The sequence below is a fragment of the Tessaracoccus pujii genome, from assembly GCF_054483895.1.
The window spans coordinates 1,747,390-1,802,796 of record NZ_CM137012.1 but is presented as its reverse complement, the minus strand read 5'-3'; the positions used below and the strand labels follow the sequence as shown (position 1 = coordinate 1,802,796).

Genomic DNA, 55,407 nt, shown 5'->3' with positions numbered 1-55,407 from the left:
GCACGGGCGCGTCCCACAGGCGAATCAGGTCCTCATCAGCTTTGAGCAGCGTGAGCGAGCAGCCGGCCATGTCCAGGCTGGTGATGTAGTTGCCCACCAGGTTCCGCGACACCTCCACGCCTGCCTCCTTGAGCAGCGCCACCACTTCGCCGTACATGAGGTAGAGCTCGATCAGCGGCGTGCCGCCCATGCCGTTGAGCATGGCGATCACGGGGGCTCCGGTGAAGTCCAGGTCATGCAGGATGGGATCCACCAGCTGCTTGGCCACGGACTTCGCGTCGGCGATGGGCTCGCGGTGGCGGCCGGGCTCACCGTGGATGCCGATCCCGATCTCGATCTGATCCTCGGGCAGGTCGAACGTGGGCTTCCCGGCCGACGGCACCGTGCACGAGGTGAGCGCCATGCCCATCGAGCGGCCGTTGTCCGCGACCTTCTGTGCGAGCGCCTTCACGGCAGCCAGGTCCTGGCCCTCCTCCGCGGCGGCCCCGACGATCTTCTCCAGCAGCACGGTGGTGCCCACGCCGCGGCGTCCTGCGGTGTACAGCGAGTCCTGCACCGCGACGTCGTCGGCCACGATGACCGTCTCCACGGGGATGCCGGAATCGCTGGCCATCTCAGCAGCCATCTCGAAGTTCATGATGTCGCCGGTGTAGTTCTTCACGATGTGCAGGACGCCACCGCCGGTGTCCACGACGGTGGTGGCCTCGATCATCTGGTCCGGTGTGGGGGAGGTGAACACCTGGCCCGCGCACGCCGCGTCGAGCATGCCGACGCCGACGAAGCCGCCGTGCATCGGCTCGTGGCCCGAGCCGCCGCCGGAGATGATGGCGACCTTGCCGGCCTCCTTCGGGGTGGCGCGGTAGATCACGCGGTTCTCGTGATCCACGCGCACGTTCTGGTCTGATGCCTCCACGCCCTTGAGTGCGTCGGCGATCACATCGTCGGGGGAATTGATGAGCTTCTTCACGGTCCCAACCTCCTGCGTCGTTGCGGGGAACACATCGATGCTGGTCCCCACAGTCGATGCTAGGCAAGAGCCCTGACCTTTCGTGCACTTTCCGATAACCCGATGCCACTGATGTGCGACGTGGGAGCCGGTTCGGGGCCGTGCGGTGGCGGCTTCGTGGATCATGGGAGCATGAGCATCGTCACATGTGTGTCCTGCGCCGCGCGCAACCGGGTGCCCGCGTCGGCCGCCGGCCTCCCCCGGTGCGCCAGGTGCAAGGCCGATCTGCCCTGGCTGGTGGACGGCTCCGACGCCGACTTCGACCAGGTGGCCGCCACGCGCGTGCCCGTCCTGGTGGACCTCTGGGCCCCCTGGTGCGGGCCATGCCGGATGGTGGCGCCCATCCTGGAGAAGCTCTCGCAGGAGCGCGCCGGGCGGCTCAAGGTGGTCAAGGTCAACGTCGACGACAACCGCGCCATCCAGTCCCGCTTCGGCGCCATGAGCATCCCCACCATGGTGTTGCTCCGCGACGGGACGGAAGTGTCGCGGCAGGTGGGCGCGCTGCCGAAGAGGGAGATTGAACGCTGGCTGGATCAACACGCGTCCTGACTGCGGACCCCAACGCCGCGCCGGTGCAGGGAGGGGGCGTCCGATAGACTCCACCGGTAAGGCCCCAGCGAACCGCAGGGGCTTCATCCATGTGCGTGGAGGAGGGCGACATGCCGAGCGTTGTCGTGGTCGGGGCTCAATGGGGAGACGAAGGCAAGGGGAAGGCGACCGATCAGCTGGGTGATCGCGTCGACGTCTGCGTGCGTTACTCCGGCGGCAACAATGCGGGCCACACCCTGGTGGTGGGCGGCGAGAAGTTCGTGCTCCACCTGTTGCCCTCCGGCATCCTCAACCCGAACACCACCACCGTGATCGGCAACGGCGTCGTCGTCGACCTCGACGTGCTGGCCGAGGAACTCGCGGTGTTGGCGGAGCGCGGGGTCCACGTGGCGCACCCCCTCCTGTCGGCCAATGCCCACATCATCACCGAGTACCACAAGGTGCTGGACAAGGTGACCGAGCGGTTCCTCGGGAAGCGGCGCATCGGCACCACGGGTCGCGGCGTTGGGCCCTGCTACTCGGACAAGGTCAACCGCCTCGGCATCCGGATCCAGGACATCCTGGACGAGTCGATCCTGCGCCAGAAGGTGGACGCCGCGCTGGACCAGAAGAACCAGCTCCTGGTCAAGGTCTACAACCGGCGCCCGATCATCGCCGAGGAGATCGTCCAGTCGCTGCTCAAGCACGCGGACACCATCCGCCCCCACATCGTGGACTCCGGCCGCTATGTCAACGACGCGCTGGACGCCGGCAAGGTGGTGCTGTTCGAGGGCGCCCAGGCGCACCACCTCGACGTGGACCAGGGCACCTACCCGTACGTGACGTCGTCGAACCCGACCGCGGCGGGCGCCACCACCGGCGGCGGCGTCGGTCCCACCCGGATCGACCGCACCATCGGCATCGCGAAGGCCTACACCACCCGTGTCGGCGAGGGCCCGTTCCCCACCGAGCTGTTCGACCACGACGGCGAGGAGCTCCGCCGGATCGGCGCCGAGTTCGGCGCCACGACGGGGCGGCCTCGCCGCTGCGGCTGGTTCGACGCCGTCCTCGTGGAACAGGCGGTCAAGATCAACGGGTTCACCGACATCTTCCTCACGAAACTGGACATCCTCAGCGGCTGGGAGAAGATCCCGGTCTGCGTGGCCTACGAGGTCGACGGCGTGCGCCACGAGGTGATGCCCATGACGCAGTCGGACTTCCACCACGCCAAGCCCATCTACGAGGAGCTCGACGGTTGGGCCGAGGACATCAGCGGCTGCCGCCGGTTCCAGGACCTGCCGGCCACGTGCCAGGCCTACGTCAAGCGGCTCGAGGAGCTCATCGGGTGCCGGATCAGCGGCATCGGCGTCGGTCCCGGGCGCGAGCAGTCTGTGGCGATCAACGACCTGATCTGATCGCCCGCGGCGGACCACTAGGCTGACGCGGGTGAAGATCCTCCTCCTCGGCTCGGGCGGGCGCGAGCACGCGCTGGCCCGCTCGCTGGCCGCCGATCCCTCCGTCACCGAGCTGCACGCCGCCCCTGGGAACCCAGGGATCGGGCGGATCGCCACGCTCCACTCGCTGGACCCGTCGTCACCGGTCGCCGTGGTCGAGGCGGCCCAACGGCTCGGGGTGGACCTCGTCGTGATCGGCCCGGAGGCTCCGCTGGTGGCCGGGGTCGCGGACGCCCTGCGGGAGGTGGGGATCGACGCATTCGGGCCCGGTCGGGAGGCCGCCGTCCTCGAGGGGTCCAAGGCATTCGCCAAGGAGGTCATGCGGGCCGCCCTTGTGCCCACCGCGGACTCCCACGTCTGCGAGACCCCGGAGGAGGCCGCCGCCGCGCTGGACGAGTTCGGCGCCCCGTACGTGGTCAAGAATGACGGCCTGGCCGCGGGCAAGGGTGTGGTGGTCACTGATGACCGGGACGCCGCGCTGGCCCACGCCGCCGCCTGCGGGCGTGTGGTGATCGAGGACTTCCTCGACGGACCGGAGGTGTCGCTGTTCGCGATCTGCGACGGCGAGCGTGCGCTCCCGCTGTTGCCGGCGCAGGACTACAAGCGGGTCGGGGACGCCGACGCGGGCCCCAACACGGGCGGTATGGGCGCCTACAGCCCCCTGGTCTGGGCAGCTCCAGGGTTGACGGACCAGATCATGGCGGAGGTCATCGACCCCACGCTGGCCGAGATGCGCAGGCGCGGCACGCCGTTCATCGGGCTCCTGTATGCGGGGCTGGCGCTGACGTCGCGGGGTCTGCGCGTCGTGGAGTTCAACGTCCGCTTCGGCGACCCGGAGACCCAGGCCGTCCTGGCTCTCCTGGAGACGCCCTTGGCAGGCGTCCTCCGGGCGGCAGCGCGGGGGGAGTTGGACACGGTGGAGCACCTGTCATGGCGTGAGGGGGCCGCCGTCGTCGTGGTGTCGGCCGCCGCGGGCTATCCCGGGACGCCGGCCGCCGGCGGCACGATCGTGCTGCCGGACGACGAGGCCGACGCCTACGTCCTGCACGCGGGGACGCGCCTCGACGGCGACCGCCTCGTCTCGGCCGGGGGGCGGGTGCTGGGCATCGTGGGCCGGGGGGATGATGTGGATCAGGCGCGCGAGCGCGCCTACGCGCTGCTGGGCCGGGTGGATTACGCAGACGGCTTCCACCGCACCGACATCGGCGTTCCTCACTGAAATCCGGTCCAGTCAACGCTCTTCCTGGGGCCGGCGCGCGGAAAGTGTCCCCCAGTGGGGGTGTCTGCGCTCCGGGCGGAGCGGGGAGTGCGTCACTGGCGTCACAATGTCGCGGTCTGCCCACCGGTCCGCATGAGGATTTCAGGACCAGCGGGTGGGATGGCAGTCTTTCCGGATGATTGCACGACGCCTTGCGCTGCTGGGACTCGCCGCCGGCGCCGTCGCCGCCGCGGCCGGGTGCACCGGCTCCCCAGGCGACGGATCAGCCACGCGCTCCGGGGGCACGCAGAGCCCGTCTGCTGGCGCGTCGCCGATGGCCAACGGCCACCGCGTCGTGGCGAACGCGGACCTTGCGTCAGCCGTGCTGCCCTCCGATGACGCCGGCAGTCTGGCGGTCAGCCGGTTGGTGCTGGCGGAGGCCACCGCTGTGGTCGTCGTGCAGCCCGCGGGTACCGCTCCGAGCGCCTCACCTTCGGCGGGCGCCTCGACCCCCGCGCCATCGCCCAGCCCCACGTCCGGCGGAGATATGGCGGCCGCCGTCGCGACAGCGGCAGCGCTCGGTCTCCCACTACTCCTCGCGGGGCCGGAGCTCGCGGCGGAACTGGACCGGCTCCAGGCCCACACCGTCATCGCCTACCCGGCGGAGGGCCTGGACCTCGGCGACCGTGTCGTGATCGACGCGCCGGTCGACCCCGCTGACGTGGAGGTGGACGGGTTGCCCCTCGAGGCGTCGCCCGCCACTGCGGGGGCGCTGCGACGTGCGGGTCAGGCCGTCTCGGCTGCCACCACGGCCGTCCTGGCCTCCGCAGGGATCACCGTCACCGAGGTGGCCTTCGACGACCCCCGCGCCACGGCCGAGTCGGTCGCGCTGGTCAAGAGGATCCCGGGAGCGGTCCTGGGCATCGGAGCGTTCGGCGAGAGCGACCGGTTCGCGGCGCGTGTCGAGGCGGCCCGCAGCCTCGACGAACTCCCCGGCGGCGGTGTCGCACCGTTCCCTGGCCGCATGATGGTGGCGCTCTACGGGCACCCCTCCGGCGGGACGCTCGGCCTCCTCGGCGAGCAGGGTCCGGCCGCATCCGTCGCCCGGGTCCAGGATCTCGCCGCGCAGTACCAGGAGTTCAGCGACGTGCCCGTCGTCGGCGCGTTCGAGATCATCACGACGGTGGCCAGCGCGTCGGCCGGCGCCGACGGTGACTACTCCTTCGAGACCCCGCCCGAACAGCTTCTCGCGTACATCGAGGCGGCGGAGGCGGCCGGGATCTACTGCGTGCTCGACCTCCAGCCGGGACGCACCGACTTCCTCACCCAGGCCAGGCGCTACGAGGAACTGCTGAAGCGCCCCACCGTCGGACTCGCGATCGACCCCGAGTGGCGGCTGAGGCCGGGCCAGCGGCACATGACCATCATCGGCCAGGTGACCGTGGAAGAGGTCAACTCCACCGGGCACTGGCTGGCCGACCTCGTCGCCGCCAACGACCTGCCTCCCAAGGTGGTGATCCTGCACCAGTTCCAGCAGCGGATGATCCTGGGCCGCGAGCGGCTCGACACCAGCCGCGACGAGATCCAGTACCTCGTCCACGCCGATGGGAACGGTAGCCCCGCCCTCAAGCAGGAGACGTGGCGCAACCTCAAGGCGGGCCTACCGGCCAACACCTGGTTGGGGTGGAAGAACTTCGTCGACGAGGACTCCTCGACGATGACCCCGCAGCAGACGATGCAGGACGTGGAGCCCAGGCCCAATTTCGTGTCGTACCAGTGAGGTTCGAGGAGGGCCTCCTCAGACGTTCGCCGCGACCCTGAGGGACGACCTACGGCCCTCCTCCGCATCCACGGCGGAGGAGGGGACACGGTCCGCCACCGAGGTGAACCGGACTGCCCGATCCCGACTCTCATCGGGCGGCGGCAGCAGCGGCGGCACCGCCTCGCGCGGGTGCCTCAGCCAGCCCTCCGGGACGCCGAGCCCCTCGGCCAACTCGCGCGCCCTGGGGCGCAGCTCGCCGCACAGGTCGTCGACGGTGGCCGAGATCGCCTTGCTGCGACGTGGGTCGAACGCCTCGTGTTCCATGTACCAGGCACGGTTGCCCTCGATGGTGGCCAGGGCGTAGAGGTCGCACACCTTGACCAGCAGCGCCTTGACGTAGTCGTCGTCGCACTCCTCGATGCCCTCGATGAACGCCTCCAGGACCACCCGGTCCACGTGCGCCTTCGCCGCCTCCAGCATGTGGGTCTGGAGCGCGTTGATGGCCCGCTGCTGCTGGTCCTCCGCCACCCTGCTCGCCGCGCGCATCCGCCGCGCCAGGCCCTCGACGACGTGCTTCTCCCGGAACTCGAACATCTGCACGTGCCAACCCCGCGCCCTCATCCGCTGCGAGTCCGGCTTGCGGTCCGCGACGGCGATCAGCCGGTCGATCACCGAGCGCGCCGTCGTGCGCTCCAACACGGTCTGTCCCAGGATCGCGGCCGTCTTCTGCGCGGTGCCGCGCAGATCCATGTCGCCCCAGGTGGACTTGTACTCCAGCAGCAGCGCCTTGGCGACCAGCTGCAGCAGGACGGTGTTGTCACCCTCGAAAGTGGCGAAGATGTCGGCGTCCTGGCGTGCCATCGTGATGCCGTTGTCCGACATGTAGCCGGCGCCGCCGCACGCCTCGCGGGCCTCCTGCATGGAGTCCAGCGCCCACCGCGTGAGCACGGCCTTCATGCCCGCCGCGCGGGTCTCCAGCTCGCGCGAGCTCCGCACGTCGGAGCCGTCTGCGTCCATCACCCGCTGGAGCTGCAGGGCCAGCTCGTTCTGCGCGAAGCCGTAGGCGTACGCCCTGGCCAGGTGCGGGAGCAGCCGGCGCTGATGCGTGAGGTAGTCCAGCAGGGGGATCTCCTCGCCCAGCCCCGGACGACGGAACTGGCGCCGCCTGTCGCCGTACTCGACGGCGATGGTGAGCGCCTTGCGTGCGGCCGACGCCGCCCCGCCGCCCACGCAGATCCGGCCGCGGACCAGCGTGCCGAGCATGGTGAAGAACCGGGCGTTCTTGCTCTCGATCGGAGAGTGGTAGCGGCCCTCGTCGTCGACGCCGCCGTAACGATCCAGCAGCATCAGCCGCGGGACGCGCACGTGATCGAAGGCGATGGTGCCGTTGTCGATGCCCAGCAGGCCGCCCTTGTGGCCGTGGTCACCGGTGGTCACACCCGGCAGGTCGTGGCCGGACTCGTCGCGGATGGGCACCAGCACCACGTGCACGCCCTGGTGCTCCCCGTCGACGATCAGCTGGCCGAACACCGCGGCCATCCGGCCGTCGCGTGCGGCGTTGCCGATGTAGGCCTTCGTGGCCGACGGAGTGGGCGAATCGACCTCGAACTCGGCGGTCTCCGGAAGCCAGGTGATGGTGGTCTCGATGGACTGCACATCTGAGCCGTGGCCCAGCTCCGTCATGGCGAAGCAGCCGAGCAGCTCACAGCTGATGGCGCCCGGCAGGAAGGTCTCGTGGTGATAGGCGGTGCCGAGGTTGACGATGGCGCCGCCGAACAGGCCGTGCTGGACGCCGGTCTTGATGGTGAGCGAGAGGTCGCCCATGGCCACCATCTCGAAGTTCGCCACCGACTCGGCGGTGCTACCCACCCCGCCCACGGCCGCCGGGAAGCCTGCGGTGACGAGGTCGCGGTGCGCGAGCCTCTGCACCCGGTCCAGGGTCCAGTCCCGCGCCTCCTCGACGGTGAGGGCGGTGTCGCGGACCACCTCGTCGGCGGTCACCTCGTCCCGCCAGCGCTGCTTCAGGGCGTGGAACGGGCCGTCGAGGGCGCGACGGAGGGCCTCGCCTGTGGGGGAGAGTGTCATGATGCGTGCTCCTTGGTCTGAGCGGCGAACGCCGGTGCGAACAGTTGATCGATGTAGGCGACGACCTCGGCGCGCGGCCGTCGGAGGTTGGTGACGATCCAGCGGTCGGCGACCGCCCAGATGAACCCGACGGCGCCGTGGGCCCAGATGTTGGCCGGCTCCTCGCTGAGGCCCTCCCGGCGCAGCCAGGACCTCATGGCCTCGGCCACCTCGTTGCCGATGCGGGTGGTGATGCCGAGGACCGGGTCGTCCACGGGGGTCTCGCCCGAGGGGCGGGTGGAGACGAAGAGGTACAGGTTGCGGTCCCGCTCCACGACGGCGAGGTAGGCGTCGGCGAGGTTGAGGACGAGGTCCCGGGGCTCGAATGTCGCGGCGTCCTCCAGCGGCAGCTTGCGCAGAATGAACTCGTGCACCGACTCCACGACGGCACGGTAGAGGCCTGCCTTGTCGCCGAAGTGCCGGTAGAGCACGGTCTTCGACGTGCCCCCCAGCGCGGCGATCTCGTCCATGCCGACAGAGGGGCCGTGCTCGCGGATGGCGCGCACGGCGTCCTCCACCAGGGCGCGCCGGCGGAGGCTGTTGTGCTCCTCCCAGCGGGAGGCGCGGCCGTCCGGCGCGTGGTGGGCGGCAGGGGCCGACGGATCCTCGTCGATCTTCATGAAACTCAGGGTACCCGAAACTTCGCGTACCTGCTACTCTTGGTATCGAATACCCCAGCGAGAGGATCGACGTCGATGACACGCAACGCAGTGGTGGTGGGCGGCAACCGCACCCCCTTCGTCAAGGCCGGCGGCAAGTACGCCGAGGCCTCTGCCCAGGATCTGCTGACCGCGGCGCTCGACGGGCTCGTCGCCCGGTTCGGGCTGGCGGGCGAGGAGGTCGGCGAAGTGGTCGCGGGCGCCGTCCTCAAGCACACGAGGGACTTCAACCTCACCCGCGAGGCGGTCCTCGGCTCGGCGCTCTCGCCGCACACGCCCGCCTGCGACCTTCAGCAGGCGTGCGGCACGGGCCTCGAGGCCGTGGTGTACGCCAGCAACAAGATCAAGCTGGGGCAGATGGACGTGGCGATCGCGGGCGGCGTCGATTCGGCGTCGGACGCGCCGCTCGTGGCCTCGGAGGGCCTGCGGAAGGCGCTGCTCGCGCTGTCGCGGGCGAGGTCCGTGCCGGACAAGCTGGCCGCGCTGTCCAGGATCCGCCCGGCTGACCTCGCGCCGGTCCCGCCGGCCGTCGTGGAGCCGCGAACGGGTCTGAGCATGGGTGAGTCGCAGGCGTTGACCACGGCCAGGTGGGGCGTGACGCGCGAGGAGCAGGACGAGTTGGCCCTGGCGTCGCACCGCAACCTGGCGGCGGCGTGGGAGGCGGGCTTCTTCGACGACCTTGTCACGCCGTACCTGAAGGTGTCGCGGGACGGCATCCTGCGTCCGGACACCACCCAGGAGGCTCTCGCCAAGCTCCGCACGGTCTTCGGCGGGGAGAACGCCACCATGACGGCGGGCAACTCCACGGCACTGACCGACGGCGCCGCAGTGGTGCTGCTGGCCGAGGAGGGCTTCGCGCGGGGTCGCGGCTGGCCGGTGTGGGCGAAGGTGATCGACGCGCAGGTGGCCGCGGCGGACTACACCACCGGCAAGGAGGACCTGCTGCTGGCCCCCGCCCGCGCCATCCCCGTGCTGCTGGAGCGCAACGGCCTCAGCCTCGGGGACTTCGACTTCCTGGAATTCCACGAGGCGTTCGCCTCGACCGTGCTGGCGACGCTCAAGGCGCTGGAGCAGCAGGGCATGGGGTCGGTGGACCGCTCCAAGCTCAACGTCAAGGGCTCGTCCTTGGCCGCCGGGCACCCCTTCGCCGCCACGGGCGGCCGCATCGTCGCCTCCCTGGCCAAGATGCTGCACGAGCGCGGCCCCGGCTCCCGGGGCCTGGTATCGATCTGCGCGGCCGGCGGCCAGGGCGTCGTCGCGATTCTGGAGGCGTGAGATGAACGTGTTGGAGAAACTGTACGGCACCCCTGCGGGGAAGTTCGTCGCGAGGAAGGCGGGGCTGGCGGAGCCGCCGACGCTGCGGCGCGGGCGGGTCATGCCGTCCGGGCCCGTCGTGTTGGGGGCTCTCGACGGCGGCGGCCTGGCGGCGTCCACCCTCGCCCAGTTGGGGGTGGCGCCGAGCGATGCGTTGCTCGACGTGCCCGAGGCGAGGACCAAGGATGAGAAGGGTCGCGATCAGGCGCCGCGCTACCCGGTGAAGCCGGGGGCGGTGGTCGTCGACGCCACCGGCGTGCGGGAGATCACCCAGCTGGAGGGCCTCCGTCGGGTCCTCCGTCCCGCGATGCGTGGGCTGGAGAACTCCGGGCGCGTGATCATCCTGGCCACGGATGCGCGCGATGTGACGGGGCTCGAGGCCAAGGCGGTGGCCCAAGGCATCGACGGGATCAACCGGACCGTGGGCAAGGAGCTGCGCGGAGGCGCGACCTCGAACCTGGTGTTCGTCCGGACGGGCACGACGGCCGCTGACCTGGCGTCGACCTTCTCGTTCCTGCTGGAAGGCCGCTCGGCGTTCGTGAGCGGCCAGACCTGGCGGGTGGGCCCGTCGAAGGACCCGCACGAGCTGACCGCCCGGCCGTTCGAGGGGCGCGTGGTCGTGGTCACCGGGGCGGCACGGGGCATCGGGGCCGCGATCGCGCGGACGTTCTCCAGGGACGGCGCGACGGTGGTGGCCGTCGACGTCCCAGCCACGGGAGACGCGCTGGCCAAGGTGGCCAACGAGATCGGCGGCTCGGCGTTGCAGCTGGACATCACAGTGCCCGATGCCGGGGCGAGGATGGCCGAGCACGTGGCGGGGGTGCGCGGCGAGTCGGCGCGGATCTGGGCCGTCGTCCACAACGCGGGCATCACCCGCGACAAGCTGCTGGCCAACCTCGACGAGAAGCGCTGGGCGTCGGTGCTCGACGTGAACCTCGCGGCCGAGATGCGGATCAACGAGTTTCTGCTCAGCCACGACGTGCCCGGCGGATTGGGAGCATCGGCGCGGATCGTCGGGATCGCGTCCACCTCGGGCGTGGCCGGCAACAAGGGCCAGACCAACTATGCGGCCTCGAAGGCCGGCGTGATGGGCCTGGTGTGGGCCATGCGGGACGAGCTCGCGGACCGGCCGGTCACCGTCAACGCCGTGGCGCCGGGCTTCATCGAGACGGAGATGACGGCGGCCATCCCGTTCGTGCAGCGGGAGGTCTTCCGCCGCTCCAACTCGCTCACCCAGGGCGGCAACCCCGTCGACGTGGCGGAGACGCTGGCGTACCTGTGCGGGCCGGCCTCCGGCGGGGTCGACGGTCAGGTCATCCGCGTGTGCGGCCAGAATCTGGTGGGCGCCTGATGAGCCGCGACGTGAAGGTGCTGCCCGCCCTCCCCAAGGACGGCGGGCTGTTGCTCAAGGCCGTGGCGGGCCTGGCGAAGCGGCCCGGCGCCGTGGCATCGATGCCGGACCGGACCTTCATGGTGATGGACCACGCCGTCGACGTGTCGCGGCTGGCGGCCTACGCGCGGGTCACGGGATACGCGGTGCGCGACGCGATGCCGGCCACCTGGCTGCACGTACTGACGTTCCCCCTGCAGATGGCGATGATGGCGGCCGACGACTTCCCGTTCCCCCTGGCGGGCCTGGTGCACGTGAGCAACGAGATGACACTGCTGCGTCCGGTGGCGGTAGGGGAGCGGCTGCGCGTGTCGGTGCGCGCGGAGGGCCTGCGGTCGCACGCCAAGGGTGCGGTGTTCGACATGCGGGGCGAGGTCCATGTCGGCGACGATCTGGTCTGGAGCGGCTCGTCGGCCTACCTGGCGGGCGGGGCGAAGGTCGCCGGTGAGGTGGTGCCCGGCCTGCGCCTGGAGGCGCCTCAGGTGGCGCCGTCGCAGCAGTGGCGGTTGGGTCCGGATCTGGGGCGGCGGTACGCGGCGGTCTCGGGTGACTCCAACCCGATCCACCTCAGCCCCCTGACCGCCCGGCTGTTCGGCTTCCCGCGGCCCATCATCCACGGGATGTGGACGCATGCCAGGAGTGTCGCGGCGTTGGGCGGGCAGATCCCGGAGGCCTATACGGTGCGGGTCCAGTTCGCCAAGCCCATTCTGCTGCCGGGGAAGGTGTCGTTCGCGGCGGTCCGGGACGAGGCGGGCTGGCGATTCGCCGTCGTGAACGGGGAGGGGAAGCCGCACCTGGTGGGCGACCTGTCGTGAGCCCGTGCCGGATCGCGCGCCGTACAGGGCGGTGAATTGCACGTCGACGGTGCCGTCAATGAAGAGTGAGAATCCGGGGAAGTAGCCCTCCATGCGAGCCACCTCCCCGGATTCTCACTATGTACGCAAGGGCGAAGTCGGGGTGAGGTGCTCACCCGTCCGCAGTATGCGAAGCAACTTGGCGCTCGTCTTGCTCCAGGTCTTGTGGATCTGGCTGTAGCTCAACCTCAACGTCGAATAGCCCAGTTCGCGCGCGGCCAGATCCCGGCGTCGGTCCTCCCGATGATCGGTGTGGTGGGCGGCGCTGTCGCACTCGATGATCAGCGATCTGCCGACGAGCAGATCCACTGCCCCCACTCCTGCGATCTGGTGCTGAGAACGGACAGCAAAGCGGTGCTGCTGCAAGAACAGCCTGACCCGCGTCTCCGAGCCGGACCCCGCCTCCCCGTCGAAGAACTGCAAGGTGCGCTGCTTGTGGACCGAGGCCCCGCGGATCAGGGATTGTGCGTCGTCGGAGGACAGCATCGCCTTGTGGACGGCGGACTCGAGAACCATCAGGGCCTCCTCAGGAGTGTGATGCCGGATAACCTGGGCGAGGCATTCGCTCAGCGGAAAGAGACCTATCCCCGGCAATCTCCGAGGCGATCGATGCCAGGTCGAGCCCAGGGAGGCGGATCCCATGCCGATGATGAAGTGCGCCTCTGCGTGCTGGGGCGTCCAGAGGCCATGCACCTGGCAACCGCTCAAGCAGCCGACCCGGGCGCCAGCTGCGAGCGCCTCCAACTCCCACTGGTGAGCCTGGGGCGTGGCGAACCATCCCCTGGAGACTTTCCTGAGGCCGCCGTCGGCAATCGCCAACTCGATCCGGGCCGAGTCGTAGCCCAGAGTCGTGAGGTGCGCCTTGGACATGAGCCCGGGAAGGCTTGAGGGTGAGGAATCGGGGAGACGGACCTCTATCCGCTCCATCTCCCCGGAATCGCACTCGTTGTGTGGCGACTGGTTGGACACATCGCCATGGTGGGACGCTCGGGACCGGCTTTTCCGGTATCCACAGGGGAGTCCTAGGCTGTGGTGCCATGAGCGTCCCCAACGTCCTGGCCACCCGCTACGCCTCGCAGCAGATGCGCGACATCTGGGCCCCCGAGGCCAAGATCGCCTCCGAACGCAAGCTGTGGCTCGCCGTGCTGCGCGCGCAACGCGACCTCGGCGTCGACTTCGGCGGCGCTGACGCCGACGCGGTGATCGCGGCCTACGAGCGGGTCATCGACCAGGTGGACCTCGACTCCATCAACGCCCGCGAACGCATCACCCGCCATGACGTCAAGGCCCGCATCGAGGAGTTCAACGACCTCGCGGGGTTCGAGCACATCCACAAGGGCATGACCTCGCGCGACCTCACCGAGAACATCGAGCAGCTCCAGGTCCTGGACTCGCTGCGGACGGTCCGGATCCGGGTGGTCGCGGCCCTCGCGCAGCTCGCCCGCCTCGCCACCCGGTACGCCGACCAGCCGCTGACCGGCCGCTCGCACAACGTGGCTGCTCAGCTGACGACGCTGGGCAAGCGGTTCGCGACGGCGGCCGACGAGCTGCTCACGGGCCTGGCCCGCCTCGACGACCTCATCGCCCGCTACCCCGCGCGTGGGATCAAGGGCCCCGTCGGCACCGCTCAGGACATGCTCGACCTCCTCGGCGGCGACGCTGACAAGCTCGCCGAGCTGGAGCAGCGGATCGCCGACGAACTGGGCTTCGGGGCCGTCCTCACCTCGACGGGGCAGGTGTACCCGCGCTCGCTCGACTACGACGCGGTGACCGCGCTGGCGCAGATCGCCGCGGCGCCGTCGAACGTGGCCACCACCATCCGGCTCATGGCCGGCCTGGAGCTGGTCACGGAGGGGTTCAAGGAGGGGCAGGTGGGCTCCTCGGCCATGCCGCACAAGATGAACACGCGCTCCTGCGAGCGCGTCAACGGCCTCGCCGTCGTGCTGCGCGGCTACGTGTCCATGGTGGGCGAGCTCGCCGGCGACCAGTGGAACGAGGGCGACGTCTCCTGCTCCGTGGTGCGACGCGTGGCGCTGCCGGACGCGTTCTTCGCCCTCGACGGCCTGTTCGAGACGTTCCTCACCGTGCTCGCCGACTTCGGCGCGTTCCCGGCGGTCATCGAGGCGGAGCTGGACCGGTACCTGCCCTTCCTCACCACCACCAAGGTGCTCATGGCAGCGGTGCGCAAGGGCGTGGGCCGCGAGGTCGCGCACGAGGCGATCAAGGAGCACGCCGTCGCGGTGGCGCTGGACCTCCGAGGCGGGGCGCGGGGCAACGACCTGCTCGCGCGCCTGGCGGCCGACGAGCGGCTGGGCCTGACCCGCGACGAACTCGACGCGCTCGTGGTCAGCCCGCTGGAATTGGCGGGGACGGCGCAGGCGCAGGTCGCGAGGGTCGCGGCGAGGGTGGCCGACGTGGTGGGCGCGGATCCCGCGGCAGCGGCGTACCGGCCGGGTGCTGTGCTCTGAGAGTTGTCCACAATCGACTTCGGTACATGGAGAAGTGACCCCCTGGCTTGATTGAATGGGCGTCGTCCCGATCGATCGGAGCGTCATGCGCCATCTCCTCGTAGCCCTCGCCGTGGTCGGCCTGACTGCCGGCTGTACCCCGGACCCTGAGCCCACGCAGGCGCCGAGTCCGACGGTGTCGCTGTCTCCGAGTGTCGCGGCTCCCAGTCCGTCCCCGACCCCCAGCCCGTCGCCGACGGTGGTCGAGTCCTTCGAGCCCGCGCCCCCGACGGAGACACCCGAGCAGGCGGAGGTCCGCGCAGCGTGGATGGAGTACTGGAGGATTCATCACAAGTTCACGGGCGACCCCTCGCTGAGTGACCTGACTGAAACGCAGCTGATCACTACCGGTGAGCAGCAGAACTTGATTCTTGACATAATCGGGCAACTTCGCGACGAGAAGATCAGGACATTGGGTGGCCTTCAGTTCAGATCAGTGCAGGTCGAGGCGCCAGCATCCGGCGATGAGGACGGAGTGAGGTCCGCGCTGGTGAGCTACTGCGTAGACCGTCGTCAGCTTCGTCTAGAGAACTACGAGACCGGCGAGACGATGTTGGCACCCGGAGCGCCGACGTTCGTTGAGCAGGCCGTGTTGGAGGCAGGTCTGGACGACCGTTGGCGAGTCGCGATGATCACCAACAAGGCTGCGGCATGCTGAGAGGACTGTTGATGCTCGTCATCGTTGCGATCCTAGCGACTGGGGCCAGTTGGAGTGCTCGAGCGGAATCGATTTGCACTGTGGCCAACCTGATCACCGCAAGTTGCGTCAAGTGGGTTGATCTTCCAGGCGGGGGCGACAAAGGCGGAAGAGCCGGGCCGGGGGCTGCGACGGCACAAGCTGGTGGCGAACGGACCTGTTCCTACGCGGGTAAGCAGATCTCCTGTCTGACGGCGTACGGGACGTGGAGTGGGGTGGCTCAGGGATGGTGCCGGGAAATGAGCCCACAGCCTCCGCTGACGGACCCGGCCTGGGGCTCGAACACCGATGGTGCGGTCTATTCCTGTGTGCGACCCAACGGCTCGATGGTGCCCGACCCCGGCATGACTTTCACACGCTGGCTTCCGGCGGCACCTGACCCCGTCAGCCGAGCAGATGCGGAGGCCGCCGCGCGGCGGGTGCTGGCGTCGATCGGCCTCGAAGCCATCGACATCGGCATGCAGCCTCGCGGGGATTCGGTCGAGCGGATGGGGTTCGTCGGCTGGGAGACCTGGCTCTGGGCCGACTCCCCGTCGGAGACGCAGTGGGGACCGGTGTCGAGATCGGCGACTGACTCGGGGATCGCGGTGACTCTGAACGCCCGAGCTGACGAGGTCACGTGGGACATGGGCGACGGCGCCACCGTGACGTGCGGGCGGGGCACGCCGTGGTCGTCGGCCAGAACCCAGGGCGGCAGGAACGTCGCCTCACCTGACTGCGGCCACGTCTACGACGAGGACGGGCGCTACACCGTCACCGCGACCTCGGGGTGGTCGGTGACCTGGTCCGCCGCCGGCTTCACGGGCACGCTGCCGCTGCGGTTGAGCCGCTCCGCGGACGTCATCATCGGTGAGGTTCAGGCGGTGACAGTCCGGTGAACGGGGGCTGCGCGCCGGCCGGAGACGCGCCCCGCCGTCGCCTGAAGCACCGCGGGTCGTCCCGGCGAGCCACCTCGTCGAGCCACGAACGCCGCGACCCTCGCGGCCAACGCGGCATGGCGCTCTCCGTCTGGACCTCCGTCTCTCTCCCGGCGTTCATCATCGCCGTCGGCCTCGGCGTGGACTTCGCCGGGCATGCCGCCGCCGAGCAGGAGGCGCGTGCGGTCGCTGCCCAGGCAGCCAGGGCCGCCACCCACGAGCTCCGGGTCACACCGGCGGGCGCGACACTCGATGCCGCGGCAGCCAAGCGTGAGGCCGTGGGCTTCGCCCGGGCGGCCGGCCTGGCGGCCACGGCGACGGTCGAGGGCGGAGATCGTGCCCGCGTCACCATCCGGGGATCGTACGAGACCCTGTTCCTGGGCGTCATCGGTGTCAACAGCATCCCGGTGGTGGTGGAGGGCACCGCCCGCGCGGTCACCACCGTCGACGGCGCGGAGGCCTGAGCAGGAAGCTGTTCGCCCATGGCGATCAGGGGCCCTCGCCGGGAATGACCGGCCGCATCGTCACGTTGGGGGGAGCAGTAAGGGCCCCCGACGAAGGACCGACGATGACCGAAGCGGTAACCCGCCCCAAGCGCAACCAGGCCACCGGCGCCTGGGCCGATGGCGACAGGACGCCGCTGAACCCCAACGAGGTGTTCAAGCAGGCCGACGACGGCCTCAACGTCCGCGCCCGGATCGAGGACGTCTACTCCAAGGAGGGTTTCGCCAGCATCACACCTGACGACCTGCGCGGCCGGATGCGCTGGTGGGGCCTCTACACGCAGCGCAAGCCCGGCGTCGACGGCGGCAAGACCGCGACCCTCGCGCCCGAGGAACTCGACGACGAGTTCTTCATGATGCGTGTCCGCTCCGACGGAGGCGCCCTGAACAACGAGCAGCTGCGCGTCATCGCGGGCATTTCCACCGAGTTCGCCCGCGACACCGCGGACATCTCGGACCGCCAGAACATCCAGCTGCACTGGATCCGCGTGGAGGACGTGCCGGAGATCTGGCGGCGCCTCGAGGCCGTGGGCCTCACGACGGCGGAGGCCTGCGGCGACACCCCCCGCGTCATCCTCGGCTCACCGGTGGCGGGCATCGCCGCCAACGAGATCGTCGACGGCACCCCGGCCGTGCAGACCATCCTGGACAACTACATCGGCAGCCCCGAGTTCTCCAACCTGCCCCGCAAGTTCAAGACGGCCATCTCCGGCAGCCCCAATCTCGACGTGGCGCACGAGGTCAACGACGTCTCGTTCGTCGGCGTCGTCCACCCCGAGCACGGGCCCGGCTTCGACCTCTGGGTGGCCGGGGGCCTCTCCACCAACCCGATGTTCGCGCAGCGTCTCGGCGCGTGGGTGTCGCTGGAGGAGATCCCCGAGGTGTGGAAGGGCGTCATCTCGATCTTCCGCGACTACGGTTACCGGCGTCTCCGCAACCGCGCCCGCCTCAAGTTCCTCATGGCCGACTGGGGGCCGGAGAAGTTCCGCAGCATCCTGGAGACCGAGTACCTCGGCCGCACCCTGACCGACGGGCCGCCGCAGGACGCGACGAGCCTCCGCCGCGACCACGTGGGCGTCAACCCGCAGGCCGACGGCGCCTTCTGGGTGGGCGTCGCCCCCATCGCGGGCCGCGTGTCCGGCACGCGCCTCGCGCGCATCGCCGACCTCGCCGCCCAGCACGGCTCGGGACGCGTCCGGCTCACCCCGCACCAGAAGCTGCTCGTCCTCGACGTGCCCGGCGACAACGTCGAGGCACTCGTGGAGGCGCTCGACGCCGAGGACCTGCCCGCGCGGCCCTCGGAGTTCCGCCGGGGCGTAATGGCCTGCACCGGCATCGAATACTGCAAGCTCGCCCTCGTCGAGACGAAGGCCCGCGCCCGGCTCATCGTCGAGGAGCTCGAGGCCCGGCTCCCGACGTTCGACGTGCCCTTCAGCATCCACGTCAACGGCTGCCCCAACGCGTGCGCCCGCACGCAGGTGGCCGACGTCGGCCTCAAGGGCATGGTGCAGACCGACGCCGAGGGCAACCTCGTCGAGCTGTTCCAGGTGCACCTCGGTGGAGGGCTGGGCGCCACGCCACAGCTGGCCCGCAAGACGCGGGCGCTGAAGGTGGCGGCCCCGGACCTGCCTGATTACATCGAGCGCCTCGCCCGCACCTTCCTCGCCCACCGCGACGGCGACGAGCCGTTCGCGCAGTGGGCCCACCGTGCCGACGAGGAGCTCCTGCGATGAGCGCCGTGATCTTCCACTGCCCGTTCTGCGCCGAGGAGGACCTGCGGCCCGTCGAGGAGCCGAGCGGGGCGTGGCACTGCCTCGCCTGCGCCCGCGTGTTCTCCGTGAGCCAGCATCGGGTGGCCACCGAACACATCCCCGCCCGGATCGCCGAGGAGGAGGCCGACCATGGATGACCTGCACGCCATCGCCGACGAGGCCAACGCGCGGTTCACCGCGCTGGAGGCCGACCCCGCCTACGCCGGCCACCTCGGCAGGGTGAAGCTCAGCCGCGAGGTGCTGCACTGGGCCGAGGAGACCTTCGGCTCAGACGTCACCGTCGCGTCGTCGATGGGCGACGAGGTGCTGGTGGAGCTCATCGCCCAGTCGGCCCCCAGCCTGGACGTGTTCTTCCTCGACACCGGCTACCACTTCGCCGAGACGCTGGAGACCCGCGACCACTACGCCGAACGCGTCCAGATCCGCACCATCCTGCCGCTGCTCAGCGTCAACGAGCAGGACGCGCAGTACGGCGCCAAGCTCCACGACCGCGACCCCGACCTCTGCTGCGCCATGCGCAAGGTGGAGCCCCTCAACCGGGCCATCGCCGGTCACAAGGCCTGGGTGACGGGAATGCGCCGCGTCGACGCGCCCACCCGCACCGACATCACGCTGGTGGGCTTCGACGAGAAGCGGCGCATCGTCAAGCTCAACCCGATCGCGGCGTGGGACGACGACGACGTGGAGCGGTTCGCGTTCGAGGAGGACGTCCACATGAACCCGCTGCGCGAGCGCGGGTACGCGTCCATCGGCTGCGTGCCCTGCACGCGCCCCGTCGCGCCCGGAGAAGACCCCAGAGCCGGCCGTTGGGCCGGGAAGAACAAGACCGAATGCGGACTCCACACATGACATTGCCCCCCGAATACACGCTGGACCACCTGGATCACCTGGAGTCCGAGGCCATCCACATCTTCCGCGAGGTGGAGGGCGAGTTCGAGCGCCCCGTCATCCTGTTCAGCGGCGGCAAGGACTCCGTCGTCATGCTGCACCTGGCGCTCAAGGCGTTCGCGCCCGCGTCGCTGCCGTTCGCGCTGCTGCACGTCGACACCGGGCACAACTTCCCGGAGGTGCTGACCTACCGCGACGACACCGTCGCCCGCATCGGTGCCCGGCTCCACGTGGCCAAGGTGCAGGACTACATCGACGACGGCCGCCTCCGCGAGCGCCCGGACGGCACGCGCAACCCGCTGCAGACCGTCCCGCTGCTGGACGCCATCGAGGAAGGTCGCTTCGACGCCGTCTTCGGCGGCGGCCGCCGCGACGAGGAGAAGGCACGCGCCAAGGAGCGGGTGTTCTCCCTGCGCGACGCGTTCGGCGCCTGGGACCCCCGTCGCCAGCGCCCGGAACTGTGGGACCTGTACAACGGCAAGCACTCGCCCGGCGAGCACGTCCGGGTGTTCCCGTTGTCGAACTGGACCGAGCTGGACATCTGGCGCTACATCGAGCGCGAGAACATCGCCCTGCCCAGCCTCTACTACTCGCACGAACGGGAGGTGTTCCCGCGCGACGGCATGTGGCTGGCCGCGGGGGAGTGGGGCGGCCCGAAGCCGGGCGAAGCCCTGGAGGTCCGCACGGTCCGCTACCGCACCGTCGGCGACATGAGCTGCACGGGCGCCGTCGAGTCCGACGCGGCCGATGTCGCGGGAGTGATCCTGGAGGTCGCGGCGTCGCGGATCACCGAGCGCGGAGCCACCCGCGCAGACGACAGGCTGTCCGAGGCCGCCATGGAAGACCGCAAGAAGCAGGGGTATTTCTGATGACGCACGACCTCCTCCGGCTCGCCACCGCCGGCTCCGTCGACGACGGCAAGTCCACGCTGGTGGGGCGCCTGCTCTACGACACCAAGTCAGTTCTGGCCGATCAGCTCGACGCGGTGGAACGGGTGTCGCGGGAACGCGGCCTTGAGGGCGCGGACCTGGCGCTGCTCACCGACGGCCTCCGCGCCGAGCGCGAACAGGGCATCACCATCGACGTGGCCTACCGCTACTTCTCCACCGCCAACCGCTCCTACGTGCTCGCCGACACCCCCGGCCACGTGCAGTACACGCGCAACATGGTCACCGGCGCCTCCACGGCCGAGCTCGCACTGATCCTGGTCGACGCGCGGCACGGCGTGGTCGAGCAGACGCGCCGGCACGTCGCGGTCACGGGGCTCCTGGGCGTGCGTCACGTGGCGGTCGCGGTGAACAAGATGGATCTGGTGGAGTGGAGCCAGGAGCGCTACGAGGAGATCGTCGCCGACGCGCGGGCCCTGGCGTCGCGGTTCGACATCGAGGATGTGGTGGCGGTGCCGCTGTCGGCGCTGCTGGGCGACAACGTCGTGGACCGCTCCGCCAACACCCCCTGGTACGACGGGCCCACGCTCCTGGAGCACCTCGAAGCCGTTCCTGTGGGCAGGGATCCAGCCGCGCAGCCCCTGCGGTTCCCGGTCCAGGTGGTGCTCCGCCCGCAGACGGGCCAGCACCGTGATTACCGCGGCTACGCAGGCCGGCTGGCCGCCGGCGTCGTGCACGTGGGCGACGAGGTGGCCGTGTTGCCCGGCGGGCGGACCACCACCGTCGTCGGGATCGACCAGGGGCAGGCCGACGGGTCTGTTCGGGAGCTGCGGGTGGCGTTCGCGCCGCAGTCCGTGACACTGCGGTTGGCCGACGACATCGACATCTCGCGGGGTGATCTGTTCGCGGAGCCCGAGCGTCGCGGCTACGTGACCAGGTCCGTGGGCGGAACCATCTGCGTGTTGTCGGAGCGGCCGGTCCGCCCACGCGACCGGGTGCTGTTGCGCGCCGGCACCAGGACGGTCCGGGCCATGGTGGAGGAGATCATCGACCAGCTGGACATCGACACCGTCGAGTACCGTCGCGCCCCGCAGGAGCTACGCCTCAACGACATCGGCCGCGTCCGGGTCCGGCTGGCCGACGACCTGCCCATCGACGACTATCGCGAGCTCCGCCGCACCGGCGCGTTCCTGCTCATCGACGACGCCGACGGGTCGACGCTGGCCGCGGGCATGGCCGACGCCCCGGACCGCTACGCGGGCGCCGACATCTGAACAACCCGAAGATGGGCGGTGGGGCCACTCATGGAGCCGGGACGGTGAGGCGGAACATCGCCCAGCTGACCGCAGGCAGTTCCGCCTTGAGGACGCCGTCGACGATCGCCACGCCCGCGATGGCCTTGGGCTCGACCGAGGTCGAGTCCTCCATCGACGCCGCCCACGTGTGATCCGGGTTCGACAGTTCGACCGCCTCGACGAGGCGCACGTCGCCGAACGCCTTGAGGTTGACCTCGACCGGTGCCGCGCCGTCGACCCCCCGGTTGACCACGAACACCGCGACCTCGCCGGCTTCGGCGTCGTGCGTGGCCACCGCGTCGAGCAGCGCGACGTCGCCGTACCTGGCCGTCTCGTAGGTGTCGCTGTGGATCGGCACGTTGAGCACCGATCCTCGGGCGTACTTCGAGGTGAGCGCGAACGGGTGGAACGTGGTCTGCTTCCACGCCGGGCCGCCGGGCTCGGTCATGATCGGCGCGATCACGTTGACCAGTTGCGCCAGCGACGCCGAGTGCACGCGGTCCGTGTGGCGCAGCAGTGAGATGAGCAGGTTGCCCACCACTACGGCGTCGGCCACGTTGTAACGGTCCTCCAGCAGGCGGGGGGCCACCGGCCAGTCGTCGCCCTCGGACACCTTCGACTCGACGCGCTGCTGGTACCAGACGTTCCACTCGTCGAACGAGATGTTGATCCGCTTGGTGCGCTTCGTCGCGGTACGCACGGCGTCAGCGGTGGCGACCACGCCGTCGATGAAGTCGTCCATGTTGACGGCCGAGGCGAGGAACGAGCCGAGGTCGCCGTCATCCTCGAAGTAGTAGACGTGCGCGGAGATCAGGTCCACCACGTCGTAGGTCTCGGTGAGGACCACGCGCTCCCATTCGCCGAAGGTGGGCATCTCCGTGTTGGAGGAGCCGCACGCCACGAGCTCAAGGCCGGGATCGATCATGCGCATCGCGCGTGCACTCTCCGCGGCGAGCCGCCCGTACTCCTGGGGGGTCTTGTGGCCGATCTGCCACGGGCCGTCCATCTCGTTGCCGAGACACCACATCGTCACGCGGTACGGGTCCTCCACGCCGTTGGCGCGGCGGCGATCGGCGAAGTGCGAGCCCTGAGGCACGTTGCAGTACTCGAGGATGTCCAGCGACTCCTGGATGCCGCGGGTGCCGAGGTTGATGGCCATCATGGGCTCGACGTCGGCCTTCTTGCACCAGGACATGAACTCGTCGGTGCCGAAGGTGTTGGGTTCGGTGGAGTGCCAGGCCAGGTCGAGTCGGGCCGGGCGCTGGTCGACGGGGCCGACGCCGTCCTCCCAGCGGTAGCCGGAGACGAAGTTGCCGCCGGGGTAGCGGACGGTGCTGACGCCCAGCTCGCGCACGAGGTCGAGGACGTCGGTGCGGATGCCGTCCTCGTCGGCGCTGGGGTGCCCGGGCTCGTAGATGCCGGTGTAGACGCAGCGCCCGAGGTGCTCGACGAACGAGCCGAAGGTCCGGCGCCGAACCGGGCCGACGACGAAGTCCGGGTCCACTGTGATGCGGTTGGTGGTCATGGTGAATCTTCCTCAGACGTGTGGGGGTGTGCGCTCGGCGTCGTGCGCCGGGCATGGAAACGGGGCGATCGGGCGAGCCCGTGCGGGCTGCGCCCGATCGCCCCGTCTCCGAGGGGATGGATGGAGCGTGGCGGTCTTACTCGCCGAGCTCGTTCTGCAGGTCAGACTGCGCCTGGTTGAGCGCTTCCTCGATCGGCACATCGTTTTCGAAGATGTCGTTGAGGGTCTGGGTGTTGATGAGGTTGTTCACCGAGGGCATGTTGCCGTTGGTGAAGGACTCCAGGTGTCCGATGCTGTCCTGGATCTCCAGGAGCGGCTCGAAGGGGTTGTTCTGGAAGTACTGCACGAAGGGGTTGTCGGGGTTGTGGGTGATGGTCTCGTCCGCCCACACCTCGGTGTTCAGGGGGTCGAAGCCCAGCAGGTCCCACGTGGCGATGTTGCCCTCGGTGCCCAGCTTGGCCCACGCGATGAACTCGGCCGCCAGGTCGGCGTTCTCGCCGTCCTTCATCACTGCGGTGCCGGTGCCGCCGCCGCCGACGGAGATGACCTCGGGGTCGTCAACGGTGGGCGGGGGAGCGATGGCGATCTTGCCGGAGAAGTCGGGCATGTAGGCCAGGTAGCGGGAGGTGAACCAGAACGGCATCACGGCAGCGGCGTAGTCGCCGTTGTTGTAGGCCCCGAAGGCCTCTTCGGTGTCGGGCTGACCGCCCGGGGGGACCGCAGCGGCGTTGGCCTCCTGCAGGCCCTTGAGGATGGTGAGAGCCTCGATCATCTCGGGGCTGTTGATGTTGACCTTGCCGTCCTCGGTGAAGTACTCCCCGCCGAGCTGGGCCAGGAGGAGACCCTCCTGCCATGCGGCGGAGGTGTCCACCGTGCCCATGTACTTGCCGGTTGTCTCGTAGTACTTGGTTCCGGCCTCCTGGTAGTCGTCCCAGGTCTTGATCGTCGTGTAGTCGATCCCGGCGGCCTCGAGGAGTTCGGTGTTGTAGAACGCCATGGTGGCGCCGACGTGGAAGTCCAAGCCGTAGAGGGCGTCGTCCTTGGAGAACAGGTCCAGGCGGGCCTCGACGATGTCGTCGCGGTAGGGAGCGGCCGCTTCGGTGAGGTCCATCAGCGCCGGGGTGCCCTGCGTGAACTGCGGGAACTTGCCGGCCTCGATGTCCGAGATGTCCGGGGCGCCCTGGCCGGAGGTCAGCGCGATCTGCAGCTTGTTGTGCATGTCGTCGTAGGGGAGGACGTTGACGGCGATCTGCACGAGCTTGTCCGGGTTCTGCTCGTTCCAGATCTCCGCCATCTCGGTGTAGAACTGCGCGTGGAGCTCGACGAACGTCCACAGTTCGAGTTCGGTGGCGCCCTCGACGGCTTCCTGCGTGATGACGGAGCCCTCAGCGGTGGACTCGGCCGAGGTGTCCGGCGTGGCGGTGTTGCACGCGGTCAGGGCCATGGCGGCCATGCCCGCGGCAAGTGCCGCAGTGGTGAACTTCTTGAGTGTCATCGAAGAATGTCCTTTCTTGGTCTACAGCACCTGTGCTGTGGAGCAGCTGTGTCGATGAGTCGTGGGTGGATGGGGGAGGGCGGTCAGCCCTTGACGGCTCCCGCGGTCATGCCTTCGATGAAGAACCGCTGGAACAGGAGGAACAGGATGAAGATCGGGATCATGGAGAAGAACGATCCGACGATGAGGAGCTCGTAGTTGTTGCCGTAGGGCGTGAGCAGCGTGTTGAGGCCGATGGGGAGCGTGTACTTGTCCGGGCTGCGCAGGGCGAGCAGGGGCCAGAGGAAGTTGTTCCAGCTGCCCATGCCGTTGAGGATCGCCATGGCGGCGAACGCCGGCTTGGTCAGCGGGAGAACGAGACGGAAGAAGATGCCGAACTCCGTGACGCCGTCGAGGCGGCCGGCCTCGACGATCTCCTTGGGGATCCCCCGCAGGTACTGCCGGAAGAACATGATGGTCACCGCGTGTGCCAGGAACGGCAGGATCACCGCCGTGTAGGTGTCCTGCAGTTGCATGTCGTTGATCTGGATGTAGAGCGGGAGCATGAGCATCTCGAACGGCACCGACATGAGAAGGATCACGGCGACGAACAGGGTGCTCTTGAAGCGGAACTCGTACATCGCGAAGCCGTAGGCGACGAACGAGCTGATCGCCAGCGTCAGTCCCACCTGCAGCAGGGTGACGAGCGTGCTGTTGAAGAACCAGCGGAAGTAGCTCCCGGAGTCCGTGAACAGGGCGACCCAGTTGTCGAAGCTGGCGTTGGCGAAGTCGATCCCGAGGTTGAGGCCGTAGCGCACGATCATGTTGCCGTCCTGGAAAGTGGCGACGAAGATCGCCCAGAACGGGATGAGGACGAGGGCGGCCAGGCCCAGGAACACGAGCATGACCAGGGCGATCCGGCCGATGGAACGACGGCGGTGGGCCTTGCCCTCGTCGCTGAGCTGCCGGCCGTTCTTGCCGACGCGCGCGGCCTTCCTGCCCGTGAGCCGCGCGTCGATCGGCTTCACCTGTGATGATGAGGTGCTCACCGCTCCTCCTTCTTGAAGGTCCCGGTGGCGATGAGCTGCGGGATGTTGATGGCCAGCACGATGACGAGGAGCACGACGCCCACAGCTGAGGCGTAGCCCAGGTCGTTCTTCTCGATGCCCTGGCGGTAGAGGTAGCCGACGATCGTGAGGCCGATGTTCTGCGGCGAGTTGTTGCCGCCCCAGAGCATGAAGCTCTCCAGGAACATCGCCAGGCCGCCGTAGACGCTGATGGTGATCACGAAGACGATCGTGGGCTTGATCTGCGGGACGGTCACATGCCAGAACTTCTGCCACGCATTCGCGCCGTCCAGGTCCGCCGCCTCGTAGTAGTCGTTGGGGATGGCCTGCAGCCCGGCGAGGAAGTAGAGGATGTTGACGCCTGTCCAGCGCCAGCTCGCCACCGTGAGCAGCGCCATGAACCCGGTCTCGCTGCCCTTGAGCCACTTGACCGGATCCATGCCGAAGGCCCCGACGATCTGGTTCATCAGCGCGGTCGGGGATTCGCTGAAGATGAGCCGGAAGACGATGCCGGCGACTACGACGGAGGTCAGCGCCGGCACGAACATGACCGACTTGAACATGGCCTTGAACTTGTCGCTGCCCAGTTTGGAGTTGATCAGCACCGCCAGCAGGAGCGGGATGGGGATCAGAAGGAAGAGCGTGAAGATCATGTACTTCATCGAGTTGCCGAGCGCCACGTAGAAGAGGCGGTCCCCCAGCAGCCGCTCGAAGTTGGCGAAGCCGACGTTCTCGACCGAGCCGGGGATGATGTCCTGGCCGCTCATGATGAACGACTTGATCAACGGACTCACCCAGAAGATCCCCAGCGTGAGGACGAAGGGGAGCACGAAGATGTACGGCGCGACCTTCGGGGAGTAGAGCAGCTTCTTCACTGGCATTCTCCTCGACCGGGCCGGTATGTGCGCTGAATCACAGCAGCCTCCGCCTCTTGCGCGCCGGGTGGGGCGCGTCACGATTTATAGCGTTGAAAACGGGTCCGGCGTCCGTGCCGTCCCCGCTCCGATGAGCCGTTTTGGCCGGCTTCGGCCGCTGTCGGTTTACATCGATGACATAAAGGTATCCGGGGTCCTGTGAGTCGTCAAGACCCAATGTGTTTCGTGACCGGATCGTGATCTTCGCAGCGGCCCGCCGGCGATCGGGCGGTATGGCTGTGGGAGGGGCCGGGGGCGCTAGGCTCGGTCCCGTGATTCAGTACGGAGACCTGGTCAACCTTCCGCTCCGCCACGCCGGCAAGGTGCGCGAGCTGTACACCGTCGACGACGGCGGCGTCGAGCGGATCCTCATGGTGGCCACGGACAACATCTCGGCCTATGACCATGTGCTCAGCACCCCCATCCCGGACAAGGGTGCGATCCTCACCCAGCTCAGCCTGTGGTGGTTCGACCAGCTGGCGGACCTCGTCGACAACCACGTGGTGTCGACGGAGGTGCCAGCCGCGGTGGAGGGTCGCGCGACGCTCGTCGAGGCGTTGGACATGGTGGAGGTGGAGTGCGTGGCCCGCGGCTACCTCACCGGATCCGGATGGGCCGAGTACCAGGTGTCGGGGACGGTGTGCGGAGTTCCCCTGCCGGAGGGCCTGCGTGACGGGGACAGGCTGCCGAAACCCATCTTCACGCCAGCCATCAAGGCGCCGCTGGGCGAGCACGACGAGAACGTCGACTTCGCCACGATCGCCCGTCTGCACGGCGACGAACTGGCCGCGCAGCTACGGGAGCTGACGCTGGCGATCTACGCCCGGGCGCAGCGCATCGCCGCCGGGCGCGGCATCATCCTGGCAGATACCAAGGTCGAGTTCGGCCGCCGCGCCGACGGCACGCTCGTACTCGCCGACGAGGTCCTGACCCCGGACTCGTCCAGGTTCTGGGACGCGTCGGCGTGGGAGCCGGGGGAGTCCCTGCCGAGCTTCGACAAGCAGTACGTCCGGGACTGGCTGGCCAAGGAGTCGGGCTGGGACAAGGCGTCCGACACGCCCCCTCCGCCCCTGCCGGACCACGTCGTGGCCGCCACCCGGGAGCGCTACCTGGAGGCGTTCCGCCGCCTCACCGGCCGAGAGTTCGCCCCCGCGGCCGGGGCGTAATCTCGTGGGCATGACCATCGCCATGCTCGCCCTCCTCGACGGCACCCTCGTCGACCCCAGCCGCCCGATCGTCCGCGCCGACGACCAGGGCGTGGTCCGCGGCGACGGCGTGTTCGACGCCCTGCTGGCCAGTTTCGGCCGGGCGCATCAGCTCGACGAGCACCTCGACCGCCTGGCCGCCTCCGCGCGCCTCCTGGACCTGCCCGCGCCGGACGAGGCCGGCTACCGGCGGGCCGTCGCCGCGATCCTCGCGGCCTGGGACTGGGCCGCCGAGCCGGAGGCCGTGCTGAGGGTCATCCAGACCCGGGGGCCCGAGGGTCTCGACGAGCCCAACGGCTGGGTGATGGCGGCCCCGCTCGACGACGCCACGAAGCGCGAGCGCATCCACGGCGTGCGCGTGCTGCTGCTGGACCGCGGGTTCGAGGGCGCAGACATCGCTCCGATGCCGTGGCTTCTGCCCGGCGCCAAGTCCCTGTCCTACGGCGTCAACATGGCCGCCAAGCGCTACGCCAAGGCCAAAGGCGCAGACGACGTCATCTTCATCACCCCGTCCGGTGCCCTGCTCGAGGGCCCGACCTCCAGTGTGGTGCTCGACATCGACGGCGTCCTCGTCACGCCACCGCTGCACGGGATCCTGCGCTCCATCACCATCGCCGAGCTGCTCGACAAGGCGCCTGATGCCGGCCTCGACGTCGAGGTGGAGACGCTGACCCGCTACGACCTGGAGCGCTGCCGGGGTGCGTGGCTGCTGTCGAGCGGCCGGATCGTTGCGAGCATCACCCACGTCGACGGCGTCCCCATGCCGACGTCGACGCTCGGCCCAGCGCTCGTCGACCTGCTCACCCCGCGCCCCGAGTGATACTGGTCCCGCCCGCCGCCTCCTACCCCGAACTGCCCGCCCGTGCTGTCCGGCTGCTGGAGGCCGTCGCCCGCGAGGCGCGCGCGCTCCTGGGCGGCAGCCTCACCGTCGACCGTGACGGCGAGCGGGTGACGCTGCGCATCACCGAGGTCGAGGCCTACGGCGGCGGCTACGACCCGGCCTCGCACGCCTACCGCGGGCCATCGGCCCGCAACGCCGCCATGTTCGGCCCGCCACGCCACGCCTACGTGTACCGGCACATGGGACTGCACACCTGCTTCAACGCGGTGGTCGCCGTCGACGGCACACCCACGGGGGTGCTGATCCGGGCCGGTGAGGTGATCGAGGGGGTCGCGATCGCGCGGGCGCGGCGTGCCGCGGCGGGGGTCACCCGCCGGGACACGGACCTGGCGGCCGGGCCCGCGCGCCTCACCGTCGCGATGGGCATCACGCTCGCCGACGCGGGCGCGCCCCTCGACGGCTCGACAGGCCTCCTGCTCAGCCCCCGTGCGGGGGGCGAACCCGGTATCGCCGTCGGCCCGCGCATCGGGGTGGGCAGGGCGGCGGACTTCCCGCTGCGGTTCTGGATCGACGGGGACCCCACCGTCTCCCGGTAGCTCAGCCCTGGAACGCGACGATCCGCTCGACGGCCTCGGCGATCGCCGCTCTCCCGGCCGCGAAGCTGATCCGCACCGTCCGGCCGCCGAGGCGGGCGTCGAAGTCGCGCCCCGGCGTCACCGCGACACCGGTGGCCTCCAGCAGTGCCGACGCGTACGCCGCCGAGGTGCCCCACCGGTCCAGCTGGGGACCCAGGTCGGCGTAGTAGTAGAACGCGCCGTCGGCCGGCGCCGCGACACCCCACGCCAGGCGTCCGGCGTTGTCCAGCAGCACCGCGCGGGCGGCGGCGAAGTCGGCCACGGCCGCGTCGCACTCGGCGTAGGAGGCGTCGTCGAACGCCCGAAGTGCCGCGTGCTGCGCGGGGGCGGGTGGGCACAGGGCGAGGTTCCCGGCCAACGCGTCGACGGCGCCCACCAGGTCCTCCGGCAGCACCAGCCAGCCGAGCCGCCAGCCCGTCATGCCCCAGTACTTGCTGAACGACGACACCACGACGGCCTCGCTGCCGAGTTCGAGGGCGGAGGTCCCCCGGTCGCCCCCCACGGGGTACGTGACGCCGTGATAGATCTCATCGCTGATCAGCCGCACGCCGTGCGCGTCACACCACTCAACGAGCGCGGCCAGCTCGTCGCGGCTCACCATGGTCCCGGTCGGGTTGGCCGGGGAGGCGAGGATCAGCCCGGCCAGGGGCCCCTCCCGGTGCGCGGCGGACAGCAGGTCGACGGTGGGCTGGAACCTGACCTCGGGGCCACAGTCGATGTCCACCACCTCGCATCCCAACGACTTCAGGATGTTGCGGTAGGCGGGGTACCCGGGGCGAGCGAGCGCCACCTGGTCGCCGGCCTCGAAGGCGGCCAGGAACGCGAGCAGGAATCCGCCGGAGGAGCCGGTGGTGAGCGCGACGCGATCCGGGGAGAGGTGCACCCCGTACCACCGTCGATAGTGCGCGGCCAGCGCCTCGCGCAGCGGCCGGACCCCGAGCGCCGGGGTGTAGCCGAAGGGTCGGCCCTCGGCATGCAGCCGGGCCGCCTCGGCGTTGACGGCCGACGGCGCACCGCCGGCGGGTTCTCCGGCGCAGAGTGAGATGACGTCTCGCCCGGCGGCGCGCAGCGTCGCGACGCGGTCCAGCACGGTCATCACCTCGAACGGTGGGACGGCGGAGCGCGACGACGGCATGGCGCTCAGGGTAGCCCGCGGGCTCCGATCGTGTTGTGTCAAGATGTTGACACAAGGTCCGCCGGACGCTAGTTTTGTGTCACCTACATGATACAAGGAGGGCGCCGTGGCCGCCTCAGGACTCTTCTCGCTGGTACTGCTGCCGCTGGCCGTCCTGGTGGCGCTCGCCGCCGCTCTGCTCCTGGGACGCAGGCGGGCCCGTTCGCTCGCGTTCGACGAGGCGGTCTACCCCGGACTGAGGTCACTGCGTCGTGCGACCATCGGGTGGCGGGTGATCGGGTTGGTCGTCGGCGCGGCGGTGGCGGTGGCCGCCGTGTCGTTCGGGCACCTGCGCCCCTACACCTTCGCTGCGCCGCTGCTGGCCGCTACCGCCGTCGTGAGCGCCATCGTCGTCGGCCAGCGCAGCGTCTACAAGGCGGCGCGCGTCCGGGGCAGCGCCGGGGTCGAACACCGGCGCTTGCGCGACTACCTCCCGGCGGCCCTGAGCAGGTGGGTGGCCTGCCTGCTGGCGCTCCTCCTCACCGCGGCTCTCTTTTCGACACTGGCGGCCTCGCCCGATGACATGGGCCGCGCCGGGCGTGCCGTGGCGGCCTGGTGGACCCAGGGCGACGGCGGAGCCGAGGGCGTCTTCGGCTCGCTGCGGAGCCCGTACCCGGGCAGCTACTACACCATCTGGGTGAGCATCGCGCTCGTGCTGCTGCTGGTGGCGGCGGGCATCGGCCTCGTCATGACGGTGCGGCGTCCGCGCAACGGCGCTGACGCGGAACTCGTGCGGGTCGACGACGCCCTGCGCCGGATCACCGCGGAGGGGATCGTCGCCGGCCTCGGCGTCGGCGTCAGCGGCGCGGCGTTCGCCATCCTGCTCGTCGGGGGCATGGACCTGGTGCAGCTCGCGCCAGTCCCCACCGTCACCGCAGCCGGGGTGGTAAGCCTCCTCGGAGCCTTCGTGGCGCTCGCGGGTCTCCTCGGCGCCGGCGTCATCCTCCTCGTGCCGCGCGACGGCGGTGCCCGATGACCGTCTCGCTGCGCGTGGACTCCGCCGATCCCACGCCACCGTATGAGCAGATGCGGAGACAACTCGCCGGGCTCATCCGCACCGGCACCCTGGCCTCGGGGACGAGGCTGCCGACGGTCAGGCAGCTGGCCCAAGACCTCGGCCTGGCTCCAGGGACCGTGATGCGGACGTATCGGGAGCTCGAGGCGGACGGGCTGGTGGCGAGCCGGCGGGTCCAGGGCACCGTGGTGACCGGGGCGGTCGGGGCCATGGACCAGAGGTTGGCGGTGCTCGCGGCGAGGTTCGTCGAGGAGGCGGGGCGCCTCGGCGCCGGACACGCCGAGATCCGCGCCGCCGTCGACGTGGCACTGTCGCGGGGCTGACGCTGTCCGGCGTCGTCGCGCGCGGACGCCGTGGGCTAGGATCCGTGCCATGCCACGCGTCGTCGTCAACGTCATGCCGAAGCCCGAGATCCTGGATCCGCAGGGGAAGGCCGTCACCGGCGCCCTCAGGCGGCTGGGCTTCGACGGCCTCACCGTCCGTCAGGGCAAGAGGTTCGAGATCGAGGTCGACGGCGAGGTCACGCCCGAGGTGCTCGCGCAGATCGGCGAGGCGGCGGAGAAGCTGCTGGCCAACACGGTCATCGAGTCGTTCGACGTGGTGGCCGGCTGATGCCTCGCATCGGCGTCGTCACGTTCCCAGGGTCGCTGGACGACCACGATGCGCTCCGCGCCGTCCGGCTGACGGGGAGCGAGGCCGTGCCGTTGTGGCATGGGTCGGACTCCATCGACGGCGTGGACGCCATCATCCTGCCCGGCGGCTTCTCCTACGGCGACTACCTGCGTTGCGGCGCCATCGCGCGGTTCAGCCCCGTGATGAGCACGGTCATCGACGCGGCCAACCAGGGCATGCCGGTCCTCGGGATCTGCAACGGCTTCCAGCTCCTCTGCGAGGCGCACCTCCTGGAGGGCGCGATGATCCGCAACGTGGGCCAGCACTTCATCTGCCGCGACGTGCGCCTGCGCGTCGAGACCATCGACACCACGTGGACATGCGCCTTCGACAAGGGCGACGAGATCACGATCGCGCTGAAGAACGGCGAGGGCAACTACCAGGCTTCGCCCGAGACGCTGCGCAAGCTGGAGGACAACGACCAGGTGGTCTTCCGCTACCTGGACAACCCCAACGGCTCGGCCAACGACATCGCGGGCATCACCAACGAGCGGGGCAACGTGGTCGGCCTCATGCCGCACCCTGAGCACAACGTCGAGGAGCTGACCAGCCCGACTCTCGACGGCCGCCCGTTCTTCGAGTCCGTGCTGCAGTTCCTCTCCGTCCGAGTCTGAGGGCCACCGGTCCGCGAACGTCGGCGCGTTGCCCACGCGCAGGCGTGCGACGGTAGATTGACCCCGTGGCAGACACGGTTGAACATGCAGTCCAGACCCCCGACGTCGAGCAGCCGTACGCGGCGCTGGGCGTGAAGGACGACGAGTACGCGGAGATCCGCCGGATCCTGGGCAGGCGGCCCACGTCGGCCGAGCTGGCCATGTACTCGGTCATGTGGTCCGAGCACTGCTCCTACAAGTCCTCCAAGGTGCACCTGCGCAGGTTCGGCGAGCTCAGCCAGGAGACCCCCCGCGGTCCGCTGCTGGCCGGCATCGGCGACAACGCGGGCGTCGTCGACATCGGCCACGGTTACGCGGTCACGTTCAAGGCCGAGTCGCACAACCACCCGTCCTTCGTGGAGCCCTACCAGGGCGCGGCCACCGGCGTGGGCGGCATCGTGCGCGACATCCTGGCCATGGGCGCCCGGCCCATCGGCGTGATGGACTCGCTTCGTTTCGGCCCGCTCGACGAGGACGACACCCGTCGCGTCCTGCCGGGCGTCGTCGCCGGCGTCGGCGGCTACGGCAACTGCCTCGGCCTGCCCAACATCGGCGGTGAGGTGCAGTTCCACGAGAGCTACCTCGGCAACCCGCTGGTCAACGCGCTGTGCGTCGGGGTGCTGCGGCACGAGGACCTCCACTTCGCCAAGGCCACCGGCGTCGGCAACCAGGTGATCCTCTTCGGCGCGTCCACCGGCGGTGACGGCATCGGCGGCGCCTCCATCCTCGCCTCCGAGACCTTCGACGAGACCGGCCCCGCCAAGCGGCCCAGCGTCCAGGTGGGTGACCCGTTCATGGAGAAGCTGCTCATCGAGTGCACGCTCGAGCTGTTCCAGGCGGACATCATCAACGGACTGCAGGACTTCGGCGCCGCCGGCATCTCCTGCGCCACCTCCGAGCTGGCCTCGGCGGGCGACGGCGGCATGTTCGTCAACCTGGACCTCGTGCCCCTCCGCGACCCCACCCTCGCGCCGGAGGAGATCCTCATGAGCGAGTCCCAGGAGCGGATGATGGCGGTGGTCGAACCCGCCCACGTCGCACAGTTCATGGAGATCTGCGCCAAGTGGGACGTGCAGGCCACCGTCGTCGGTGAGGTCATCGAGGGCGACAGGCTGATCATCCAGTGGCACGGCGAGACGATCGTCGACGTGGATCCGAAGACGGTCGCGCACGAGGGGCCGGTCTACGAGCGTCCCTACCACCGGCCCGAGTGGCTCGACGAGGTCAACGCCAACCGTGCCGAGGACCTTCCGCGGGACAACTCGCCTGAGGGTCTGAAGGCCGCGCTGGTCACGGTGCTCGGCCACGGCAACATCGCGGACAAGACGTGGGTCACCGAGCAGTACGACCGCTACGTCCGCGGCAATTCCGTCCTCGCCCAGCCGGAGGATTCCGGCATGCTCCGCATCGACGAGGAGACGGGGCTCGGCATCGCGCTCGCGCTGGACGCCAACTCGCGGTTCACCTACCTCAACCCTTACCTCGGGGCACAACTGTCGCTGGCCGAGTCCTACCGCAATGTCGCCGTGACCGGCGCAGAGCCCGTGGCCATCACCGACTGCCTCAACTTCGGCTCCCCGGAGGACCCCGAGGTCATGTGGCAGTTCGCGGAAGCCGTGCTGGGCCTCGTCGACGGGTGCCGCGAGCTCGGCGTGCCCGTGACCGGCGGCAACGTGTCCCTGTACAACCAGACCGCCACCACCCCCATCCTGCCCACGCCCACCGTCGGCGTCCTCGGAGTCATCGACGACGTGGCCACCAGGCTGCGCTCCGGCTTCACCCACTCGGGCGACGCCATCGTGCTGCTCGGCGAGACCAGGGAGGAATTGTCGGGTTCGATCTGGGCCTCCGCCGTGCACGACGGACACCTGGGCGGCATGCCGCCCGCGGTGGCGCTCGGCGCCGAGAAAGCGCTGGCCGGCGTGATGGGTGAGGCGGCCCGGCGAGGGCTGTTGTCGTCGGCGCACGACCTGAGCGAGGGGGGCCTGGGTGTCGCGCTGGCCGAATCGGCCTTCCGTAACGGGCTCGGCTTCGCCGTGACGTTGCCCGACGGCGATCCGACCGTCGCGCTGTTCGCCGAGTCGTCGGCCAGGGCTGTGGTGTCGCTGCCGGGCTCGAGTGTCGCGGAGTTCGAGGCGCTGTGCGCGGAGCGGGGCGTGCCGTCGTCGCGCCTGGGCGAGGTCACGGGCGAGCCGGAACTGGAATTCGTCGACCAGTTCACCGTGGGTCTGGCTGAGGCGGAATCCGTATGGACGGCGCCGATCCCAGCCGCGATGGCCTAGGAGCCAGCTGCCTGGCCAGCCCGTCGGCGAACTTCCAGGCGCGGTCGAGGTCCGCGAGGGTCGCGGTGGGGTGCTTGTCGGAGCCGTACTCGGTGGCGATGCGCACCGTGCGTAACCATTCGAACCCGTCGGCGTCGAAATGGGGGAGGAGGATGGCGGCGGCCTGACCGGTCGCGGTGTGGCTGCCCGCGCTCCGGGCGCGGAAGCCGTGGTCCAGGAGTGTGGCGGTGAGCTGCTTGCGGATGGCGTCGTAGGCGAGCGAGAAGGCACCGGCCGGGTCGGTCTGGCCGATCAGCCGCGAGCTGGCCAGGTGCGCGGCGGACTGCTCCCGGAGCAGTGCCACCTGCTCGGGGTCAGGGGGCACCGTCTCGATCCGGCGTTCCCGGATCAGGTCGGCGAGGTCCTGGCGCACCATGCATCCACACTATCTCTCGCCTGCGAGGTCGGAGTGCGGCTGACGTTCCTCCAGGCGCGCCTTCGGTGTCTTCGGGGCCGCGGATGGCCGCCTGGAGGAACGATGTCCGCATGGGTGCTTGTCCACAGCGGAAGAGTCGGCCGGGAGGCACGGGCTGCGGCTGACGAACAAGCCTGAGTGAGGCATGAACTGCAGGAGATCATCAACAACGATGCGATCATCCGTAGAGAGTTGTACCCAGCGCTCGGTGACGCCATCGATCGGGCGCACAAGCGCGGCGACATCACAAGGGTTCTCCCAGGGGTGTTCACGTCGCCGGAGCAGGCCGCCACCTTTGAGATCCGCACCGCAGCCATCGCCGCGGTCGATCCGAACCTCACGTTCGTGAGGGACACCGCGGCGCGGCTCAGCTGGTGGCCTGAGTTGACCGTGGAGAAGGTTCAGGTGGCCTCGACGAGGCGTCGGCCGGCACAGGGCTATGCCTTTGAAGCCAGAAAGATCCCTGCTGATCTCCGGCAATGGAACGGTGAGGTGTTCATCAGCACCCCGGAACACAGCGTCCTGGAACTGACGGACACCATGGGCGGCGCAGTGATCGACGAGGCCCTCAGACGCGAAGCCGTTACTCTCGCGTCACTCTGGGAGGCTCTCGCCGCCATGCCGGCGAGAGCGGGCAACGCAGCACGCGCACGGCTCCTCCACGAGTCCCGGGATGAGCCCTGGTCCGAGCTTGAGCGCGACGCGCACGTGCGTCTGCGGAAGGCACGGATCACGGGGTGGAAGGCGAACCTGGAAGTGATGATCGAGTCGGAGCGATTCTTCATCGACGTCGCGCTCCCCGGGCACCGGTTGGCCCTCGAGTTCGACGGCTGGCAGTTCCACAAGGATCACGAGGCGTTCGTCCACGACCGCAGGCGCGACGTCCTCCTCACGCTCGCCGGCTGGACAGTCCTGCGTTTCACGGCTGCGACGATGGACGACATGGTCGACCGCGTCCGTGAGGCACTGAAACGGCCGCCGTGCGGCTAGCGTTCCTCCAGGCTGGCCGTCGGGGTGCTAAGGGGCGCGAGGGCCAGCCTGGAGGAACAGATTCCGCACCTCAGTAGGGTGGAGGCATGAGCCTCACCGATCGCGTCACCGACGTCCTGCCCGCCGTCCTCACCGACCTCAAGCGACTCATCGCCATCCCATCGGTCTCCTCGATGCCCGAGCACGACGACAACATCCTCGCCGCCGCCGATGCCGTCGCCACTCTCATCCGCGACACCGGGTGCCCGGACGTGCGCATCCTCCACGCCGGGGGGAAGCCTGCCGTGTTCGGCCACTTCCCGGCGCCCGAGGGCGCCCCCACCGTACTGCTCTACGCGCACTACGACGTACAGCCCACCGGGGACGACGCGGCGTGGACGTCGGACCCGTTCTCGCCCATCGAGCGCGACGGCCGGCTCTACGCCCGCGGATCAGCCGACGACAAGGGCGGGATCGCCGTGCACCTCGCTGCGCTCCGCGCCTTCGACGGTCGGCCTCCGGTGGGGGTCACGCTGTTCATCGAGGGTGAGGAGGAGATCGGGTCGCCGTCGATGGGTGCGCTCCTCGACAACCACGTCGATGATCTTGCCGCGGACGTCTTCATCATCGCGGACTCGGTCAACTGGAAGGTCGGCGAACCCTCCTTCACCACCACCCTGCGCGGCATGGTCGACGCCGAGGTCACGGTGTCCACGCTGGCCACAGGGCTGCATTCGGGCCAGTTCGGCGGTGTCGTGCCCGACGCGCTCACCGCGTTGTGCCGCCTTCTCGCCACCCTCCATGACGAGCGCGGCAACGTGGCCGTCGCCGGGCTGACCAGCGACCCGGACCCAGCCGTCGACTACGACAACGACCGGCTGCGCGAGGAGACCGGGATTCTCGACGGCGTGCAGTGGATCGGGGACGGCCCGGCCTCGGCCCGCATGTGGACCAGGCCCGCGGCTTCAGTGCTGGCCATCGATGCCACGCCTGTCAAGGACGCGTCCAACACCCTCATCCCCACCGCGCGCGCCAAGGTGAGCGTCCGCCTCGCCCCCGGCCAGGACGCCGACGAGGCCCAGGCCGCCCTCCGTGCCCACCTGCTCGCCAACGCGCCGTGGGGCGCTCGCGTCGTCGTGGAGCATGGGCAGAACGGCTCCGGGAGTGTCATCTCCCTCGACGACGACCGCGCCCGCGCCGCGCTGGGCTCATTCACCGAGGCTTTCGGCGTGGCCCCCGTGGAGATCGGGGTCGGCGGCTCCATCCCCATCGTCGCCGAGTTCGCGAACCGGAACCCCGGCGCGCTGGTGCTGGTCACGGCCGTGACGGACCCGATGTCGCGGATGCACGGCATCGACGAGTCGCTGGACCTGGCCGACTTCGCCAAGGCCGCGCTGGCCGAGACCCTGTTCCTGCAGCGCCTGGCGTGACGGCGGATCGCGCCGACGAGGCAGCCCGCTCCGTCCTCGCCCTCTTCGGAGGGCGCTGGGCGGGCGTCCCGTTCACGTACCTCGCCGCCACCGCACGCCCGGGCCGATCCAGCGGGCCGTGGCACTACTGGTGGCAGGCTCACCTCCTCGACTGCCTCGTCGACGCCCGGCGCCGAGGCTCGTCAATGGTGGACGAGCGCCTCATCGGCAGCCAGATCCGGGGCATCCGGCTGCGGAACGGGGGGCGCCTCCGCAACCGCTACTTCGACGACATGGCCTGGCTTGCGCTCGCCGCCCAGCGTGCGGGCCGCCCCGCACGGGGCCTGGACCGGGTACTCCGCTCGGCCATCACCGACGACTGGGGCGGTGGCGCGTTCTGGAGCCTGGACCGCGACGTCAAGAACACGGCCGCCACCGGTCCCATCGCCCTGTATCTCGCCAGGACCGGTCATCTCGACGAGGCGTCCCGCCTGTTGGACTGGCTCCACGAACACCTCGCGGACCCGGCCTCCGGGCTGTTCCGCGACGGTCTTCGACTCGCCGGCCCTCACCCCCGGGAGCGCGTCGACCTGGTGCCGCACGTGTTCACGTACAACCAGGGCCCGGTCCTGGGCCTCATGCTGGCGCTCGGTCGACTTGATGAGGCCGTCCGCCACGTCGACGCGGTGGCCGCCCACCTCACGCATCCCGGGATCCGGCTCCTCCGCACCCACGGCGCCGGCGACGGGGGACTGTTCACCGGCATCCTGACCCGCTACCTGGCGCTCGCCGCCCGCGACACCCGCCTTCCGCAGCACACCCGTTCGACGGCGTCGCTCCTGACCTCGGACTTCGGGGGCGCGCTCTGGGCCGGACGAGGCACCCGCGGCTGGCGCGGCGGCGACGTCACAGTCTTTCCGCAGGACACCTCGCCGACGGAGACCGCGGTGGTCGGCCACACCGTCGAACTCGCCGCCCAGCTGCAGGCGTGGATGGCGCTGGAGGCCGCCGCCACCCTGCGATGAACTCAGCCCACCGACTCCACCCAGAAGCGGCCCTCCAGCAGGTGGGCCGCGATCGCGGCGGGGAGCCAGGGCAGGATGTCGGGGGGCAGGGCCTGCGGCGCGAACCAGCCCAGTTCGGAGGTCGCCTCACCCGGCGCGAGGTCGCCGCGCCAGTCGGAGGTCTCGAAGAAGAAGTTGACCCCCCTGGCGCGGCCTGACGGGTAGGGGAGGTCGAACCGCTGGATCCCGATGTGTCGCAGCGTCGACGGATCGAGCAGCGCCCCCACCTCCTCGGAGGCCTCGCGCGCGGCGGCGGCGGCGGCCGGCTCGCCGTCGCCGACGTGCCCACCGGGCAGGTTCCACAGGCCGTTCCCGCGGTCAGTGCCGTCGCGTCGTGCCAGCAACACCCGCCCCGCGGGGTCGCGCAGTGCGACCCAGGCGATCAGTTCGAAACCCATACGGCCATCTAACCGCCCGGTAGCGTGAGCCGGAAAGAAGGAGGCAGGGTGCGGATCGAGCGCGACTCACTTGGGGAGATGGAGATCCCCGACGACGCCTACTGGGGAATCAACACGGCACGGGCCGTCCACAACTTCCGGATCAGCCGCCGCGAGATCAGCGTCTATCCGGATCTCCTGGTCGCCTACGCGCAGGTGAAGCAGGCAGCCGCCCGCGCCAACCGCGACATCGGGGTCCTCGACGGCAACCTCGCCCAGCTGATCGACCGGGCCGCCCAGGACATCATCGAGGGGCGCCTCCATGACCAGTTCGTCGTGGGTGTCATCCAGGGCGGTGCCGGTACGTCGACGAACATGAACGTCAACGAGGTCATCGCCAACCGGGCTTTGCAGCTCGCCGGCCGGCCCTTCGGCGACTATGCCTTCCTCTCGCCGAACGATCACGTCAACCGCTCGCAGTCGACCAACGACACCTATCCGAGCGCCGTCAAGCTGAGCCTGGTGGTCGCGCTGACCAAGCTGGCCGATGAGTTGCGGCTACTCAGGCACTCGTTCGCGGTCAAGGGCAGGGAGTTTCGCGAAGTGCTGAAGGTGGGCCGCACTCAGTTGCAGGATGCGGTGCCGATGACGCTCGGGCAGGAGTTCCGCGGGTTCTCCACCACTCTCGGCGAGGACATCGACCGGATCGAGGACGTGCGCCCCCTGCTCATGGAGCTCAACCTCGGTGCCACGGCCATCGGCACCGGCATCACCGCCCCTCCGGGCTACGGGGCGGCCGTGATCGGGCACCTCCGCGAGATCACCGGCTTCGAGGACCTCGTGCTGGCCGACGACCTCATCGAGGCCACCAGCGACACCGGCGTCTTCATGTCCACCTCCTCGGTGATGAAGCGCTCGGCGATGAAGCTGTCGAAGATCTGCAACGATCTCCGCCTGTTGAGCTCCGGCCCTCAGGCCGGGTTCGCCGAGATCGTGCTGCCGCCGGTGCAGGCGGGCAGCTCGATCATGCCCGGAAAGGTGAATCCGGTGATCCCGGAGGCCGTGAACCAGGTGGCGTTCGTCATCGCGGGATCCGACGTGACGGTGGCGATGGCCTCCGAGGCCGGCCAGCTTCAGCTCAACGCGTTCGAACCGGTGATGGCGCACGTCCTGCTCCAGAACTCGACGTGGCTGCGGCGTGCGGTCCGGACGCTGCGCACCAACTGTGTCGACGGCATCACCGCCAACGCGGAGCGCACGCGCCTGCAGGTCGACCAGTCGGTGGGGGTGGTCACGGCCCTCATGCCTCTCCTCGGCTACGCGCACGCGTCGCGGCTGGCCAAGGAGGCGCTGAAGGGTGGGCGATCTATCCGCGACCTCGTGCTGGCCGAGGGCCTGCTCAGCGCCGAGTCCCTGGACAACCTGCTGGAGCCGGGCGCGCTGTCGGGCGGGGTCTTCGACACCGGGCCCATCCCGGCGATGACGCCTGAGCTCATCGCCGCACTCGAGCGCCACCTCGACGACGCGGACCGCCACGACGACGCCTGAGGCCGCCTCAGGTGGGGAAGACGTGGTCGAACGCCTCCGGGGCGGGCTGGCTGAACCGCGGCGCACGCTTGGCCAGGAACGCGAGCCCACCCTCCCGGCCGTCGCCGTGGGCCGAGTGTCGCAGCGCGAGCGACTCCGCCAGGTGGGCGTCGACCACGCTCGCTCCTGCCAGGTGCCTGAACACCAGCTGCCGGGTCATCGCGACCGCGTGCGCGGAGCGGCCAAGCGTCATCCGGTCAGCGACGGCGCGGGCCGCTGAGAGGAGTTCACCGGGCTCGTGCACGGCGTCGACCAGCCCGATCTCCAGCGCCCGCCCGGCGGTGATGATGTCACCGCTGTAGAGCAGGTCCAGGGCCCTGGACTGCCCGACGATGCGGGGCAGGAACCAGGTCGAGCAGGCCTCAGGCGTGATGCCCAGCCGGGCGAACACGAACCCCATCCGGGCCTCCGTCGAAGCGAGGCGGGCATCCATCGGCAGCGTCATGGTGGACCCGATGCCCACGCCGGGGCCGTTGATGGCTGCGATCACCGGCTTGCGGCACTCCAGGATGGCCAGCGTGAGCTTTCCTCCCGGCTCGAGGGCGCCGTCGACCACCTCGCGCTCCGTCCAGCGGTCGCGAAGCTCGGCAGGACTGAGATCCATGCGCGGATCGAATCCGAACACGTTGTCGCCCTCGCTCAGCTCCATCCCGGCGCAGAACGCGCGGCCCGAGCCGGTGACGATGATCGCGCGGACGGCGTCGTCGCGGTCCGCATCCCGCAGGGCGTCGACGAATTCGCGGCCCATGTCCAGGGTGAACGCGTTGAGCTTCTCGGGGCGGTTGAGGGTGAGGGTGGCCACGCCGTCGTCGCGGGTCAGCAGCACGGTGCTCATCGATGGTCTCCTTGCAGGCGGGCCAGGGTGCTCCGGTAGTCCGCGTCCAGGCGGTCGACGAGTTCGGCGACGGTGGGCACGTCCGTGATGCCGGCCACGCCGTGTCCGGCGGACCACACGTCTCGCCAGGCCTTGACGTCCTCAGACGCTGCGGGCGGCCCCTCGGGGTCCACGCCGGCGGCGGCCAGGCTGGGGGCGAGGAAGTTGGCGGGAATGCCGCTCACGGCCGGGGTGTACACGACGTCGGCGGCCTCCGCGGACACCACCATCGCCCGGTAGTCGTCCGGCGCGAGGGATTCCCGGGTGGCCAGGAACCGCGTGCCCAGGTAGGCCAGGTCCGCGCCAAGAGCCCGCGCGGCGACGACGTCGGCACCGCTGCTCAGGCTCCCCGCCAGCAGGATCACGCCGTCGAACCAGGGCCGCACAGAGGCGAGGAGCGCGAAGGGATTGAGCGCTCCCGCATGCCCTCCGGCGCCGGCTGCCACCAGCACCAGCCCATCGACGTCCGCAGAAGCGGCCTTGCGCGCGTGCCGCAGCGTGGTCACATCATGGAACACCAGGCCGCCGTACGAGTGCACCGCGTCCACCACCTCGGGTACCGCCCCGAGCGACGTGATCACCACCGGCACCCGGTGCTCGACGACGACAGCCAGGTCCGCGTCGAGGCGCGTGTTGGTGGGGTGCACGATGAGGTTCACGCCGAACGGGGCGTCCGGCGGAGTGAGGGCCCGTTCGATCTCCTCGAGCCAGCCCTCGAAGGCCTCGGTCGAGCGGCGGTTCAGCGCAGGAAAAGTGCCGAGCACCCCGGCTTTGCAGCACGCGACGACGAGCTCCGGCCCGGAGACCAGAAACATCGGAGCCGCCACCACGGGCAGCCTCAGCCGCCCGGCCAGCTGTTCCGGCAATGCCATCGCGCCTCCTCCGTCGCCCGCTGCCGCGGCGGCTCCCGGTCCGGGACGCCCCGCTCGACGGGTCGCGACTCAACCTATCGTCGGTACCGCGCTGTGACCGCTAGTTGAGGACAACGGGCACGTGGGCCCACCCGCCGACCGGGGTCACCTCGCGCTCGGCCGGGGCGCCCGGCGCCCACTCGATCCAGGTGGTGGCCGCCAATGCCTCCTGGACCCCGATCCGCAGCTCCACAGTGGCCAGGGGCCTGCCAGGGCACATGTGCGGGCCGGTGCCGTAGACCAGATTGCGCGGCGCGTTGCCCTCTGGGTTGAAGTGGTCCGGATCACCGAAGACGGCCCGGTCCCGGTTGGCGGAGGTCCAGTGCAGTTTCACGACGGCGCCCGCGGGGATCTCCGCGCCGCCGATGGTGACCGGGCAGGTGGTGCGACGCCGGTTGGAGGTGAACGGGTCGTCGATGCGCAGGATCTCGTCGACGATGGCGTCGATCTCCTCGTCGCTGACGCCCGAGCGCAGACGGTGCTGCAGGTCCGGGTGGTCCGCCAGGAACGCGAAGACCACCCCGACGCACAACGCGATCGAGCCGAGGTCGCCCCCGGTCCAGTTCCGCAGGACGGAGACCAGTTCCTCGTCCGTGAACGGCCGGCCCGCCATCTCGTCGCGCAGGAGGGCGGTGGTGATGTCGTCCGGGGCGTCGTCGCCGAGGCGCCGGCGCGGGGCGAGGACCGAGCCGATGATCGCGTCGAACTCCGCCGCCACCTCCGCGGTCCGGGACCGGTCTCCCGACCGGGTGGCCGCATGGTTGGCCGCCATCCAGTCCAGCAGGTGGTCTTCGAGTGAGGCCGGCCACCCCAGCCATGCGCTCTGTGCGCGGACTGCGAACGGGAAGCCGATGTCGCGCACCGCGTCCACCGTGACCCCGCGGGGGAGTGCGGCGTACAGGCCGCGCGCCACCTCGCGGAACGCCGGCTCGTGTGGTGCCAGGGCGCCGGGCTCGACGTAGCGGTCCAAGGTCTCGCGGGCGGCGCGGTGGGCGTCGCCGTCGAGCCCGTTGGGGACGTGAACATGGGCCGAGACGGCGCTGGAGAACGTCACGGGATCGGTGGCCGCCGCCACCACATCCGCGTGCCGCAGAAGCACCCACTCGCCGCGCACGTTGCGCACGACGGGGTGATCCGGGCGCAGCTGATCGGTGTACTCGCGCAGGTCGCGGCCAGCCGGGTCCACGTCGTCCGGGACATGATCAGTCATCACTGAGCTCCTGTGACTCGCGCTGACGCTCCACCTGGGTCAGGCGTCGAGGTCCTGCTCCACCATGGCGGCGATCCGGTCCACTGCCTCGGCGTTCTCGGACTCCACCGTGACGACGGCGCCCTTCTCGGCGCCCAGCGTCATGATCAGCAGGGAGGAGGCGGCGTCCACCGTGGCGCCGTCGAGGGAAATGGTGATGTCGTCGTCGTATTCGCCGGCAGCGGCGGCGATGAGAGCTGCCGGGCGGGCATGGAGTCCCACCACGGACCCGACGGTCACGGTCTTGCTGGCCATCTGAGGCTCCTTTCGTCACCGCCGCACCGTTGCGGGCGGAACACGGGCAAGCATAGCCAAGGCCGAGGTCCTTCCCAGCCGCGGGTCGCGGTGAGTAGGTTGGGCGGCGACGGGCACTCAGGGGATGGAGCGGCATGGCTGATGTGGTGAGCGGGACGGGTGTGGTGGAAGGCGTCGTCGTGGCGCCCGTGGTGTGGCTCCGGTCGTCGGTCCCGATTCCCGAGGCCGACGGTGCCCTGGACGAGTCCGAGCGACCCGCCGAGGTGGACCGGCTCAAGGCGGCGGTGGAGGCCGTGGCGGCCGGCTACGAGTCCCGCGCCGAGCGCGCCACCGGTGATGTTGCCCAGGTCCTCGTCACGACGGCGGCCCTCGCCCGCGACCGTGGCTGGACGCGCCCGGCCGTCAAGTACGTGGGGGCGGGTCTCGGGGCGCCCCAGGCCGCCGCAAAGGCCCTGGGTGAGTTCGTGGCGGCGCTCACCGCGCTCGGGGGGCTGATGGCCGAGCGCGCCACGGACCTGCGCGACATCCGCGACCGCGTCGCCGCCCACCTCCTCGGTCTCCGGGAGCCGGGCTTACCCCGCCCGGACCGCCCGTCGATCCTCCTGGCCGAGGACCTCGCTCCGGCCGACACCGCAGACCTGGACCCCGAGCGCATCGTCGGCCTGGTCATCCGGCTGGGGGGTCCCACCAGCCATACCGCGATCATCGCCCGCCAGCGTTCCCTGCCGTGCGTGGTGGCGGCCGCGGATCTCGCCAGCATCGCCGACGGCGAGACGGTGCTGCTCGACGGCGCCGCCGGCACCGTGTCTCGGGGCGTGGATCCGGCCGAGGCCATGGCGCGCGTGGCTGCCGACGCCGAGCGCCGCCGCCTCGTCTCCGGCTGGTCCGGCCCCGGCCGGACGGCCGACGGCGTGCCCGTCGAACTGCTCGCCAACGTCGCCGACGGGAACGCGGCGCAGGCCGCGGCCGCAGGTCCCGCCCAGGGCGTCGGCCTCTACCGCACCGAGCTCGGCTTCCTCAGCGCCCAGCACGAGCCCGGCGTCGAGGAGCAGGCGGCCACCTACGCGGCCGTGCTCGACGCCTTCGGCGGGCGCAAGGTGGTGGTGCGCACCCTGGACGCGGGCACCGACAAGCCCGTGCCGTTCGCGACGATGCCCGACGAGCCCAATCCCGCCCTCGGCGTGCGCGGCAACCGGCTCTCCCTGAACCAGCCCGGGCTGGTCTCGCGACAGCTCGACGCCATCGCCCGCGCCGCGCAGGGACGCTCCGTGCCACCGTGGGTGATGGCGCCGATGATCGCCACGGTCGACGAGGCCGCCGAGTTCGCGCGCGCGTGCCGCGAGCGTGGCCTGAAGGCCGGGATCATGGTCGAGGTGCCGGCCGTCGCTCTGCTGGCCGACGCCTTCCTCGCGACGGTGGACTTCGTCTCCATCGGCACCAACGACCTCACGCAGTACGTGATGGCCGCGGACCGGCTCGCGCCGGAGCTCGCGCACCTCACCGACCCCTGGCAGCCGGCCGTGCTGAGGCTGATCCAGCTGACCTGCGACGCGGGACGGCGCGCCCACAAGCCGGTGGGCGTCTGCGGCGAGGCGGCGGCGGACCCGCTGCTCGCCTGCGTCCTGGTGGGTCTGGGTGCCACGTCGCTGTCGATGGCTGCCTCGGCCGTGGCCTCCGTCGGCATCGCGCTGAGTCGCGTCACGGCGGAACAGTGCGCCGCCGCGGGGGCGGCCGCCGTGTCCGCGCACACCGCTGCGGCCGCGAAGTCCGCCGCAGCCGCCGCCCTGGACCTCACACCCGGGTGAGCCACACCGTCGCGTCGGTGGGCAGCACGTGCCCCCGGAGGGGCACGCTCGCCAGCAGCACCTCGAAGCCCTCCGGCAGCGCCACGGGGGCACCCAGCACGTTGGTCATGACACGCACCTCGCCGTTGTCGAACGCGACGAGCGACTCACCGGCGTCGACCCAGGTCAACTCGCCGCGGCCGAGCTGCAGGTCCTTGCGGGCCGCGATCGCCGCGCGGTAGAGGCCCAGCGTGCTCCCGCGGGCGACCACCTGCTGGTCCGCGGCCAGGCTCTGGTACGACTCCGGGTGGGGTAGCCAGCTCCTGCCGGTGGGGGAGAAGCCGAGGCCCTGCTCGGAGGCCACCCACGGCATGGGAATCCGGCACCCGTCGCGGCCGGGCCGGGTGAACTCCGAGCGGAACCAGGTGGGGTCCTGGCGGAGTTCGTCGGGGAGCGTGGTGTGGTCCGGAAGACCGAGTTCCTCGCCCTGGTACAGGTAGGCCGACCCTGGCAGCGCCAGCATCATCAGCGTGGCGGCCCTGGCCCGGCGGAGCCCGACGGTGTTGTCGGGCTGCTCGTCGTCAGCCCCGAGGCCCTCATGGCTGGAGCCCGGTGAGGCCAGGCCGAGGCGGCTGACGTGACGCAGCACGTCGTGGTTGCTCAGCACCCAGGTGGTCGGTGCTCCGACGGCCTCGTCGGCCGCCATGGTGGCGGTGATGACCTGGCGGTAGGACGCGGCGTCCCACGGGCTCTCCAGGAACTGGAAGTTGAACGCGGTGTGCATCTCGTCCGGGCGCAGGTACAGCGCCAGGCGCTGGGGATCGGCCACCCAGGCCTCGGCCACGAGGGAGCGCTCGCCGTCGTAGGCGTCCAGCACCGTGCGCCACCTGCGGTAGACCTCGTGGACCCCGTCCTGGTCCCACATGGGGCCCGCCTGGCCGTCGAGCATGATCTGGTCCTCGTCGAAGTCCGGGAGCCCCTCGGCCTTGACCAGTCCGTGCGCCACGTCCACGCGGAAGCCGTCGACGCCGCGGTCCAGCCAGAAGCGCAGCACGCCGTCGAACGCGGCACGGACCCGTTCCTGGGACCAGTCGAGGTCCGGCTGCTTCACGTCGAAGAGGTGGAGGTACCACTGCTCCGGCGTGCCGTCCGGCGCGGTGAGACGGCTCCAGCCGGCGCCGCCGAAGACGGACTTCCAGTTGTTCGGCGGCAGCTCGCCGCCCTCGCCGCGACCGTCGAGGAAGTGGTACATCTCCCTTTCCGGGGAGCCGGGTCCGGCCGCGACCGCGGCCTGGAACCAGCGGTGTTCGTCGGACGTGTGGTTCGGCACCAGGTCGACGACGACGCGCAGGCCGGCCGCGTGCGCCGCCTCGATGAGCTCGTCCGCGTCCGCGAGAGTGCCGAACATCGGGTCGATCTCCTCGTAGTCGGCCACGTCGTAGCCGGCATCGGCCATGGGTGACCTGTAGAAGGGGGACAGCCAGATGGCGTCAACGCCCAGCCGCGCCAGGTATGGGATCTTGCCGATGACGCCGGGGAGGTCGCCGTAGCCGTCCCCGTCCGAATCGGCGAAGGAGCGCGGGTAGATCTGGTAAATGACGGCGTCGCGCCACCATTCAGCGGTCATGAAGTGGTCCTGTCGACTGGCGGATGATGAGGTCGGGATGGAACAGCATCTCGGTGGGATCGGTCGGGAGCCCCCGGATGGCGGTGAGGAGCGATGCGACGGCGGCCTGGGTCATGGCGGCCACGGGCTGGCGCACGGTGGTGAGGGCGGGGCTGGTGAAGGCCATGAGGGGCGAGTCGTCGTAGCCGACGACGGAGACATCACCGGGCACGTCCAGGCCTCGGGATCGGGCCTCGCGCACGGCCCCGAGCGCCATGACGTCGGACCCGCAGACGATGGCCGTGTGGCCGGAGTCGAAGAGTCGTGACGCGGCCGCCTGCCCGCCCTCGACGGTGAACAGGGTCGACACGGTCGAGGAGGCGGCGAAGCCCAGCCCCAGGAAGGCGGTCATTTTACGGCGGCTGGGGAGGTAGCGCTGCTGACCCACGGCCAGCCCGATCCGCGTGTGGCCGTAGGACCGCAGATGGGCCACCGACATCGCCACTGCTTCGGCGTCGGAGCACGAGAAGAAGGAGGCGTCGACGGTGGGGTTGTAGCCGTTGATGAACACGGCGGGCACGCCGGCGTCGATGAGCCGCTGGTAGTGATCGGACGAGGCCTCGGTGTCCGCAGGGGTGCCGGAGACGGAGATGATCCCGGCGATCTCGACGCCGAGCAGCGCGTCGAGGTACTGGTCCTCGCTGGTGCCACCAGGGCCGGCGGTGCACAGGATCATGTGGCGCCCGGCGGCGGTGAGGATGAGCGCCAACTCGTTGGCGAACGAGGCGAACGATGGGTTGGCCAGCTCCGGCACCATGACGGCGATCAGCCCCTCGCCTGTGCTGGATTCCGGCTCCAAGGGGTAGCCCAGGGACTCGAGGGTGGCCAGCACCGACATCCGTGTGGCCTCCGCCACCCCGGGCTTGCCGTTGAGCACGCGGGAGACGGTGGCGGTGGACACGCCGGCGGCGACGGCCAGATCCGCGAGCTTGGCTCGTGCCGGGATCATCGGCCCTCCTCTCCGTCGAGTTTCCAGTGACGCACGTCGTCGCAGGCTAGTGTGCAAGAAATCGCGCCACTTTGCAACGGGTTTGCAGAATCGTTGCACACTCGCGAGGGCGGCGGGGCAGGCGCCTATACGCGGAGATGGTGGTCCCTGGGCGACCGTCGTCGGCGGATCGGGAATGTTATAGAAGTGTTATTGCAAAGAGTTTGCAAGCTTTGCAGAACAGGTTACGATTCACATCAGATCGGGTCGGCACCGAAGCGGCCCGGGATAACGAAGGAGTTACACACATGCGCAAGAGCCTTCTCGCCGCCGCTGCGGCCGGGCTTTCTCTGACGCTGGTCGCCTGTGGCGGCGGCACGTCGAGCACCACCTCCCCTTCCGCTACGGATGCTGCCTCCAGCGCCGCGAGCAGCGCTCCGGCCGAGAGTTCCGCCCCCGCGGCCGCCGGCACCCTGACCGTCTGGGTCGACGAGACCCGCATCGACGCGTTCAAGTCCCTGGGCGAGTCCTTCCTGGCCGCCTCGGGCGTGACGCTCGACGTGGTCCAGAAGCCCACCGCGGACGTCAAGACCGACTTCATCGCCCAGGCGCCCACGGGTGAGGGCCCCGACCTCATCGTCGGCGCGCACGACTGGACCGGTGACCTCGTCAAGAACGGTGTCGTCGCCCCCGTTGAGCTCGGTGACCAGGTCTCGGGCTTCAACGAGGTGGCCACCCGCGGCTTCACCCTGGAGGGGCAGCTGTACGGCGTCCCCTACGCCATCGAGAACATCGCCCTCGTCCGCAACAACGCCATGGTGCAGGACACCCCGGCCACGTTCGACGAGCTGATCGCCCAGGGCAAGGATGCTGAGGGCGCCGAGTTCCCCATCGTCATCCAGCAGGGGCCCGGCGGCGACGCGTACCACCTCTACCCGCTGCAGACGTCCTTCGGTGCGCCGGTGTTCAAGACAGACGCCAACGGCGACTACACCGCTGAGCTCGGGATGGGCGGGGAAGAGGGCCTGGCGTTCGCCGAGTACCTCAAGAAGCTCGCGGCGGAGAAGGTCGTCTCCTCCTCGCTCGACGGTGAGACCGCCAAGCAGGCCTTCATCGACGGCAAGACCCCCTACATCATCACCGGGCCCTGGTGGACCGGAGACTTCGTGGGCGCGGGCATGGACATCTCCGTGCTGCCCGTCCCGTCGGCCGGCGGCCAGCCCTCCGCGCCGTTCGTCGGCGTGCAGGGCGTGTTCCTGTCGTCGAAGTCCGAGAACACCCTGCTCGCCTCGCAGTTCCTGGACTACATGGCCAGCAAGGAGGCCCAGGACGCCATGTTCGAGCTCGGCGGCCGCATGCCGGCCCTGACGGAGTCGGCTGACGCCGTCGCCGACGAGATCCTGGCTGGCTTCGGTGAGGCAGGCAAGGACGGCCAGCCCATGCCCGCCATCCCCGAGATGGGTGCTGTCTGGGAGTTCTGGGGCGGCGCTGAGGTGAGCATCATCACCGGCAACGCGGAGCCCGCCGCGGCGTGGAACGCCATGGTCGAGAACATCGAAGCCAAGTTCTGATCACCTGACCCGTAGGTCACCATCCTCCGGGGGTCGGGCAGCTGAGGCCGCCCGACCCCCGGTCCATACTCGCAGCGAAGCGAAGGTTGAACTCCCTTGAGCAACTCCACGACACCGCGGTCGCCGAGGCTCTCCCATGCGCGGGACCTCTCGCGCCCGGGCTTCTACGTGAAGCTCGTCCTCATGATGCTGGTCAACGCGTTTGGCCTCTACGGCATCATGGCCAGCTATGGCCAGCAGGAGTGGGGCGTCCTCGTCTTCCTCGTCCTCACTCTCATCGTCGTCGACTACGTGTACTTCTCGAAGCGTGCGATCCCGGCCAAGTACCTCGTGCCGGGCCTGATCTTCCTGATCGTGTTCCAGGTCTACGTCATGGTGAACACGGCCTACGTGGCCTTCACCAACTACGGTGACGGGCACAACGACACCAAGCAGCCCGCCATCACCCAGATCATGAAGACCTCGGACCGTCGGGTCGAGGGCACGCCCACCTATCCGGTCACGGTGTACGACCGTGACGGCCAGATCGGCTTCGCCATCGTCGACGGCGAGCAGGCCAAGGTCGGCGACGCCGAGTCCCCGCTGGCCGACGCCCCGGACGCCGTCGTCGACGGTGGCAGGGTGACGGAGGTCCCAGGCGCGACGGTCCTCCCGCTCGCCGAGATCCAGCTGCGCCAGGACGAGGTCCTCGGCCTGAGGGTCAGCGTCTCCGACAACCCCGACGACGGGTGGCTCCGCACTGACAACGCGGCCATGGCCTACGTCGCCAAGTCGCTCCTCGCCTACGACGAAGCCGCCGACACGTTCACCGACGCTGAGGGGAAGGTGTACACGGCCGACGACAGTGTGGGTCAGTTCGTGGCCGACGACGGCCGCACCCTGACCCCCGGATGGCGGGTGGTCGTGGGGTTCGAGAACTTCTCGCGCATGTTCACCGATTCCCGGCTGGCCGGCCCGTTCCTGTCCTCCATGGCGTGGACGTTCGCCTTCGCCATCCTGTCGGTCCTCACCACGTTCGCGTTCGGACTGCTCCTCGCGGTGGTGTTCAACGACCCGCGCGTCAAGGGCCGCACGCTCTATCGAGCCCTGTTCATCCTCCCGTACGCCTTCCCCGGGTTCCTCGCGGCTCTGGTGTGGCGCGGTCTCCTCAACCAGGAGTTCGGGTTCATCAATCAGGTCCTCCTGGGCGGGGCCAGCATCCCGTGGTTCACGGACGGCAACCTCGCCAAACTGGCCATCCTGGGCGTCAACCTGTGGCTCGGATTCCCGTACATGTTCCTGGTCACCACCGGGGCGCTGCAGTCCATTCCCCAGGAACTCACCGAGGCCGGGATCATGGACGGCGCGGGACCGTTGCGCCGGTTCTGGGGCATCACGCTGCCCCTGCTGCTGGTCTCGGTGGCGCCGCTGCTCATCGCGAGCTTCGCGTTCAACTTCAACAACTTCTCGCTGATCTACATGCTCACGGGCGGCGGACCCAACTACTCCGGGGCTCCGGTGCCCGTCGGCGAGACCGACATTCTCATCTCGATGGTCTACGCCATCGCGTTCGAGGGCGGCAACCGGCAGTACGGCCTGGCCAGCGCCATGTCGATCGTCATCTTCCTGGTGGTCGGCTTCATCTCCTGGCTGGGATTCAGGCAGACCCGCAAGCTTGAGGAGATCATGTGATGGCCAGGAAACTCGCCAACGGCGACAACGATGTGCGTCTCCATGGGGGCAGGTGGTGGGCCCAGGTGGGGTGGAAGCATGTCTTCGGGATCCTCGTGATCGCCTACTGCACCTTCCCGCTGCTGTACGTGTTGTCGGCCTCGCTCAACACCAACGGCACGCTCACCGGCTCGCTGCGGCTGTTCACCAGCATCACCGGCGAGCACTACGCCGAGCTGATGACCACGGACTACCCGCGATGGGCGCTCCAGTCGTTCTACGTCAGCAGCGTCACCGCGGTCGGCACCGTCCTGATGGGGGCCGCCGCTGCCTACGCCTTCAGCCGGTTCAGGTTCAAGGGACGGCGCGGTGGGCTCACCGCGCTGCTCATCATCCAGATGTTCCCGCAGATGCTGGCGTTCGTCGCCATCTTCCTGCTGGCGCTCACCCTGGGTGAGATCTTCCCGTTCCTCGGCGTCGGGTCCCACCTCCAACTGATCGCCATCTACCTCGGTGGCGCGTTGGGGGCCAACACGTTCCTCATGTACGGATTCTTCAACACCATCCCCATGGAACTCGACGAGGCCGCCAAGATCGACGGCGCCACGCACGCCCAGATTTTCTGGGGAATCATCATGCGGCTCGTCACACCCATCCTCGCGGTGGTGGGGCTGCTGAGCTTCGTCGGGTCCTACGGCGAATTCATCTTGGCAAAGATCGTGTTGGCCAGGCCCGAGAACTACACCCTGGCCGTCGGTCTGTACGTGTGGGGCTCGGACGAGCGCAACGCGCCCTGGTCGCTGTTCGCGGCGGGCGCGGTGCTGGCGGCCATCCCGATCATCGTGCTGTTCATGTACCTGCAGCGCTACATCGTGGCCGGCCTCACCGCCGGCGGCGTCAAGGGCTGACGAGACCCCAGACCGATCCACGCCGGTCGGCGGGCTCCGAGAGGGGCTCAGCCCTCCGGCGTGGTCCCGTGTGCGGGGGGTCCGTGCAGCGCGAGGTGACACACGCGGGGGCCCACCTCGATCCGATCCGCCACCAGGTCGCTCCCGGTGGCGCCGAGGTAGCCGTCGACGAAGCCCTGATGGATGGCGCAGACGACGGGCAGCTCGCGCAGGCCCACCTCCGCGCGGAACGGGCACCGGGTGAAGGTGAGGTGGCCCCCCGTCGCGGAGGTGCTGAAGCCGCGCTCGGCCAGGTGCAGGACGAGTCCGGCGATGGGATCCTGCGGGACTCCCTCCGGCCCGGTCATCGACCGTCCCCAGCCCCGTCCGGCCTCCTCCGCCAACCGGGAACCGTCCGGCAGCGTGGTGACGAAGTTCTGGATGAGGACCTCCGCCAGCTCCATCAGGTGGGAGTTGGTCACGTTGGGGGAATCGCTGGTGGCGGCGAACAGCAGCGGCGGGCGCCCGGTGTGGCCGAGTGGGGCCGCGGCGCTGACGGCGTAGCCGGCGTCCCGGAGCCCCTCAAGATGGAAGCGCGCCGAGTTGCGGTGCAGCCCGAGCTCGTCGGCCACCTCCGCCACCGCCATGGGGCCCGGCGCGGACTGCAGCAGGGCGAGGACCCGGGTCCGGGTCGGCCCAAGTCCGTGCGGGTCTCTGCTCATCGATCCAGTTTCGCATGCGCGCCGAGGGCTAGCCCTCTCGGGGTAGCATGCGCCCATGCAGGAGGCACGGTTGTCGGACAGCCACGGGAGGATCGCGCGCGATCTGCGCGTGTCCCTCACCGACCGCTGCAACCTGCGCTGCACCTACTGCATGCCGGCCGAGGGGCTTGCGTGGCTGCCGGCCGAGGAGACCCTGACAGACGACGAGGTGATCCGCGTGCTCCGGGTCGCGGTGGAACGGTTGGGCGTGGCTCGCCTCCGATTCACCGGCGGTGAGCCCCTGCTGCGCCCGGGGCTCGAGCGGATCGTCGCCGGCGCCGCGGACCTGCGGGGTCCCAATGGTCGCCCCGAGCTGGCGCTCACGACCAACGGGCTGGGCCTGGACAAGCGGATCGGCGGGTTGGTCGCGGCGGGACTGGACCGGGTCAACATCTCCCTGGACTCCCTCGACGCCGCCCGGTACGCGCGGCTCGCCCGGCGTGACCGTCTGGATGACGTGCTGGCCAGCATCGCTGCCGTCGACGCCGCCGGACTGCGCCCGGTGAAGGTGAACTCGGTCATCATGCGCGGCGAGAACGAGGCAGACATCGTGCCCCTGGCCGAGTTCTGCCTGGCCCGCGGCTATCAGTTGCGCTTCATCGAGCAGATGCCGCTGGGTCCGCAGCACGAGTGGGACCGGTCCCGCATGGTCACCTCGGACGAGATCCTGGCGCAGCTGAGGACCCGCTTCGGGCTGACCCCGCTCGATGAGCCGCGCGGCGCGGCGCCCGCCGAGTTGTGGCGCGTCGCACCCGACGACCGACAGCCGGGCGGGACGATCGGCGTGATCGCCTCGGTCACCAACCCCTTCTGCGGGGCCTGTGACCGGACGCGCCTCACCTCTGACGGGCAGGTGCGCACCTGCCTGTTCTCCCGCACCGAGACCGATCTGCGCGCCATCGTCCGCGGAGGCGGCTCAGATGAGGACCTCGTGGCAGCCTGGACCGGCGCGCACGCCGCCAAGCCCAGGGCGCACGGCATCGACGACGCCGGATTCGTTCAACCCGCCCGCACGATGAGCGCCATCGGCGGATGACGAGAGGAACCTCATGGAGATCCGCTTCTTCGCCGGAGCCGCCGAGGCGGCCGGCGTGGACTCGCGCTTCGCCGGCCACTAGGCCGATGCGCCTCGCCGTGGTCCTCGGCGGCGGCCGGTCCTCGCGCATGGGTACGGACAAGCTCGAGCTCACCGTCGGGGACCGTTCCCTGCTCCAGCGCACCTGCGACGCGGCCCTCGGCTGGGCCGATCGCGTGGTCGTCGCCTCCCCCCGGCGCGCCGGGTTCGGGGACCCGCGGGTGTCGTTCGTGCTGGAGGAACCGCCGTTCGGGGGACCGGTGGCGGGGATCGCGGCGGCCGTGGACGCGTTGCCTGGGGAGGCGGAGGAGGTGATGCTCCTCGCTGGGGACCTGGCGAACCCGGACGCGGTCGTCGCCGCCCTCGCGGCGGCCGTGATGGCTCCCGACGGCGTGGTGCTGGAGGACGCCGAGTCCTGGCCGCAGTACCTCGCCGGCCGGTACCCGGCAGCCGCGCTGCGGCGGGCCGTGGGGGAGGTACCGGCGCTGCGCGACGTGTCTGTCCGGCGGCTCTTGGGAGGGCTGCAGGTGGCGCGGGTGCGGGCGCCCGCCGACGTCACGCGGGATGTCGACACGCCTAGTCAGGCCGTCGTCGCGGGAGTCGATGCGGTGATCTACGACGACACGTCATAGTTTTTTCCCAGAAGTTTGGACGTTTGTCCCCATGGCATGGAAAGCTGACGCCCATGAGCACCGATTCCGCGCGCATTGACGGCCCCGCCTCT

The 55,407-nt window shown here is 69.9% G+C and carries 52 protein-coding genes and 1 pseudogene (2 of these 53 cut by a window edge); 35 read left to right on the top strand and 18 right to left on the bottom strand.

Going from position 1 to position 55,407, the window contains the following annotated elements; all coding sequences use genetic code 11:
• Positions 1–967, bottom strand: partial view of a dihydroxyacetone kinase subunit DhaK gene (gene dhaK / locus ACX1D0_RS08745; protein WP_459017525.1) — the 5' portion only. Its footprint begins 29 nt before the window's first position; 967 of the gene's 996 nt are visible here — the first part of the coding sequence; its start codon is at positions 965–967; the stop codon falls past the left edge of the window.
• 171 nt (positions 968–1,138) lie between these two features.
• On the opposite strand from dhaK, the gene trxA reads away from it, so the two are divergent.
• The 4 genes from trxA to ACX1D0_RS08725 all read left to right on the top strand — a co-directional run bounded on the left by trxA (position 1,139) and on the right by ACX1D0_RS08725 (position 5,966).
• Positions 1,139–1,555, top strand: coding sequence for a thioredoxin (gene trxA / locus ACX1D0_RS08740; RefSeq protein WP_459017524.1), 417 nt, complete (start codon positions 1,139–1,141; stop codon positions 1,553–1,555).
• A gap of 110 nt (positions 1,556–1,665) precedes the next feature.
• Positions 1,666–2,949 (top strand): adenylosuccinate synthase, encoded by a 1,284-nt coding sequence (locus ACX1D0_RS08735; protein ID WP_459017523.1) that lies wholly within the window; start codon positions 1,666–1,668, stop codon positions 2,947–2,949.
• 31 nt (positions 2,950–2,980) lie between these two features.
• Positions 2,981–4,207: a phosphoribosylamine--glycine ligase gene (gene purD / locus ACX1D0_RS08730; RefSeq protein WP_459017522.1), complete on the top strand. Its 1,227-nt coding sequence runs from the start codon at positions 2,981–2,983 to the stop codon at positions 4,205–4,207.
• A 175-nt stretch (positions 4,208–4,382) separates the two neighbouring features.
• Entirely contained in the window at positions 4,383–5,966 is a 1,584-nt protein-coding gene (locus ACX1D0_RS08725) for a hypothetical protein (protein WP_459017521.1), read from the top strand.
• Between the two features lie 18 nt (positions 5,967–5,984).
• Here ACX1D0_RS08725 and ACX1D0_RS08720 read toward each other — a convergent pair whose 3' ends face one another.
• Entirely contained in the window at positions 5,985–8,033 is a 2,049-nt protein-coding gene (locus tag ACX1D0_RS08720) for an acyl-CoA dehydrogenase family protein (RefSeq protein WP_459017520.1), read from the bottom strand.
• Entirely contained in the window at positions 8,030–8,692 is a 663-nt protein-coding gene (locus tag ACX1D0_RS08715; protein WP_459017519.1) for a TetR/AcrR family transcriptional regulator, read from the bottom strand. The genes ACX1D0_RS08720 and ACX1D0_RS08715 overlap by 4 nt, the downstream gene beginning before the upstream one ends.
• Positions 8,693–8,767: 75 nt before the next feature.
• On the opposite strand from ACX1D0_RS08715, the gene ACX1D0_RS08710 reads away from it, so the two are divergent.
• From ACX1D0_RS08710 to ACX1D0_RS08700, 3 genes are read left to right on the top strand one after another with little or no spacing between them, the layout of a single operon-like run.
• Positions 8,768–10,006 carry an acetyl-CoA C-acetyltransferase gene (locus ACX1D0_RS08710; RefSeq protein ID WP_459017518.1) on the top strand — a complete coding sequence of 413 codons (1,239 nt, stop codon included), beginning with the start codon at positions 8,768–8,770 and terminating at the stop codon, positions 10,004–10,006.
• Position 10,007: 1 nt separating this feature from the next.
• Positions 10,008–11,396 carry a 3-oxoacyl-ACP reductase gene (locus ACX1D0_RS08705; protein ID WP_459017517.1) on the top strand — a complete coding sequence of 463 codons (1,389 nt, stop codon included), beginning with the start codon at positions 10,008–10,010 and terminating at the stop codon, positions 11,394–11,396.
• On the top strand, positions 11,396–12,250 hold the full coding sequence (locus ACX1D0_RS08700; protein WP_459017516.1) for a MaoC family dehydratase: 855 nt from the start codon (positions 11,396–11,398) through the stop codon (positions 12,248–12,250). Before ACX1D0_RS08705 ends, ACX1D0_RS08700 begins: the two co-directional genes overlap by 1 nt.
• Before the next feature lie 117 nt (positions 12,251–12,367).
• Here ACX1D0_RS08700 and ACX1D0_RS08695 read toward each other — a convergent pair whose 3' ends face one another.
• On the bottom strand, positions 12,368–13,159 hold the full coding sequence (locus ACX1D0_RS08695; protein ID WP_459017515.1) for an endonuclease domain-containing protein: 792 nt from the start codon (positions 13,157–13,159) through the stop codon (positions 12,368–12,370).
• A 167-nt stretch (positions 13,160–13,326) separates the two neighbouring features.
• On the opposite strand from ACX1D0_RS08695, the gene purB reads away from it, so the two are divergent.
• The 9 genes from purB to cysN all read left to right on the top strand — a co-directional run bounded on the left by purB (position 13,327) and on the right by cysN (position 21,734).
• Positions 13,327–14,757: an adenylosuccinate lyase gene (gene purB, locus ACX1D0_RS08690; RefSeq protein WP_459017514.1), complete on the top strand. Its 1,431-nt coding sequence runs from the start codon at positions 13,327–13,329 to the stop codon at positions 14,755–14,757.
• A gap of 55 nt (positions 14,758–14,812) precedes the next feature.
• A complete protein-coding gene (locus ACX1D0_RS08685; RefSeq protein WP_459017513.1) occupies positions 14,813–15,454 on the top strand; it encodes a hypothetical protein in 642 nt (213 codons plus the stop codon).
• Between the two features lie 383 nt (positions 15,455–15,837).
• Complete coding sequence (locus tag ACX1D0_RS08680) at positions 15,838–16,371, top strand: hypothetical protein (RefSeq protein ID WP_459017512.1); 534 nt, start codon at positions 15,838–15,840, stop codon at positions 16,369–16,371.
• Between the two features lie 116 nt (positions 16,372–16,487).
• Positions 16,488–16,874, top strand: coding sequence for a hypothetical protein (locus tag ACX1D0_RS08675; protein ID WP_459017511.1), 387 nt, complete (start codon positions 16,488–16,490; stop codon positions 16,872–16,874).
• Positions 16,875–16,978: 104 nt separating this feature from the next.
• Positions 16,979–18,646: a nitrite/sulfite reductase gene (locus tag ACX1D0_RS08670; RefSeq protein ID WP_459017510.1), complete on the top strand. Its 1,668-nt coding sequence runs from the start codon at positions 16,979–16,981 to the stop codon at positions 18,644–18,646.
• Complete coding sequence (locus ACX1D0_RS08665; RefSeq protein ID WP_459017509.1) at positions 18,643–18,822, top strand: hypothetical protein; 180 nt, start codon at positions 18,643–18,645, stop codon at positions 18,820–18,822. Before ACX1D0_RS08670 ends, ACX1D0_RS08665 begins: the two co-directional genes overlap by 4 nt.
• Positions 18,815–19,534 (top strand): phosphoadenylyl-sulfate reductase, encoded by a 720-nt coding sequence (locus ACX1D0_RS08660; RefSeq protein ID WP_459017508.1) that lies wholly within the window; start codon positions 18,815–18,817, stop codon positions 19,532–19,534. Before ACX1D0_RS08665 ends, ACX1D0_RS08660 begins: the two co-directional genes overlap by 8 nt.
• The gene (cysD, locus tag ACX1D0_RS08655) at positions 19,531–20,442 is read left to right on the top strand and encodes a sulfate adenylyltransferase subunit CysD (RefSeq protein ID WP_459017507.1); all 912 of its coding nucleotides are present in this window, start codon (positions 19,531–19,533) and stop codon (positions 20,440–20,442) included. The genes ACX1D0_RS08660 and cysD overlap by 4 nt, the downstream gene beginning before the upstream one ends.
• Positions 20,442–21,734 (top strand): sulfate adenylyltransferase subunit CysN, encoded by a 1,293-nt coding sequence (cysN, locus tag ACX1D0_RS08650; protein ID WP_459017506.1) that lies wholly within the window; start codon positions 20,442–20,444, stop codon positions 21,732–21,734. The genes cysD and cysN overlap by 1 nt, the downstream gene beginning before the upstream one ends.
• A 28-nt stretch (positions 21,735–21,762) precedes the next feature.
• Here the strand turns inward: cysN and arfA are convergent, their stop codons facing one another.
• The 4 genes from arfA to ACX1D0_RS08630 all read right to left on the bottom strand — a co-directional run bounded on the left by arfA (position 21,763) and on the right by ACX1D0_RS08630 (position 26,696).
• The gene (gene arfA / locus ACX1D0_RS08645; RefSeq protein WP_459017505.1) at positions 21,763–23,280 is read right to left on the bottom strand and encodes an arabinosylfuranosidase ArfA; all 1,518 of its coding nucleotides are present in this window, start codon (positions 23,278–23,280) and stop codon (positions 21,763–21,765) included.
• A 136-nt stretch (positions 23,281–23,416) separates the two neighbouring features.
• Entirely contained in the window at positions 23,417–24,775 is a 1,359-nt protein-coding gene (locus tag ACX1D0_RS08640) for an ABC transporter substrate-binding protein (protein ID WP_459017504.1), read from the bottom strand.
• 83 nt (positions 24,776–24,858) lie between these two features.
• On the bottom strand, positions 24,859–25,803 hold the full coding sequence (locus ACX1D0_RS08635) for a carbohydrate ABC transporter permease (protein WP_459017503.1): 945 nt from the start codon (positions 25,801–25,803) through the stop codon (positions 24,859–24,861).
• The gene (locus tag ACX1D0_RS08630) at positions 25,800–26,696 is read right to left on the bottom strand and encodes a carbohydrate ABC transporter permease (protein ID WP_459017502.1); all 897 of its coding nucleotides are present in this window, start codon (positions 26,694–26,696) and stop codon (positions 25,800–25,802) included. Before ACX1D0_RS08630 ends, ACX1D0_RS08635 begins: the two co-directional genes overlap by 4 nt.
• Before the next feature lie 272 nt (positions 26,697–26,968).
• Here ACX1D0_RS08630 and ACX1D0_RS08625 point away from each other — a divergent pair.
• The 3 genes and pseudogenes from ACX1D0_RS08625 to ACX1D0_RS08615 all read left to right on the top strand — a co-directional run.
• Positions 26,969–27,871: pseudogene (locus tag ACX1D0_RS08625) on the top strand (phosphoribosylaminoimidazolesuccinocarboxamide synthase); the annotation flags it as partial.
• Between the two features lie 40 nt (positions 27,872–27,911).
• Positions 27,912–28,760, top strand: a complete 849-nt coding sequence (locus ACX1D0_RS08620; RefSeq protein WP_459017501.1) for an aminotransferase class IV — start codon at positions 27,912–27,914, stop codon at positions 28,758–28,760.
• On the top strand, positions 28,757–29,377 hold the full coding sequence (locus ACX1D0_RS08615) for a DNA-3-methyladenine glycosylase (RefSeq protein ID WP_459017500.1): 621 nt from the start codon (positions 28,757–28,759) through the stop codon (positions 29,375–29,377). Before ACX1D0_RS08620 ends, ACX1D0_RS08615 begins: the two co-directional genes overlap by 4 nt.
• Before the next feature lies 1 nt (position 29,378).
• Here ACX1D0_RS08615 and ACX1D0_RS08610 read toward each other — a convergent pair whose 3' ends face one another.
• Positions 29,379–30,551: a pyridoxal phosphate-dependent aminotransferase gene (locus tag ACX1D0_RS08610; protein WP_459017499.1), complete on the bottom strand. Its 1,173-nt coding sequence runs from the start codon at positions 30,549–30,551 to the stop codon at positions 29,379–29,381.
• A gap of 106 nt (positions 30,552–30,657) precedes the next feature.
• Here ACX1D0_RS08610 and ACX1D0_RS08605 point away from each other — a divergent pair, with 106 nt between their 5' ends.
• The 5 genes from ACX1D0_RS08605 to purL all read left to right on the top strand — a co-directional run bounded on the left by ACX1D0_RS08605 (position 30,658) and on the right by purL (position 35,212).
• Complete coding sequence (locus tag ACX1D0_RS08605) at positions 30,658–31,566, top strand: hypothetical protein (protein WP_459017498.1); 909 nt, start codon at positions 30,658–30,660, stop codon at positions 31,564–31,566.
• Entirely contained in the window at positions 31,563–31,928 is a 366-nt protein-coding gene (locus tag ACX1D0_RS08600; protein ID WP_459017497.1) for a GntR family transcriptional regulator, read from the top strand. Before ACX1D0_RS08605 ends, ACX1D0_RS08600 begins: the two co-directional genes overlap by 4 nt.
• Before the next feature lie 49 nt (positions 31,929–31,977).
• A complete protein-coding gene (purS, locus tag ACX1D0_RS08595; protein ID WP_459017496.1) occupies positions 31,978–32,217 on the top strand; it encodes a phosphoribosylformylglycinamidine synthase subunit PurS in 240 nt (79 codons plus the stop codon).
• Positions 32,217–32,891 carry a phosphoribosylformylglycinamidine synthase subunit PurQ gene (purQ, locus tag ACX1D0_RS08590; protein ID WP_459017495.1) on the top strand — a complete coding sequence of 225 codons (675 nt, stop codon included), beginning with the start codon at positions 32,217–32,219 and terminating at the stop codon, positions 32,889–32,891. Before purS ends, purQ begins: the two co-directional genes overlap by 1 nt.
• A gap of 65 nt (positions 32,892–32,956) precedes the next feature.
• Positions 32,957–35,212, top strand: a complete 2,256-nt coding sequence (gene purL, locus ACX1D0_RS08585; RefSeq protein ID WP_459017494.1) for a phosphoribosylformylglycinamidine synthase subunit PurL — start codon at positions 32,957–32,959, stop codon at positions 35,210–35,212.
• Here purL and ACX1D0_RS08580 read toward each other — a convergent pair.
• Positions 35,148–35,627, bottom strand: coding sequence for a hypothetical protein (locus ACX1D0_RS08580; protein ID WP_459017493.1), 480 nt, complete (start codon positions 35,625–35,627; stop codon positions 35,148–35,150). The two genes, purL and ACX1D0_RS08580, sit on opposite strands and share 65 nt — an antisense overlap.
• Before the next feature lie 177 nt (positions 35,628–35,804).
• Between ACX1D0_RS08580 and ACX1D0_RS08575 the strand changes: the two genes are divergently transcribed.
• The 3 genes from ACX1D0_RS08575 (at position 35,805) to ACX1D0_RS08565 (ending at position 39,069) form a co-directional block, all read left to right on the top strand.
• Positions 35,805–36,656, top strand: coding sequence for a DUF559 domain-containing protein (locus ACX1D0_RS08575; RefSeq protein ID WP_459017492.1), 852 nt, complete (start codon positions 35,805–35,807; stop codon positions 36,654–36,656).
• 86 nt (positions 36,657–36,742) lie between these two features.
• A complete protein-coding gene (locus ACX1D0_RS08570; RefSeq protein WP_459017491.1) occupies positions 36,743–38,065 on the top strand; it encodes a dipeptidase in 1,323 nt (440 codons plus the stop codon).
• Entirely contained in the window at positions 38,062–39,069 is a 1,008-nt protein-coding gene (locus tag ACX1D0_RS08565) for a glycoside hydrolase family 76 protein (protein WP_459017490.1), read from the top strand. The genes ACX1D0_RS08570 and ACX1D0_RS08565 overlap by 4 nt, the downstream gene beginning before the upstream one ends.
• Positions 39,070–39,071: 2 nt before the next feature.
• Here the strand turns inward: ACX1D0_RS08565 and ACX1D0_RS08560 are convergent, their stop codons facing one another.
• Entirely contained in the window at positions 39,072–39,506 is a 435-nt protein-coding gene (locus ACX1D0_RS08560) for an NUDIX domain-containing protein (RefSeq protein ID WP_459017489.1), read from the bottom strand.
• 48 nt (positions 39,507–39,554) lie between these two features.
• Between ACX1D0_RS08560 and ACX1D0_RS08555 the strand changes: the two genes are divergently transcribed.
• The gene (locus ACX1D0_RS08555; RefSeq protein WP_459017488.1) at positions 39,555–41,033 is read left to right on the top strand and encodes an aspartate ammonia-lyase; all 1,479 of its coding nucleotides are present in this window, start codon (positions 39,555–39,557) and stop codon (positions 41,031–41,033) included.
• A gap of 7 nt (positions 41,034–41,040) precedes the next feature.
• On the opposite strand, the gene ACX1D0_RS08550 is transcribed toward ACX1D0_RS08555, so the two are convergent.
• The 4 genes from ACX1D0_RS08550 to ACX1D0_RS08535 all read right to left on the bottom strand — a co-directional run bounded on the left by ACX1D0_RS08550 (position 41,041) and on the right by ACX1D0_RS08535 (position 44,361).
• The gene (locus ACX1D0_RS08550; protein ID WP_459017487.1) at positions 41,041–41,907 is read right to left on the bottom strand and encodes an enoyl-CoA hydratase-related protein; all 867 of its coding nucleotides are present in this window, start codon (positions 41,905–41,907) and stop codon (positions 41,041–41,043) included.
• Complete coding sequence (locus ACX1D0_RS08545; protein ID WP_459017486.1) at positions 41,904–42,818, bottom strand: NAD(P)H-dependent flavin oxidoreductase; 915 nt, start codon at positions 42,816–42,818, stop codon at positions 41,904–41,906. Before ACX1D0_RS08545 ends, ACX1D0_RS08550 begins: the two co-directional genes overlap by 4 nt.
• A gap of 100 nt (positions 42,819–42,918) precedes the next feature.
• Positions 42,919–44,067 carry a cytochrome P450 gene (locus tag ACX1D0_RS08540; RefSeq protein WP_459017485.1) on the bottom strand — a complete coding sequence of 383 codons (1,149 nt, stop codon included), beginning with the start codon at positions 44,065–44,067 and terminating at the stop codon, positions 42,919–42,921.
• 39 nt (positions 44,068–44,106) lie between these two features.
• The gene (locus tag ACX1D0_RS08535; RefSeq protein WP_459017484.1) at positions 44,107–44,361 is read right to left on the bottom strand and encodes an HPr family phosphocarrier protein; all 255 of its coding nucleotides are present in this window, start codon (positions 44,359–44,361) and stop codon (positions 44,107–44,109) included.
• 134 nt (positions 44,362–44,495) lie between these two features.
• Between ACX1D0_RS08535 and ptsP the strand changes: the two genes are divergently transcribed.
• The gene (gene ptsP, locus ACX1D0_RS08530) at positions 44,496–46,166 is read left to right on the top strand and encodes a phosphoenolpyruvate--protein phosphotransferase (RefSeq protein WP_459017483.1); all 1,671 of its coding nucleotides are present in this window, start codon (positions 44,496–44,498) and stop codon (positions 46,164–46,166) included.
• On the opposite strand, the gene ACX1D0_RS08525 is transcribed toward ptsP, so the two are convergent.
• Positions 46,153–47,772: a glycoside hydrolase family 13 protein gene (locus ACX1D0_RS08525; protein WP_459017482.1), complete on the bottom strand. Its 1,620-nt coding sequence runs from the start codon at positions 47,770–47,772 to the stop codon at positions 46,153–46,155. The two genes, ptsP and ACX1D0_RS08525, sit on opposite strands and share 14 nt — an antisense overlap.
• A complete protein-coding gene (locus ACX1D0_RS08520; RefSeq protein WP_459017481.1) occupies positions 47,762–48,760 on the bottom strand; it encodes a LacI family DNA-binding transcriptional regulator in 999 nt (332 codons plus the stop codon). Before ACX1D0_RS08520 ends, ACX1D0_RS08525 begins: the two co-directional genes overlap by 11 nt.
• A gap of 287 nt (positions 48,761–49,047) precedes the next feature.
• On the opposite strand from ACX1D0_RS08520, the gene ACX1D0_RS08515 reads away from it, so the two are divergent.
• From ACX1D0_RS08515 to ACX1D0_RS08505, 3 genes are all read left to right on the top strand, one after another.
• Positions 49,048–50,310: a sugar ABC transporter substrate-binding protein gene (locus ACX1D0_RS08515; protein ID WP_459017480.1), complete on the top strand. Its 1,263-nt coding sequence runs from the start codon at positions 49,048–49,050 to the stop codon at positions 50,308–50,310.
• A 96-nt stretch (positions 50,311–50,406) separates the two neighbouring features.
• Entirely contained in the window at positions 50,407–51,981 is a 1,575-nt protein-coding gene (locus tag ACX1D0_RS08510; RefSeq protein WP_459017479.1) for an ABC transporter permease subunit, read from the top strand.
• Positions 51,981–52,868, top strand: a complete 888-nt coding sequence (locus tag ACX1D0_RS08505) for a sugar ABC transporter permease (protein WP_459017478.1) — start codon at positions 51,981–51,983, stop codon at positions 52,866–52,868. Before ACX1D0_RS08510 ends, ACX1D0_RS08505 begins: the two co-directional genes overlap by 1 nt.
• Before the next feature lie 47 nt (positions 52,869–52,915).
• On the opposite strand, the gene ACX1D0_RS08500 is transcribed toward ACX1D0_RS08505, so the two are convergent.
• Positions 52,916–53,569, bottom strand: coding sequence for a helix-turn-helix transcriptional regulator (locus tag ACX1D0_RS08500; protein WP_459017477.1), 654 nt, complete (start codon positions 53,567–53,569; stop codon positions 52,916–52,918).
• Positions 53,570–53,624: 55 nt separating this feature from the next.
• On the opposite strand from ACX1D0_RS08500, the gene moaA reads away from it, so the two are divergent.
• From moaA to ACX1D0_RS08485, 3 genes are all read left to right on the top strand, one after another.
• Complete coding sequence (gene moaA / locus ACX1D0_RS08495; protein WP_459017476.1) at positions 53,625–54,644, top strand: GTP 3',8-cyclase MoaA; 1,020 nt, start codon at positions 53,625–53,627, stop codon at positions 54,642–54,644.
• A gap of 86 nt (positions 54,645–54,730) precedes the next feature.
• On the top strand, positions 54,731–55,315 hold the full coding sequence (mobA, locus tag ACX1D0_RS08490; RefSeq protein ID WP_459017475.1) for a molybdenum cofactor guanylyltransferase: 585 nt from the start codon (positions 54,731–54,733) through the stop codon (positions 55,313–55,315).
• 53 nt (positions 55,316–55,368) lie between these two features.
• On the top strand, positions 55,369–55,407 hold the beginning of the coding sequence (locus ACX1D0_RS08485; protein WP_459017474.1) for a nitrate reductase subunit alpha. Its footprint extends 3,675 nt past the window's final position; 39 of the gene's 3,714 nt are visible here — the first part of the coding sequence; its start codon is at positions 55,369–55,371; its stop codon lies off the right edge, out of view.

Coding starts and splice junctions, on each gene's coding strand:
- trxA (WP_459017524.1), top strand. CDS start 1,139: ATGAGCATCGTCACATGTGTGTCCTGCGCCGCGCGCAACCGGGTGCCC.
- ACX1D0_RS08735 (WP_459017523.1), top strand. CDS start 1,666: ATGCCGAGCGTTGTCGTGGTCGGGGCTCAATGGGGAGACGAAGGCAAG.
- ACX1D0_RS08725 (WP_459017521.1), top strand. CDS start 4,383: ATGATTGCACGACGCCTTGCGCTGCTGGGACTCGCCGCCGGCGCCGTC.
- ACX1D0_RS08720 (WP_459017520.1), bottom strand. CDS start 8,033: ATGACACTCTCCCCCACAGGCGAGGCCCTCCGTCGCGCCCTCGACGGC.
- ACX1D0_RS08715 (WP_459017519.1), bottom strand. CDS start 8,692: ATGAAGATCGACGAGGATCCGTCGGCCCCTGCCGCCCACCACGCGCCG.
- ACX1D0_RS08710 (WP_459017518.1), top strand. CDS start 8,768: ATGACACGCAACGCAGTGGTGGTGGGCGGCAACCGCACCCCCTTCGTC.
- ACX1D0_RS08705 (WP_459017517.1), top strand. CDS start 10,008: ATGAACGTGTTGGAGAAACTGTACGGCACCCCTGCGGGGAAGTTCGTC.
- ACX1D0_RS08700 (WP_459017516.1), top strand. CDS start 11,396: ATGAGCCGCGACGTGAAGGTGCTGCCCGCCCTCCCCAAGGACGGCGGG.
- ACX1D0_RS08695 (WP_459017515.1), bottom strand. CDS start 13,159: ATGTCCAAGGCGCACCTCACGACTCTGGGCTACGACTCGGCCCGGATC.
- purB (WP_459017514.1), top strand. CDS start 13,327: ATGAGCGTCCCCAACGTCCTGGCCACCCGCTACGCCTCGCAGCAGATG.
- ACX1D0_RS08685 (WP_459017513.1), top strand. CDS start 14,813: ATGGGCGTCGTCCCGATCGATCGGAGCGTCATGCGCCATCTCCTCGTA.
- ACX1D0_RS08680 (WP_459017512.1), top strand. CDS start 15,838: ATGACTTTCACACGCTGGCTTCCGGCGGCACCTGACCCCGTCAGCCGA.
- ACX1D0_RS08675 (WP_459017511.1), top strand. CDS start 16,488: ATGGCGCTCTCCGTCTGGACCTCCGTCTCTCTCCCGGCGTTCATCATC.
- ACX1D0_RS08670 (WP_459017510.1), top strand. CDS start 16,979: ATGACCGAAGCGGTAACCCGCCCCAAGCGCAACCAGGCCACCGGCGCC.
- ACX1D0_RS08665 (WP_459017509.1), top strand. CDS start 18,643: ATGAGCGCCGTGATCTTCCACTGCCCGTTCTGCGCCGAGGAGGACCTG.
- ACX1D0_RS08660 (WP_459017508.1), top strand. CDS start 18,815: ATGGATGACCTGCACGCCATCGCCGACGAGGCCAACGCGCGGTTCACC.
- cysD (WP_459017507.1), top strand. CDS start 19,531: ATGACATTGCCCCCCGAATACACGCTGGACCACCTGGATCACCTGGAG.
- cysN (WP_459017506.1), top strand. CDS start 20,442: ATGACGCACGACCTCCTCCGGCTCGCCACCGCCGGCTCCGTCGACGAC.
- arfA (WP_459017505.1), bottom strand. CDS start 23,280: ATGACCACCAACCGCATCACAGTGGACCCGGACTTCGTCGTCGGCCCG.
- ACX1D0_RS08640 (WP_459017504.1), bottom strand. CDS start 24,775: ATGACACTCAAGAAGTTCACCACTGCGGCACTTGCCGCGGGCATGGCC.
- ACX1D0_RS08620 (WP_459017501.1), top strand. CDS start 27,912: ATGACCATCGCCATGCTCGCCCTCCTCGACGGCACCCTCGTCGACCCC.
- ACX1D0_RS08610 (WP_459017499.1), bottom strand. CDS start 30,551: ATGCCGTCGTCGCGCTCCGCCGTCCCACCGTTCGAGGTGATGACCGTG.
- ACX1D0_RS08600 (WP_459017497.1), top strand. CDS start 31,563: ATGACCGTCTCGCTGCGCGTGGACTCCGCCGATCCCACGCCACCGTAT.
- purS (WP_459017496.1), top strand. CDS start 31,978: ATGCCACGCGTCGTCGTCAACGTCATGCCGAAGCCCGAGATCCTGGAT.
- purQ (WP_459017495.1), top strand. CDS start 32,217: ATGCCTCGCATCGGCGTCGTCACGTTCCCAGGGTCGCTGGACGACCAC.
- ACX1D0_RS08580 (WP_459017493.1), bottom strand. CDS start 35,627: ATGGTGCGCCAGGACCTCGCCGACCTGATCCGGGAACGCCGGATCGAG.
- ACX1D0_RS08570 (WP_459017491.1), top strand. CDS start 36,743: ATGAGCCTCACCGATCGCGTCACCGACGTCCTGCCCGCCGTCCTCACC.
- ACX1D0_RS08560 (WP_459017489.1), bottom strand. CDS start 39,506: ATGGGTTTCGAACTGATCGCCTGGGTCGCACTGCGCGACCCCGCGGGG.
- ACX1D0_RS08550 (WP_459017487.1), bottom strand. CDS start 41,907: ATGAGCACCGTGCTGCTGACCCGCGACGACGGCGTGGCCACCCTCACC.
- ACX1D0_RS08545 (WP_459017486.1), bottom strand. CDS start 42,818: ATGGCATTGCCGGAACAGCTGGCCGGGCGGCTGAGGCTGCCCGTGGTG.
- ACX1D0_RS08540 (WP_459017485.1), bottom strand. CDS start 44,067: ATGACTGATCATGTCCCGGACGACGTGGACCCGGCTGGCCGCGACCTG.
- ACX1D0_RS08535 (WP_459017484.1), bottom strand. CDS start 44,361: ATGGCCAGCAAGACCGTGACCGTCGGGTCCGTGGTGGGACTCCATGCC.
- ptsP (WP_459017483.1), top strand. CDS start 44,496: ATGGCTGATGTGGTGAGCGGGACGGGTGTGGTGGAAGGCGTCGTCGTG.
- ACX1D0_RS08525 (WP_459017482.1), bottom strand. CDS start 47,772: ATGACCGCTGAATGGTGGCGCGACGCCGTCATTTACCAGATCTACCCG.
- ACX1D0_RS08520 (WP_459017481.1), bottom strand. CDS start 48,760: ATGATCCCGGCACGAGCCAAGCTCGCGGATCTGGCCGTCGCCGCCGGC.
- ACX1D0_RS08515 (WP_459017480.1), top strand. CDS start 49,048: ATGCGCAAGAGCCTTCTCGCCGCCGCTGCGGCCGGGCTTTCTCTGACG.
- ACX1D0_RS08505 (WP_459017478.1), top strand. CDS start 51,981: ATGGCCAGGAAACTCGCCAACGGCGACAACGATGTGCGTCTCCATGGG.
- ACX1D0_RS08500 (WP_459017477.1), bottom strand. CDS start 53,569: ATGAGCAGAGACCCGCACGGACTTGGGCCGACCCGGACCCGGGTCCTC.
- moaA (WP_459017476.1), top strand. CDS start 53,625: ATGCAGGAGGCACGGTTGTCGGACAGCCACGGGAGGATCGCGCGCGAT.
- mobA (WP_459017475.1), top strand. CDS start 54,731: ATGCGCCTCGCCGTGGTCCTCGGCGGCGGCCGGTCCTCGCGCATGGGT.